General features: G+C 38.5%; 43 protein-coding genes (1 of these 43 running past the window's edge). 27 read left to right on the top strand and 16 right to left on the bottom strand.

All coding sequences use genetic code 11. The features are described 5' to 3' along the window. From RM549_RS11375 to RM549_RS11350, 6 genes are all read right to left on the bottom strand, one after another. Positions 1-852 carry the 5' portion of an endo-1,4-beta-xylanase gene (locus tag RM549_RS11375; RefSeq protein WP_311684871.1) on the bottom strand. It extends 288 nt beyond the left edge of the window, so only the first 852 of its 1,140 coding nucleotides appear in the window; the start codon lies at positions 850-852; its stop codon lies off the left edge, out of view. Positions 853-873: 21 nt separating this feature from the next. Further along, complete coding sequence (gene uxuA / locus RM549_RS11370; RefSeq protein ID WP_311684869.1) at positions 874-2,040, bottom strand: mannonate dehydratase; 1,167 nt, start codon at positions 2,038-2,040, stop codon at positions 874-876. 10 nt (positions 2,041-2,050) lie between these two features. Then, positions 2,051-2,794, bottom strand: a complete 744-nt coding sequence (locus tag RM549_RS11365) for an SDR family NAD(P)-dependent oxidoreductase (protein ID WP_311684867.1) — start codon at positions 2,792-2,794, stop codon at positions 2,051-2,053. A gap of 89 nt (positions 2,795-2,883) precedes the next feature. After that, positions 2,884-5,049: an alpha-glucuronidase family glycosyl hydrolase gene (locus RM549_RS11360; protein WP_311684864.1), complete on the bottom strand. Its 2,166-nt coding sequence runs from the start codon at positions 5,047-5,049 to the stop codon at positions 2,884-2,886. 437 nt (positions 5,050-5,486) lie between these two features. Next, a complete protein-coding gene (locus RM549_RS11355; RefSeq protein WP_311684862.1) occupies positions 5,487-6,542 on the bottom strand; it encodes a LacI family DNA-binding transcriptional regulator in 1,056 nt (351 codons plus the stop codon). A 247-nt stretch (positions 6,543-6,789) separates the two neighbouring features. Then, on the bottom strand, positions 6,790-7,509 hold the full coding sequence (locus tag RM549_RS11350) for an NUDIX hydrolase (protein ID WP_311684861.1): 720 nt from the start codon (positions 7,507-7,509) through the stop codon (positions 6,790-6,792). Positions 7,510-7,696: 187 nt separating this feature from the next. Between RM549_RS11350 and xylE the strand changes: the two genes are divergently transcribed. The 7 genes from xylE (at position 7,697) to RM549_RS11315 (ending at position 21,402) form a co-directional block, all read left to right on the top strand. Continuing rightward, a complete protein-coding gene (gene xylE / locus RM549_RS11345; protein WP_311684860.1) occupies positions 7,697-9,304 on the top strand; it encodes a D-xylose transporter XylE in 1,608 nt (535 codons plus the stop codon). A gap of 13 nt (positions 9,305-9,317) precedes the next feature. Continuing rightward, positions 9,318-10,814: a xylulokinase gene (locus RM549_RS11340; protein WP_311684858.1), complete on the top strand. Its 1,497-nt coding sequence runs from the start codon at positions 9,318-9,320 to the stop codon at positions 10,812-10,814. A gap of 2 nt (positions 10,815-10,816) precedes the next feature. Next, positions 10,817-12,136, top strand: a complete 1,320-nt coding sequence (xylA, locus tag RM549_RS11335) for a xylose isomerase (RefSeq protein ID WP_311684856.1) — start codon at positions 10,817-10,819, stop codon at positions 12,134-12,136. An 852-nt stretch (positions 12,137-12,988) separates the two neighbouring features. Next, positions 12,989-16,153, top strand: a complete 3,165-nt coding sequence (locus RM549_RS11330) for a SusC/RagA family TonB-linked outer membrane protein (protein WP_311684853.1) — start codon at positions 12,989-12,991, stop codon at positions 16,151-16,153. A 12-nt stretch (positions 16,154-16,165) separates the two neighbouring features. Beyond that, positions 16,166-17,800 (top strand): RagB/SusD family nutrient uptake outer membrane protein, encoded by a 1,635-nt coding sequence (locus RM549_RS11325; protein ID WP_311684851.1) that lies wholly within the window; start codon positions 16,166-16,168, stop codon positions 17,798-17,800. Positions 17,801-17,833: 33 nt separating this feature from the next. Further along, positions 17,834-19,201 (top strand): glycan-binding surface protein, encoded by a 1,368-nt coding sequence (locus tag RM549_RS11320; protein WP_311684849.1) that lies wholly within the window; start codon positions 17,834-17,836, stop codon positions 19,199-19,201. A gap of 17 nt (positions 19,202-19,218) precedes the next feature. Further along, complete coding sequence (locus RM549_RS11315) at positions 19,219-21,402, top strand: endo-1,4-beta-xylanase (protein ID WP_311684847.1); 2,184 nt, start codon at positions 19,219-19,221, stop codon at positions 21,400-21,402. Between the two features lie 340 nt (positions 21,403-21,742). Here the strand turns inward: RM549_RS11315 and RM549_RS11310 are convergent, their stop codons facing one another. Together RM549_RS11310 and RM549_RS11305 are read right to left on the bottom strand one after the other, a co-directional pair. Further along, complete coding sequence (locus RM549_RS11310; protein WP_311684845.1) at positions 21,743-25,867, bottom strand: hybrid sensor histidine kinase/response regulator transcription factor; 4,125 nt, start codon at positions 25,865-25,867, stop codon at positions 21,743-21,745. Positions 25,868-26,211: 344 nt separating this feature from the next. Further along, entirely contained in the window at positions 26,212-29,490 is a 3,279-nt protein-coding gene (locus tag RM549_RS11305; protein WP_311684843.1) for a VCBS repeat-containing protein, read from the bottom strand. A gap of 471 nt (positions 29,491-29,961) precedes the next feature. On the opposite strand from RM549_RS11305, the gene RM549_RS11300 reads away from it, so the two are divergent. Continuing rightward, a complete protein-coding gene (locus RM549_RS11300) occupies positions 29,962-31,101 on the top strand; it encodes a glycoside hydrolase family 43 protein (RefSeq protein ID WP_311684841.1) in 1,140 nt (379 codons plus the stop codon). A gap of 9 nt (positions 31,102-31,110) precedes the next feature. After that, positions 31,111-33,039, top strand: coding sequence for a sialate O-acetylesterase (locus RM549_RS11295; RefSeq protein ID WP_311684839.1), 1,929 nt, complete (start codon positions 31,111-31,113; stop codon positions 33,037-33,039). A gap of 143 nt (positions 33,040-33,182) precedes the next feature. On the opposite strand, the gene RM549_RS11290 is transcribed toward RM549_RS11295, so the two are convergent. Beyond that, positions 33,183-34,859 carry a glycoside hydrolase family 43 protein gene (locus RM549_RS11290; protein WP_311684837.1) on the bottom strand — a complete coding sequence of 559 codons (1,677 nt, stop codon included), beginning with the start codon at positions 34,857-34,859 and terminating at the stop codon, positions 33,183-33,185. Positions 34,860-35,227: 368 nt separating this feature from the next. On the opposite strand from RM549_RS11290, the gene RM549_RS11285 reads away from it, so the two are divergent. Continuing rightward, positions 35,228-35,461, top strand: a complete 234-nt coding sequence (locus RM549_RS11285) for a hypothetical protein (RefSeq protein WP_311684835.1) — start codon at positions 35,228-35,230, stop codon at positions 35,459-35,461. On the opposite strand, the gene RM549_RS11280 is transcribed toward RM549_RS11285, so the two are convergent. Continuing rightward, positions 35,458-36,045, bottom strand: coding sequence for a riboflavin synthase (locus RM549_RS11280; RefSeq protein ID WP_311684833.1), 588 nt, complete (start codon positions 36,043-36,045; stop codon positions 35,458-35,460). The two genes, RM549_RS11285 and RM549_RS11280, sit on opposite strands and share 4 nt — an antisense overlap. A gap of 61 nt (positions 36,046-36,106) precedes the next feature. On the opposite strand from RM549_RS11280, the gene pdxA reads away from it, so the two are divergent. The 8 genes from pdxA (at position 36,107) to RM549_RS11240 (ending at position 43,045) form a co-directional block, all read left to right on the top strand. Next, positions 36,107-37,183 carry a 4-hydroxythreonine-4-phosphate dehydrogenase PdxA gene (pdxA, locus tag RM549_RS11275; RefSeq protein ID WP_311684831.1) on the top strand — a complete coding sequence of 359 codons (1,077 nt, stop codon included), beginning with the start codon at positions 36,107-36,109 and terminating at the stop codon, positions 37,181-37,183. Positions 37,184-37,250: 67 nt separating this feature from the next. Further along, positions 37,251-37,784: a YceD family protein gene (locus tag RM549_RS11270; RefSeq protein ID WP_311684829.1), complete on the top strand. Its 534-nt coding sequence runs from the start codon at positions 37,251-37,253 to the stop codon at positions 37,782-37,784. 13 nt (positions 37,785-37,797) lie between these two features. Beyond that, a complete protein-coding gene (rpmF, locus tag RM549_RS11265; protein ID WP_081208252.1) occupies positions 37,798-37,995 on the top strand; it encodes a 50S ribosomal protein L32 in 198 nt (65 codons plus the stop codon). A 178-nt stretch (positions 37,996-38,173) separates the two neighbouring features. Further along, a complete protein-coding gene (locus tag RM549_RS11260) occupies positions 38,174-39,169 on the top strand; it encodes a beta-ketoacyl-ACP synthase III (RefSeq protein WP_311684827.1) in 996 nt (331 codons plus the stop codon). Positions 39,170-39,190: 21 nt separating this feature from the next. Beyond that, the gene (gene accB, locus RM549_RS11255) at positions 39,191-39,703 is read left to right on the top strand and encodes an acetyl-CoA carboxylase biotin carboxyl carrier protein (RefSeq protein WP_311684825.1); all 513 of its coding nucleotides are present in this window, start codon (positions 39,191-39,193) and stop codon (positions 39,701-39,703) included. Between the two features lie 55 nt (positions 39,704-39,758). Then, positions 39,759-41,111 carry an acetyl-CoA carboxylase biotin carboxylase subunit gene (gene accC, locus RM549_RS11250; protein ID WP_311684823.1) on the top strand — a complete coding sequence of 451 codons (1,353 nt, stop codon included), beginning with the start codon at positions 39,759-39,761 and terminating at the stop codon, positions 41,109-41,111. A gap of 722 nt (positions 41,112-41,833) precedes the next feature. After that, the gene (gene mtgA / locus RM549_RS11245; RefSeq protein WP_311684821.1) at positions 41,834-42,505 is read left to right on the top strand and encodes a monofunctional biosynthetic peptidoglycan transglycosylase; all 672 of its coding nucleotides are present in this window, start codon (positions 41,834-41,836) and stop codon (positions 42,503-42,505) included. A gap of 87 nt (positions 42,506-42,592) precedes the next feature. Continuing rightward, positions 42,593-43,045: a transcription elongation factor gene (locus RM549_RS11240; protein ID WP_311684819.1), complete on the top strand. Its 453-nt coding sequence runs from the start codon at positions 42,593-42,595 to the stop codon at positions 43,043-43,045. Positions 43,046-43,085: 40 nt separating this feature from the next. Here RM549_RS11240 and RM549_RS11235 read toward each other — a convergent pair whose 3' ends face one another. Next, complete coding sequence (locus RM549_RS11235) at positions 43,086-44,051, bottom strand: ABC transporter ATP-binding protein (RefSeq protein ID WP_311684817.1); 966 nt, start codon at positions 44,049-44,051, stop codon at positions 43,086-43,088. A 100-nt stretch (positions 44,052-44,151) separates the two neighbouring features. Here RM549_RS11235 and RM549_RS11230 point away from each other — a divergent pair, with 100 nt between their 5' ends. Further along, a complete protein-coding gene (locus tag RM549_RS11230) occupies positions 44,152-44,763 on the top strand; it encodes an HAD family hydrolase (protein ID WP_311684815.1) in 612 nt (203 codons plus the stop codon). Positions 44,764-44,871: 108 nt separating this feature from the next. Here the strand turns inward: RM549_RS11230 and RM549_RS11225 are convergent, their stop codons facing one another. The 5 genes from RM549_RS11225 to RM549_RS11205 form a co-directional block, all read right to left on the bottom strand. After that, positions 44,872-47,028: a prolyl oligopeptidase family serine peptidase gene (locus RM549_RS11225; RefSeq protein WP_311684813.1), complete on the bottom strand. Its 2,157-nt coding sequence runs from the start codon at positions 47,026-47,028 to the stop codon at positions 44,872-44,874. A gap of 100 nt (positions 47,029-47,128) precedes the next feature. After that, positions 47,129-48,118, bottom strand: a complete 990-nt coding sequence (locus RM549_RS11220; protein WP_311684811.1) for an aspartate-semialdehyde dehydrogenase — start codon at positions 48,116-48,118, stop codon at positions 47,129-47,131. 239 nt (positions 48,119-48,357) lie between these two features. Beyond that, on the bottom strand, positions 48,358-48,792 hold the full coding sequence (mscL, locus tag RM549_RS11215; RefSeq protein ID WP_311684809.1) for a large conductance mechanosensitive channel protein MscL: 435 nt from the start codon (positions 48,790-48,792) through the stop codon (positions 48,358-48,360). A 66-nt stretch (positions 48,793-48,858) separates the two neighbouring features. Then, positions 48,859-49,968: an alanine racemase gene (gene alr / locus RM549_RS11210; RefSeq protein WP_311684807.1), complete on the bottom strand. Its 1,110-nt coding sequence runs from the start codon at positions 49,966-49,968 to the stop codon at positions 48,859-48,861. Beyond that, positions 49,961-50,608 carry a thymidine kinase gene (locus RM549_RS11205; protein WP_311684805.1) on the bottom strand — a complete coding sequence of 216 codons (648 nt, stop codon included), beginning with the start codon at positions 50,606-50,608 and terminating at the stop codon, positions 49,961-49,963. Before RM549_RS11205 ends, alr begins: the two co-directional genes overlap by 8 nt. 187 nt (positions 50,609-50,795) lie before the next feature. Here RM549_RS11205 and RM549_RS11200 point away from each other — a divergent pair, with 187 nt between their 5' ends. The 8 genes from RM549_RS11200 (at position 50,796) to RM549_RS11165 (ending at position 57,337) form a co-directional block, all read left to right on the top strand. Next, positions 50,796-51,719: a DUF8457 domain-containing protein gene (locus RM549_RS11200; protein ID WP_311684803.1), complete on the top strand. Its 924-nt coding sequence runs from the start codon at positions 50,796-50,798 to the stop codon at positions 51,717-51,719. Positions 51,720-51,733: 14 nt separating this feature from the next. Next, positions 51,734-52,405 carry a 16S rRNA (cytidine(1402)-2'-O)-methyltransferase gene (rsmI, locus tag RM549_RS11195; protein WP_311684801.1) on the top strand — a complete coding sequence of 224 codons (672 nt, stop codon included), beginning with the start codon at positions 51,734-51,736 and terminating at the stop codon, positions 52,403-52,405. A 133-nt stretch (positions 52,406-52,538) separates the two neighbouring features. Next, the gene (locus RM549_RS11190) at positions 52,539-53,105 is read left to right on the top strand and encodes a uracil-DNA glycosylase family protein (protein ID WP_311684798.1); all 567 of its coding nucleotides are present in this window, start codon (positions 52,539-52,541) and stop codon (positions 53,103-53,105) included. Positions 53,106-53,155: 50 nt separating this feature from the next. Further along, positions 53,156-53,500: a HopJ type III effector protein gene (locus RM549_RS11185; RefSeq protein WP_311684793.1), complete on the top strand. Its 345-nt coding sequence runs from the start codon at positions 53,156-53,158 to the stop codon at positions 53,498-53,500. 40 nt (positions 53,501-53,540) lie between these two features. Beyond that, on the top strand, positions 53,541-55,235 hold the full coding sequence (gene recJ, locus RM549_RS11180) for a single-stranded-DNA-specific exonuclease RecJ (RefSeq protein ID WP_311684787.1): 1,695 nt from the start codon (positions 53,541-53,543) through the stop codon (positions 55,233-55,235). Between the two features lie 59 nt (positions 55,236-55,294). Further along, a complete protein-coding gene (locus RM549_RS11175; protein ID WP_311684785.1) occupies positions 55,295-55,645 on the top strand; it encodes a hypothetical protein in 351 nt (116 codons plus the stop codon). Between the two features lie 100 nt (positions 55,646-55,745). Then, positions 55,746-56,570 (top strand): LytR/AlgR family response regulator transcription factor, encoded by an 825-nt coding sequence (locus RM549_RS11170; protein WP_311684783.1) that lies wholly within the window; start codon positions 55,746-55,748, stop codon positions 56,568-56,570. A 116-nt stretch (positions 56,571-56,686) separates the two neighbouring features. After that, on the top strand, positions 56,687-57,337 hold the full coding sequence (locus RM549_RS11165) for a CPBP family intramembrane glutamic endopeptidase (RefSeq protein ID WP_311684781.1): 651 nt from the start codon (positions 56,687-56,689) through the stop codon (positions 57,335-57,337). Positions 57,338-57,671: the final 334 nt, after the last annotated feature.

Raw genomic sequence — 57,671 nt, 5'->3', positions numbered from 1 at the left:
AATAGAAACATCCAGCTCGGTAATTTGTACATCAAGGCCTAACGAAGAATACATATCCATGGCTTTTCTAAGGTCTTCTTCTGAAGGATCAAAAATTGACCAGTGACCCTGGATTCCAACACCGTCTATCGGTACATCCCGGTCTACAAGCATTTTTAGTAGTTTGTAGATCCTATCTCTTTTTTCGGGAATAATTGCATTATAGTCGTTGTAGAAAAGTTTGGCTTCAGGATCTGCTTCGTGAGCATATTCAAAAGCTTTAATAATAAATTCTTCTCCCAAAATCTCAAACCACTCAGATTTCCTAAGGAACTCTTCGGGATCATCAGAAATTGCTTCATTTACAACATCCCATGCATAAATTGTGCCTTTGTAGCGGGAAACGACTGTATCTATATGATTTTTCATGCGCTTCAAAAGTTCTTCTTTGCTCACCTGCCCGCCGTCTTCAGCTTCAAAAATCCAATCTCCCGTTTGTTGATGCCAAACTAAAGCATGTCCCCGCATCTTCATATCATTTTCCCTGGCAAAATCGGCCATTTTATCTGCAGCTTCCCAGTTATAGCGATCTTGTTCAGGATGAATTTCTCCCATTTTCATCACGTTCTCCGGCGTAATACTGTTGTAGTGTTGAAGGATTAATTCTTTGGATTTTCCTTCAAAAGAATTTGGTGCAACCGCAACGCCAACCGGGAAATAATCTGAATAATAATCTTTAAGGCCTAATTCCTGTTCCTGCTCTTCAGCAGATGTTGCTGCAACTTCCTTTTTTTCTTCAGAATTGGATTTACAACCTGCAAAAACGATAGCGCAAATAAGTAAAAGGTTGAATTTTTTATAGATATTCTTCATCTGGTGATGTCTTGTTTTAAATTAGGCTGAGGTTATGCTTTTTTCGAGTCCTTTTTCAAGTCCTCTTAATTCGGCAAGACCTTTTAATCTTCCAATTAGTGAATAACCGGGATAATAATTTCTGTGATCTTCGGCAGAATGCAGGTAACCGTGGTCTGGCCGCATTGGCAAACTGATCTTTTTCTCATTCATATAAGCAAGGATGCGACCCACAATTTCGGCCATAGGAACGGCACCATCCAGGTGATCTGATTCCCTGAAAATCCCATTGTTTTCGTGCTTCACATTTCTTAAATGTAAAAAATGAATCCGGTCTTTAGACTTTTCGAAAATTTCGACAAGATCATTCTCTGGTCTGCCACCAAGCGATCCTGTGCAATAGCAGAGTCCGTTGGCGGGTATATCAACTTCATTTAAAATATGCTCAATATCGGCCTGTGTGCTGACTACTCTTGGAAGGCCCAAAACCGAAAACGGTGGATCGTCTGGATGTATCGCAAGTTTCACTCCTGATTCCTCGGCAACCGGAGAAACTTCAGATAAAAAATGGACAAGATTCTGTCTTAGTTTGTTATCGTTTATATGATCGTATGCTTTCAGTTGCTCTTTAATAGCTTCCGGAGTAAAACTTTCGGAACTTCCCGGAAGTCCCAGTAGTACATTTTTAAAAAGACGCTCTTTTTCTTCTGAAGAAAGTTTTTCACCGGTTTTTCTGGCTTCTTCTATTTCTTCTTCAGAATAATCTTTTTCAGCATTTTCCCTTTTTAAAAGAAAGAGGTCGAAAAAGGCAAATTTCGCCGGATGGTATCTTAAAACCTTGGAGCCATCTTCATTTTCAAAATCATGGTCTGTCCTAAGCCAGTCCAGAATAGGCATAAAATTATAAGTAATAACTTTTAGACCACATTCTGCTACATTTTTAATGCTTTGCTTGTAGTTTTCTATAAGCTGCTTATAATTTCCTGTTTGTCTTTTAATGTCCTCATGAACAGGAAGGCTTTCGATAACTTTCCACTCCAGGCCGGCATCTTCTATGGTTTTGATCCTTTCCTTAATATCTTGCACTTGCCATACTTCACCCACGGGTACCTGGTGTAGGGCGGTTACAATTCCTGTAACACCTGCCTGCTTTAATTCCTTTAAGGAAATTATATCCTGCGGCCCGTACCACCGCATGGTCTGCATCATGTTGTACATATTAAAATCCTATTGAGTTACCACCGTCTATAGGTAGTACGGTTCCTGTTGTAAATTTAGATTCGGTCGTGGCATAATAGAAAACGGCATCTCCAATATCTGAAGGTTCTCCCAGCCTGCCCATCGGGGTCCTGGAAAGTACTTTGTTTTTTCTTTCGGGATCGTTGTCCAGGGCTTTTCCAGACATTTTGGTTTTAATAAAGCCTGGTGCTACACAGTTTACCCTTATTCCATATTGGGCGAGATCTACGGCCATGGCGCGCGTCATTCCTTCTATAGCAGTTTTACTTGCAGAATAAGCAATAACTTTTGGAATACCGTATTGTGCAGCCATAGAACTGATATTTATAATGCTCCCGGAGTTCTTCTCCTTCATAAATTTAGAAACTTCGCGGCTTATTACAAAGACACTGGTAACATTAGTGTGAATGATGGACTGAAATTCCTCATCGGTCACTTCCATAAATTCCTTTTTCATATTGATCCCGGCGTTATTTACCAGGATATCGATAGCCCCTGCTTCCTGGGCGATTTTCGCCACAGCAGCAGGGATCTCTTTAAGATTATTCAGGTCGAGAATAAAAGGTTTTGCATTAGGACCGAGTTCTTCACAGGCCTTCATGGTTTTTTCCTCGTTTCTTCCGTTTACATAAGTAGTTATGCCATTATCACAAAACTTTTTTGCGGTAGCATATCCAAGTCCGGCATTGGCGCCGGTTACAATTGCGGTTAGATTGTTTTTCATTAAATAGAAATGTTGAATTCCGGCAATTCCTCTTTATTTATTTGCCGTAGTTATTTTAGTTAAATACCCACTTTGGGTTTAGAAATTAATTATTCCCATGAAGGCCTAATGCCTGGCGCAAAAGGAAATTCCAGGGATTTGTAATATTCAAGATCATGTTCTGGTTGAGGCACAGATTCTGGTAATTCCATATCAGAAAATTGCTGAAAATAGGAAAGACATGCATTCCTCCACCATTTCGCTTCTTTAAGCTGAATTTGCAAAAGCATAGAAACTTTTTTAAATCGCTCTTCATCCACGTATTCTTCCATATTGTTCCAGGTTTCCACCATTTCTTCTACATCTTCCACACCTTCCTGATAGGTGGTGGCCAGGTTATGCCATAGCGTTTCTCCATTGTCCATCTGGTAATCCCAGGGCAGGTGATGGAACCAAAGCAGATATTTCTCAGGAGTAGTTTCCGGGGAGCTGTATTGTTGTGCAATAGGATCTGCATACTGTGCAAGAGCGTCACTTCCGGAAATCGTACGATCAAAACCAATACCTTCTTCATCTGCTTTATGGTAATACACCGGATTCCATTCTGGTCTGGAAAGATTGCTCACCCAGGGTCCTGGTCCATAATGGTGGTTGGTATTCATAATATGATGTAAGCCTAGCGGAGTCATGTATTTTACTACTGCCTCACGGGATTTAATAAGTAAATCTGTCATTGGATCAACAAACTCTTCTTCGTTGGTGAAGGTCATTTTCAGCCATTCTTCGGCAATTCTTTCGGAGTCGAGGTAAGGATCCCAGGCAAGTCTTCCAAAGCCATACCAGCTGCTTTGTCCAAAAGGGTGGCCCGTCCAGTTTTTTGCAGTACCAATATTTGCAACTCCGGCTATTCCGGTAAGTTTCTTATTGGAAAGGCTACCATCAATAACTTTAGCTACTGTTGAATTTTCACCATTCACATAAGTATCTTCATCCAGCGTTTCTTCAAATAACTTCGGAAGGAATACCAGGTGCGAAGCAAATCCCAGGTATTCCTGGGTAATTTGAAACTCCATCATTAAAGGAGTATTTGGCATGGCGCCAAAGATTGGATGAAAAGGTTCCCTTGGCTGGAAGTCTATTGCGCCGTTTTTAACCTGAACCAGAACATTTTTCTTAAATTGACCGTCGAAAGGAACAAATTCTGAATAAGCTTGTTTCGCCCGGTCTTCAGGATCATGTTCAGAATATACAAAGGCACGCCACATCACAATTCCATCGTGCGGTGCAACTGCTTCTGCCAGCATATTTGCACCATCCACATGGGTGCGGTCATAATTGTTTGGTCCCGGTTGCCCTTCAGAATTTGCTTTTACAAGAAACCCTCCAAAATCTGGAATTTCTGCATAAATTTCATCAGCTTTATCTTTCCACCATTGTTTCACTTGAGCATTTAAGGGGTCTGCAGTGTCTACATCTCCGCTTTCCATTGGAGCAGAAAACCGTGCAGTTAAATACACCTGAATCCCGTAAGGACGAAAAACTTCGGCAAGTGCTTTTACTTTTTCTATATATTGTTCTGTAAGAATTAATGAATTTGCATTTACATTGGTTAGCACGGTGCCGTTTATCCCAATGGAAGCATTGGCACGTGCGTAATCTGTATATTCCGGCTTGATCAAATCTGGCAATAAGTGCCAGTCCCAAATGGAGAAGCCGGCATATCCCCGTTCTACAGTACGATCCAGGTTGTCCCAATGGTTCAAAACACGCTTTTGGATTTTTGGGGAGTCGATAATTGCCAAATTTGAGATGTCATTATGTAGTTGCATCTCTTTTATAAGTCGGAAGGTACCGTAGAGCACTCCTATATCGGTTTTGGCCGTAATAAGAATGGTTTTATTGCCGTCTTGGGTTGCACTTTTTATTATATAGCCTTCAGAATTGATGTTTTCGAGATCAGGTTTAACTGAATTGCTAAGATTAGCGGGTAGTTGGTCGATATTTGCCAAAATCAGGAGGCCATCACCGGAGTCCGCAGTTTCAAGTTCCTGATTAAAAAAAGAATTATACGCTTTAGAAAGTTCTTCGCGGGATGCTTCCAACGTCTTAGAATTCCCCAAAACTTTTATTCCTTTAACCGATTTTAAGTAAGATTGCTTAAGATCTGAATCCTCGATTTTATCGTATTGGAGCCATAAATTATAATCGGTTTGAGCGCTTGAAACCAGAGGGAAATAGCAGGCAAGCACGAGAAGGATAAATTTTATTTGGTTCATGGGATCTGTTGAAAAGTTAGGTAATCTTAAAATAATCGATTGCGATGGAAAAATAGGTAAAAAATGGATGTAAACAAAATTTTCGACGCAATCGGTTGCGTTTAGTATATATTTATTTCATATTTATTAGAATTATCTTTATATCTCCCTTTTATTCATTAAAACAATTATTATCCTTATATCTGAAAGTACATGGAAAATTAATGTTCTGAATGCAGCAGTCCTTCTTCTTGTTCTGATAAATTTCTGTCCTGTATAAGCCTAAAAAACTGGAAATCCCAAATTCTGCCTTTAAAAATGACAGCATTGGACGTAAATGATGGGGTAGATGATTTAATCGATTAATTGAAATGGATTAGACCTCAATAAACGCAGGAAATCATTTAGAATGGGTAAAATTAAGGAAGCGGATTCCGGAATAATAGTTTTTACGTAGTCTAACTGGTTTCCAGGAGACGGGTAGTATTTATTCTATTACTTGAGCTCCTTATAATAATTTCAGTATCCAACATCGTAATCTCAGAAATGTTTGAATCCAGCTTTTTCGAAGAGTGTTCCAGAATTCTTTGAGCAGAAATCTCACCCATTTTTACTGCAGGATGGGAAACTGTAGATAAAGCAGGCTCTACTACAGATGCCATGGGATCATCATTAAAACCGATTATTGCCAGCTCTTCAGGGATTTTGATGCCTCTGGCTTTGGCGGTTAAAATGGCGCTCACTGCAGCGGTATCATTAGAAGAAAAAAGTCCGTCGGGTGGTTGAGGTAAATTGAGAAGCGCTTTTGTCCCGTCACAACCTTCTTCGAAACTCATAGTATCCAAATCTATTATTAATTCTTCAGCCACTTCAAGATTATTTTCTCTAAGTGCATCGAGATAACCTTTTTTTCGAAGATTATATACATTTAGATGCTGGGCGCCTGCAAAATGAGCAATCCTTTTACATCCCTGATCAATAAGATGTTGTGTTGCTTTGTATCCTGCCGTATAATTGTCAATTATTACCCTGTAGGAATTAAATTCGACAGGTACACGATCCACAAAAACTAAAGGGATGTTTTGATCTATAAATTGTTTAAAATGCTGGGAGTCTCTTGTCTCCATACCAAGAGATACAATAAGTCCCGTAACCCTGCTATCGTACATAGCCTTTGCATTAGCGATTTCGTTCTCATACTTATCGTTAGACTGACTTATAATGACATTATATCCCGCTTTCCTTGCTGTTTCTTCCACTCCGCTTATTATGGAAGCAATAAAAGGTCTGTTAATCCTGGCAATTAAAATGCCGATGGTTTTACTTTTATTGTTTCGTAAGCTTGCTGCTAAAGTATTTGGTCTATAGCCCAACTGTTTGGCTATTTTCTGGATTTCCTTAGTTGTTTTTTGACTGATACTCTTGTGGTTATTAAGAGCCCTGGAAATAGTTGAGGGCGAAAACTTCAATTCTTTCGCTAAATCGTAAATGGTAACTTCTTTCTTTTTTTTCATTATGGGCTCTTAAAAGCTAAACAACAAAGGATTTTTTTGTTGCGCAGAACTTCAAATATAACAAATCTATGGAATACTAAGTGCCTACTGCCTTAAGCGAATACGAAAAAATTTAATTTTTTTCGTAAATGAAAGTGAATAGTGGTTGTGTTGCGTGAAATTTGTGAAAGTCTGTATGTTTCCTCCGGATCATTTCAGGTGATCCCGCAAACCAGGAGCAGATAGGGGGTGATACATGTGTAACAGGCTAAAACTCAAAGCTGAAGCCTTTTTCTGTCAATTTTCGATAAATCGTGTTGTCAAACTGATATAGTTTTGCTGCCCTGTGTGAGACATCTTTTTGTTTTTCATTAAGGTCTACAAGGAGTTTCATTCTAAGGATTTTTCTTCGGAAATTCGGTTTGTCCATTTCTATGTCCAGAATTTCTTCATATAACTGCATGAGTTGGAGCAGTGTGAATTTTTCCGGTAACAAATTAAAACCAATAGGGGCCTGGCGTACACGTCGGCGTAATCTTTTAAGGCTATAATCCAGGATTTCATTATGATCATAAATTAAATCTGGAATCTCTTTAATTTTGAACCACCTGGCTTCAGAAGCTGTAAAACCTGCTATTACGTTGTAATCTTCACGTTTTATAAGCGCATTGTATCCTATTGTTATCACCCGTCCTACGGGAAAGCGTTCAGGATCGCCAAAGGCTTTTAGCTGTTCCAGGTATATGTTATCAAGACCTGTTAGTTCGCGCAGGAGCCGTTGCGCTGCGGCATCTATTGCTTCATCTTCTTTAATCCAACCGCCGGGAAGCCCCCATTCACCTTTACGAATACCCCTTCCATGTTTCACTAACAATATTTCCAGACTGCCATTCTCAAAACCAAACACAACACAATCTATTGTAATTGAGCTCATTACAGGTGTTTCAACCAAATCACCCGATTCTTCTTTAATCAATGCTTTTTTCATCTTACAAATTGTGCTAAAACTTATATATTATTTTTCTTAACTGTTTTTTCCGAATAACGCGAAATAGACGATTGCATTTTAAGAAAAATTAATAAATACACCTAATTAATTGCTAAAGTAAAATTTAATATTTAAACTTGTGGTCATATAAACTATAAGTTTCTTTAAAGAAATCAGATAATATAACATGGCGACAGCAAAAATAAGTCAAAAAAGCGTTTATCTTATAACTATAGTAGCCAGCCTTGGCGGTTTACTTTTTGGTTATGACACGGCAGTTATTTCCGGTGCCGTAGGTGCATTGGAAGCTTCTTTTATTACTTCTTTGGAAAACGATACAGTCTTAGCAGAGAATAGTATTTTTCAGTTTAAAGTTATTCTAAGTATATGTATCCTGGCCATAGGTTTATTATTTGCGTCCTTTGTTTTGAAATTTTTTAAACGTAGTACTGCTTATATCATTATAGCGGGAATTCTTATTTTAGGAGGTGCTATATATTATTTCCAATTTTTGACCTTACCGGGGGTATTAACAGAGAATTTGAGAAATTCTATCCTTGGATTTATGGTTAGTAGCGCTCTTGTAGGTTGTATAATTGGTGCATCTATGGGGGATAATGCGGCAAACTCAATAGGTCGACGAAATGGTCTTATTTTATCTGCCCTACTTTTCCTTCTCTCTGCCTGTGGATCTTCTTATCCTGAATTCATGAACATTTTTCCGGGCAACGATTTAACTTCATTTATAATTTACCGAATAGTTGGAGGTATAGGAGTTGGGCTTGCCAGTATGTTAGCGCCGGTTTATATTGCTGAAATGGCACCTGCAGGAATTAGGGGAAAACTCGTTTCTTTTAACCAATTCGCAATTGTCACAGGTATGCTGGTCGTTTACTTCGTTAACTATTTTATTGTGAGTGGGCAAACTGAAGACTGGATTAACCAGACAGGATGGCGATATATGTTTTTATCTGAAAGCATTCCAGCCCTTTTGTTTTTGCTTTTCTTGTTCTTCGTTCCTAAAACACCACGTTTCCAAACGATGAAGGGGAACGAAAAAGATGCTATGAAGGTTTTGAGCAAACTGAATGGACCAGAAAGAGCATCAGAAATCCTGGCCGAGATCAAAGCTTCATTTAGCCGAACCAAATCTCACTGGCTTTCCTTTGGATGGACAGTAGTAATTGTGGGAATTGTGCTTTCTGTGTTTCAGCAATTCGTAGGAATTAACGTTGTACTTTATTATGCTCCGCAGATTTTTGAAGGAATGGGAATGGAGACCGATGCCTCTATGTTGCAGACTATTATAGTAGGGGCGATAAATATGCTCTTTACGATTCTGGCAATTATGACGGTTGATAATTTTGGTAGGAAAAAACTTATGATGATAGGAAGTGCAGTGATGGCTATTAGTATGATAGGTCTTGGTTTTGCGCTGTATTTACAGGTGGAAGGTTTGCCTGCGTTACTTCTTATGCTTCTTTATATCGCCGCTTTTGCAATGTCCTGGGGCCCTGTTACATGGGTGCTATTGTCTGAAATATTTCCAAATAAAATCAGAGGGGTTATGGCAGTGGCTGTAGCTGTACAATGGTTAGCAAACCTTATTGTATCCTGGACTTTCCCAATGATGGATAAGAACGAAGCATTGGTAGAAACTTTCAACCATGGCTTTTCTTACTGGATCTACGGAGTAATGGCCATTCTTTCTGGATTGTTTATCTGGAAATTTGTCCCGGAAACGAAAGGAAGAACATTAGAAGACATGGAAAGTCTTTGGATTAGAAAAAAATAATAAAAGTATAAGTATGTATTTCTTAGGAATAGATTTAGGAAGTTCCTCTATAAAAGTATCGGTTTTAGATGCTGATAAAGGTAAAATAATTTGTGCGGTCACAGTGCCGGAGTTTGAAATGGAAATTTCAGCTCCTAAATTTGACTGGGCAGAACAGAATCCAGATACCTGGTGGGGATATGTAAAAGAGGGTCTAAATGAGGTGTCGAAAAAGCACAATATCGACCTAAAGAAGGTAAACGGAATTGGAATCGCCTACCAGATGCATGGTCTGGTTCTAACAGACGAGAACCTGGAACCTGTGAGACCATCTATTATTTGGTGTGATAGCAGAGCTGTTGAAATAGGTAATGATGCGCTGGAAGCCATTGGGAAAGAGAACTGTCATAGGCAAATCTTAGGTAGTCCAGGAAATTTTACTGCTTCAAAACTGAAGTGGGTGAAACAAAACGAACCCGAAGTATATGCTAAAGCAAAATACATGATGTTGCCTGGAGATTACATAGCGGCAAAACTCTCCGGTGTTCCCCAAACTACTACTTCCGGTTTATCTGAAGCCGCTCTTTGGGATTTTCCAAAAGGAAAGTTAGCTTTAGAAGTATTGGAAAAAATGGGATTGTCTGAAGATTATATTCCGGAAATTGTTCCAAGCTTTGGACACCAGGCCAAAGTTAGCAAAGAAATAGCCAGCGAATTGGGTCTTAATCCAGATGCTGTTATTACCTACCGGGCAGGAGATCAACCGAACAATGCTTTGTCTTTAAATGTGTTAAATCCTGGTGAAATTGCAACTACTGCAGGTACTTCAGCAGTGATTTATGCGGTAACCGATAAGGATAACTACGACGAGCAAAACAGGGTGAATACTTTCTTACACGTGAACAACAATGAAGACCAGAAAAGAAACGGTATTCTGGGAATAATTAATGGTTCCGGGATTTTATACCAGTGGTTGCGTAAAACAATTTCTTTAGGTAATGATGAGCTTATTTCTTATGAGCTGTTAAACCGTGAGGCTGCGAAAGTACCTGCAGGAAGTGATGGTTTACGTTTTTACCCTTTCGGAAATGGGGCGGAACGAATATTTAACAACAAAAAAGTGAATTCGGGTATTGAAAACCTTAATTTTAATATCCATCAACCCCCTCATCTTATACGATCTGCCTGCGAAGGCATTGTGTTTGCTATGAACTACGGCTTTGATGTGATGAAGTCTTTAGGTACATCTGGTGAAGTTGTTCGTGCAGGAAAAGGAAATTTGTTTTTAAGTCCTGTTTTCAGAGAAATTTTTTGCAATACCACACAAGCTAATCTGGAACTTTATAATACTTCGGGCGCAGAAGGAGCAGCGCGTGGTGCAGCCTATGGTTATGGCTACTTCAGCAATCTTGATGAAGCTTTTGGAGAGCTGGAGATTGTAGAACGTATAGAGCCTGATAAAAATCTGTCATCTCAGTATCAGGAAATCTATTCAGAATGGAAAGAGAATATTAAAATAGAAAAAGAATAATTATGAAATCAAAAAGTCAATTTTTTAAGAACGTCGATCAAATTAAATTTGAAGGCAGGGAAAGTGATAATCCTTTAGCTTTTAAATGGTATGATGAAAATAAAGTTGTTGCAGGAAAAACGCTGAAGGAACATATGAGGTTTGCCACAGCATACTGGCATACCTTTAATAATACCGGAAGTGACCCATTTGGTCCTGGTACAGAAACCTTTGAATGGGATAAGAGTGATGATCCTATTACCCGTGCAAAGGATAAAATGGACGCAGCTTTTGAATTTATGACCAAACTGGGAACACCGTACTACTGCTTTCACGATGTAGATGTTGTAGATGAAGCACCAACTCTTGCAGAATTTGAAAAAAGACTGCAAACTATGGTGGAATATGCAAAGCAAAAGCAGGAAGAATCTGGTATAAAATTGCTATGGGGAACTTCTAATTTATTTAGTAATCCTCGTTATATGAATGGTGCAGCCACCAATCCAAATTTTGATGTTCTTGCTTATGCCGGTGCACAGGCTAAAATTGCTATAGATGCTACTATTGCGCTAGGAGGAGAGAATTACGTGTTCTGGGGTGGTCGTGAAGGTTATATGAGCCTTTTAAACACAGATATGAAGAGGGAGCAGGAACATTTAGGGCGTTTCCTAAATGCCTGTAAGGATTATGCCAGGAGCCAGGGATTTAAAGGAACATTCTTTATTGAACCAAAGCCAATGGAACCTACTAAACATCAGTATGATTATGATGCTGCTACTTCTCTTCATTTCATAAACAAATACGGTCTTGAGAATGATTTTAAATTAAATCTTGAAGTAAATCACGGGACTTTAGCCGGACATACATTTGAACATGAATTACAGGTTGCTGTAGATGCTGGAATGCTTGGAAGTATTGATGCTAACAGAGGAGATTATCAAAACGGTTGGGATACAGATCAGTTCCCAATAGATCTTTACGAAATTACGCAGGCTATGCTTATCATTCTGGAAGGTGGAGGAATCCAGGGAGGTGGAATTAACTTTGATGCTAAAGTCAGACGTAATTCAACTGACCTTGAAGATAAATTTATTGCTCATGTTTCCGGGATGGACATCTTTGCCAGAGGTCTTATTTGTGCTGATAACATTTTGAAGAATACGCAATATAAAAAGCTTCGAAAGGACCGTTATGCTTCTTTTGACAGTGGCAACGGAGCAAAATTTGAGAAAGGAGAATTATCTCTTCAAGATCTGAGCAAGATTGCAAGAGAGGCAGGAGAACCTCAGCAAATAAGTGGAAAGCAGGAATTATTTGAGCAGCTTATTGCTAATTCTATCTAGTAGTAAAAAATTTCTGATAATTTAAGTAAATAAGAGAGGCTGGCTAAACTCCAGCCTCCCTTATATATAATAAATTCTGATTCTTTTCTTTCCTTTACTAACTCATAATTGATTTCTAAAATTCAATTGTTGATCAGCTACCACACAATCGAATGCGGTAATTATAGTGTAAAGGCCTTTTTCCCTATATCAGTTGCGTAACCTTATTTAATGATCCCACTAATATTTCCATGAAGTACCTTCAAACCTAATTCTATTTATAAGGAAAGTCAGTTTAAAAATTGGAATGAGGTTCATAAAAGAAATAGAGAAGAAATTTTGCATAGGAAACCGTTACTCAACCTTTAGCATGGTAAAAACAGTGAATTCATTTATGTTGATTTGAAGGTAAATTTTTGGTAAGGAGTAGAATGAACCCAGGCTTTTAATATACTTTCTACTGGAAAAAAATGTGTGTAAAAGAAGATTGTAAATGAATTGAAGGCTTTTAAGTAGGAAAAGATGGGCTATAAAAAGTTACCAGATCAAATCTTTACTAATATCAGAATATTTAAGAAGAGAACAAGCCTCTCGTAGAGCAGGACGAATTATCAAACTAATTTTTCTGAATTTTAAAAGGTCAAATTTTCAGCTAAGAACCTCTTGAAACCTTAGTGTTTATGCACAATGCTTCAAAATTTATGGAGAGTTGCAACAAATGTGTTACTGCATTTAAATAAGGCCGGATATATTTGTTATTAAATCATTAAGAAATTCTAACTATAAATTTTTAATCAATCGATTTCGTAGTTCTTATACCATATCGAATTTTTTTCACAAAACCTAAACTCGTTAAAATAAACAATTTCCACAATGACAAATTATTTAATTAGTGAATTAAGCTCAAAAATCCGGGGTGTTCATCTCTTTGTTCTAATGAGCCTGATTAGTTTTTCAGCGTTTGCGCAAAGCACAATAACAGGAACCGTTACTGATGAAAATGGACCTGTACCAGGAGTAACTGTAATTTTAAAAGGAACCAGCAATGGAGTTGTTACAGATTTTGATGGTAATTATTCCATAAATAATGTTCCCTCTGATGGTGTTCTTGTTTTCAGCTTTGTGGGATACGAGACACAGGAGGTGCCTGTAAACAATCAAACACAAATCGACACTAGTTTAGAAACAGATGTATCTTCTCTGGATGAGGTTGTTGTAGTTGGTTATGGTACAATGAAGAGGAGTGATGTTACTGGATCTGTGGTCTCTGTTTCCAGTGACGCGATCGAGGAATCTATTCCTACAACAGTAGATCAGGTATTGCAGGGTCGTGCTGCCGGGGTTCAAATACAGCAAAACAGTGGTGCACCTGGAGCCAGTTCTTCCATTCGAATTCGTGGTATTAGTTCTATTACAGGTTCTAATGAACCAATTTTCGTAATTGATGGTGTTATTGTTGATAGTAATACAGGGCAGACCGGCCAAAATGCCTTTGCATCAATTAACCCATCTGATATCGTTTCCATAGATATTTTAAAAGATGCTTCTGCAACTGCTATTTATGGTTCCAGAGCGGCAAACGGTGTTATTCTTATTACCACTAAAAGAGGTAAGGATGGTGAAGCAACTGTTAATCTTAACAGTTATGTAGGTTTTCAGGAACTACCAAGACAGTTAGATCTACTAAATCTTCAGGAATATGCTATACATAGAAACACAAGGGCAGATTTAGGTATTGTTCAGCAGGACGATACTTTTATACGTCCAGATTTATTAGGTGAAGGAACAGACTGGCAGGACGAAATGTTTACCAGAGCAATGATGCAGAGCCATAACCTCTCTGTAACTGGTGGTAACGAAAAAAGCACCTATGCGATGACTATAGGATATTTGGACCAGGAGGGAATAGCCCTGGGTTCTTCCTTTAATCGTCTTAACTTAAGAGGTGTATTTGATTCGCAGGTAAAGGATTATTTGAAGGTGGGTATTAATTTTGCATTTAATACAATAAATCAAAATACAACATTTTCTGATCAATCCTTAATTCTTACAGCACTTAGACAAACTCCAAACGTTGCCGTGCGGAATGCTGAAGGTACTTTTGATGGTCCCGTTACAGACGAGTTTGTCCAGAACAACCCGGTAGGTTTGGCAAGTATTAGGGAAAACCGTAGCGAAAGCGCAGGAATTAGAGCGAATACTTTTGCTGAACTTGATATAGTAGAAGGTTTAAAACTCAGATCTGAATATTCTATAGATTATGGAGTTTCTAATGGCTACACTTTTAATCCATCTTATACTTTTGGAGCAATTGTAAATGATGTGAGAGAGGGTACGAGAACAAAGGGCTACAATAAATATTTTAACTTCCGAAATGTCTTGACCTATGATCGTGCATTTGGAGACCATAGTGTAAATGCCATCCTGGGACAGGAATATCAGGAAACTTTTTGGGAAAACCTCTACGGATATCGTGCCGGTTATTTAACAAATGGAGCTACAGATTTAAATGCAGGTGATGCCACAACCGCCAGAAACTCCAATGCCAGTTATACGAGTGCTATAAGTTCCTATTTTGGAAGGGCATTCTATTCATTTGATGAGCGCTATTTATTGACCGCAACCTTACGTTATGATGGCTCTTCTCAATTCGCCAAAGAAAATAGATGGGGATGGTTTCCTTCTGCTGCATTGGCGTGGAGAATTTCTAATGAAGAGTTTCTTAAGGATAATCAAACCATTAATAACCTGAAATTGCGTCTTGGTTATGGAGCTGTGGGTAACCAGAGTGTTCCAAATTATGCTTTTACATCAATTTATGGAGCATCAGCAACTCCTTTTGGAGCAGGCTTGTTAGCTGCAAATACTGCTAATCCAGATTTGCAATGGGAAACTACATATTCAGGCAACATAGGTCTGGATCTTAATATGTTCAATAACCGTATTGAATTTATTGCAGATATTTATCAAAAGAAAACAGATGACTTATTACTTCTGGCTCCTTATCCAGATTACTCTGGAACTTCAGGTGTAGGTGCTACCTCTGCTCCATATGTAAACATAGGATCCCTGGAGAATAAGGGAGTAGAATTAACTTTGAATACAGTTAACGTCGATGCGGGTGATTTCTCCTGGAGAACCAATCTTGTATTTACCCTAAACAGGAATGAAGTTCTGGCTTTGGCAACCGAAACTGGGATATTAAACAGAACCCTGCAACAAGGATCAGATATAACCATTGTGACAAGAACGGCAGTTGGCCAACCTATAGGTCAGTTTTATGGTTATAAAGTAATTGGTAGATTTGAAGATGCCACAGATTTCTATTACCGGAATGATGATGGGGAAGTAGTACCTACAGCTTTACCTGAAGACATGGAAATTGGTGAAAATGGCGTTTGGATTGGGGATTATATCTTTAAAGATATAAATGAAGACGGAGTTATTAATGAACAGGATCGTGATTATATTGGTAATCCACATCCCGACTTTACTTATGGTATTGGGAACACTTTCACCTATAAAGGTTTTGACCTAAATGTACAATTATCAGGTATTTATGGAAATGAAGTAGTAAATTATCAAAGACGGTTTTTAGAAAATCCTCGTGAGAATACTAATTTGTTGCAGACGGCTCTTGGTTACGCAGAGTTAGGTCTTATCGATCCTGATGGACCTAATGATTACCGTAATGTTCAAATAGTAGACGGAGACCAGTACATGCCAAGGATTGCAGCTTCTTCGGCAGCTTCCACCTCCAATTTCAGGTATAGTGATAAGTTCCTTGAGGATGGTTCTTATTTGCGCATTCAGAATATTTCCTTTGGATATAATCTGCCACGTGATTTTGTTGAGCGATTTGGTCTTAGCAACTTTAAGATTTACACGAACCTTCAGAATGTGTATACTTTTACGAATTATTCCGGGTTTGACCCAGAAGTAGGATCAATTAATCAGGATGCCCTTTTAACGGGTATAGATAATGGACGTTATCCTTCCCCACGTGTTTACACAGTAGGGCTTAATGTGAATTTCTAAAAAAAATAAACTATGAGTACAAATAAAATTTTTTACAAGCTTCTTATAGCAACGTTGTTCTTCGGTTCTTACAGCTGTAGCGACGACTTAGATATAGAACCAAACGATCAGATTGCGAGGGAAAACTTTTTTCAATCTGAAGCAGACTTTCAAGCCGCCACTGCACCGCTTTATAACAGGGTATGGTTTTCTTTTAATGATAAGTTCTATTTCGGATTAGGGGATGGACGTTCCTACAACCTGTACGCTCCATTTTCCGACTATGTGTATCCTTTTAGTGATTTAACTGAAACGGGATTAACTGGTCCTCTTGTTGAGGCATGGAGGTCATTTTACATTGTTATCCAGCAATCCAACAACACGATTGCTGCAATTAATGAAAGCAGCGTTAATGAAGAAACCAAAATGCAATATATAGCTGAAGCCAGGTTTATGAGAGGTGTGGCGTATTGGTACATAGCTTCTCTTTGGGGAGATGCAATTATCACGACAAGTCAGGCAGAAATAATTAACAATCCAATCGTGAATAAAAGCCCCAGAACCGATGTATTTGAGTTTGCTATACGGGATGTGGAATATGCAGCAATGCACTTGCCAGAACAAGCAGGACAATCAGGTCGTATAACTAAGTATACCGCCTATGGAATGTTATCCCGTCTTTATTTATCATATTCAGGACTAAGCGAGAATCCAAATAGTGGTACAAGAAATCAGGAACTTCTTGATTTAGCTCAAATGGCAGCAGCGACGGCTATAAATGAAGGTCCTTATTCTCTGTTGAGCGATTATTCTGAATTATTTATGATCGAAAATAATAACAATGAAGAATCTATGTTCGCTTTACAATGGGTGCCTAATGGAGAATATGGTGTTACCAACCCACATCAGGCATATTTTGCTTTAGGCTCAGAAATTACCGGAGATGATGCTGCATGGGGCTATTATACCAGGGCTTCTTATGATATCCTGGAGGAATATGAAAGGAATGATGTGCGCCGCCAGGCAACCTGGATGGCAGATGGGGATTTTTATCCGGAAATAAGTCAGGCAAACGGTGGTTATCTGGTCGAGCACGAAAACACTTATGTGAATGTTAAAAAAGGTGTAGTTGGTTCAACAAGAGATAACCCGAATATTACAAGAATGAACTCTGGATTAAATACATATATGTTAAGACTGGGTGAAGTGTACCTTAATTATGCAGAGGCAGCGCTTGGGAATAATGCTTCCACCAGCGATCCTACGGCTCTAATGTATGTTAACGAACTTCGTGACAGAGCTGGTTTAGCGCCTAAGACAAGCCTTACATTTGAAGATCTTTTACATGAGAGAAGGGTTGAACTGGCTATGGAAGGACAATTTTGGTATGATTTAGTAAGATGGTCATATTATGAGCAACAAGAAGTCATCAATTATATTGATAATCAGGAGCGGGCTGAAATACTTCCATTTACTTATGATGCTGAGACAAATACTGTAAGTTTGGATGAAACCCGTGACGTGGAAACCCGTGCCGTCGGAGATGCAGATGCAAGTATATTCTTTTTGCCTTATCCTGAATCTGAAGTAGTTCAAAACCCATTACTTCGTGAGGAACCTGTACCCTATGAGTTCACTGAAGAAAGACTAACAGATGAATTATTCTAGTGATAAATTGATAATGAATAAAAATAATATAAGATGAAGGAAAATAGATTAAATAAAAAAACCTGGGGTTATTTCTCTTTAGTGGGGATGATCATTTTTGGAATGCTGTTTACGGCTTGTTCCGATGATGATGATGCCGCTGGAGGAGGTCCAATAACTGTCGATGCAGTATATCTGCAAGATGTGGATTCTGATGTTCCGGACAGGGAAGTGACATTTGCACGTTTGGGACAGTTGTTGCGTCTGGAAGGTTCTGGATTTACAGGAGTAAGAAGAGTTTATATCAATGGTTTTCAGTCTTCATTCAATCCTGTTTTTGTTTCTGATAATTCCATGCTGGTTCGTGTGTCAGCAGATACACCTACCATAGAGGCCGAAGAAGATGTTCGTAACACTATACGTCTAGAAAAAGATAATTCTGAAACGGTGATTGAATTCGAAATTCGATCTTCAGCGCCATCTATTGATAGGGTTTCTCATACTTTACCTAAACCTGGAGAAGAAATAACCGTTTATGGCTCAGGCTTAATCGAAGTTAGTAGCGTTGTATTTCCGGGGGATGTTGTTGTAACAGAAGGAATTACTTATGATGAAGAAGATGGTGAATTCTTTACGGTTACTGTTCCCGAAGGTGTTTCAGAAGAAGGCGGATCGCTTTATATCCAATCTGCAAACGGAGCGGCTTACTCTCCGGCTTTTTTCCATGTGGAAAGAGGAGTTATTCTGAATTTTGACGGAATGGGGGAGATTGGGGAATTTGGTAATACAATTCGCCAGGGACAATTACAATCCGAACCCATTGGTGAGGGAAATGTTTCACAGGGAAATTACCTACCTATTCGCAATGATTCCATTGAAGCCTTTGGTGCAGGTAAAAATCGTGTAGCAGAAGTTTTTACTTCAGGTAACGAGAGCTGGCGTTCACAGTTGACCCCCTTTATTCCCGCTACCACACCGCTGGAAGAAGTAGCTTTTCAATTCGATATTTATGTTCCAGAACCTTGGGTTGGTAGTGGATATTTGAAAATCCTGCTAATAAACAACTTCAATGGAGGAGAATGGAGCGGTGGAGTATATAATTATGTCCCATGGATAGTAGATGGAGAAGTGGAGCCTTTTGAAACAGAAGGATGGACAACGGTCACCATCCCTTTCACAGAATTCTATTTATTTAGTGATGATGAGGATTATACTTTTGAAGACCTTCTGCAGTATCGGGAATCAGCTACTTACAAAAACTTTGGAATGTTCTTTGAAAATTCAGATTTCACCCTGGGTCAGGTTACCGGATCTAATAGTGAGGAAGAATTTCTTTCTTCTGATACCTCAGTACAGGTTTACACAGATAATTGGAGGATTGTTCCCTTAGAAACTCCTACTGTAACAGATTTTCCAGAATAATTAAAAAAATAATAAAGATGAAACATATAAAAATTTTATCCGTCTTATTTATTTCTTCTATTCTTTTCGCATCTTGTGAAGAAGAAATAATGGAATGGGAAGAGAGACCTGAAAATGAGAGGGTAACTACGGCGGATCTTCCTTTAGAACTGGAAGAAAAAATAAGCAGGTATGAGCCTCTTAAAACATATTCAGATTATGTTCTTGGAGCCGGTATTATTCTGGATCTATATATGAACAATGAAACTTACAGATCTATTGTAGACGAGAATTTTGATGAAGTTACAGTAGGTTATGCGATGAAACATGGCGCCATGGTAAATTCAGAAGGGGAAATTAATTTCGGTCCTATCGATGATTTTATTGCACTAACAAATCAGGCAGAAGTGGATGTTTATGGTCATACCCTAGTATGGCACGCAAATCAAAATGCAAGCTATCTAAATGGTTTAATAGCTCCCACGGTAATTCCCGGGTCTAGTGGAGCCAGTGCTTTGGATATTTCCGGATTACAGGATGGGTCATTTGACGGATGGGCACGTAATAATCCCGGAGCTGGTATTACTATTGCTGAAGACGAAGGTCTGACAGATGATTCTCAGGCGATACAGCTTACAGCCGGTTCTGGTTCAGCAGAACCTTATGATTTGCAATTGGCAACATCAGAAATTCCAGTCGTAGAATGGCACGAATATGAAGTTTCCTTTTATATCAGATCAGATCAACCGGGACAGGGTCGTATTTCTTTTAGTGGTTTAGAGAACAACTATCCTTATCAGGATTGGTATGGTACTGGAGGAGAATATACTGAAGCTTTTGAAACAACTTCACAATGGCAGCAGGTAAAATTTACGGTTAATGACTTTGCAGATACCAGCTTTAATTTATCTTTCGACCTGGGATATGTACCAGATGTTACTTACTACATTGATGTAAATAATATTAGTGTAGTAGATCTTGATGCTGATGCCGAAACTGTTAATTTGATCACTAACAGCGACTTTGAGGGCGGTAATCTTGACGGCTGGACTGGTCACGGAAATGAATCTACCAGATCCGTTTCTGCAGAGGGAGCTGGCTATGGTGATACTGGTTACGCCATGATTTTAACCAATCCTACTGAAGCTCAGTTGTACGAGGCACAACAGGTTTTTACTTTAGATGAGCCGCTAGAGGAAGGAACTGAATATACCATTTCCTTCTATGTAAAAGCAGATGTTCCGGCTACTATGCAGGTTCAGCTACAAAATGTAGATTATGCAGCTGATTATTCCGGTGGTATTGAGGTAGGTACAAATTGGCAACAGGTGGTAAGGACTATGACGCCTACTACAGCAGATCGTACAAAATTTGTATTTGATTTTGGACAAACTGCGACTACTTTTTATATCGATGACGTAGTGTTAACGTCTGGAGAAGTGGCTACAGGAACTGGGCCGGTGATCATTGAAATGTCAGATGAAGAAAAAGCTGAAATTATTGGTGCTGCTATGGAAGATTGGGTTGTGAGTATGGTTACTCGCTACACAAGTGAAGTAACAGCATGGGACGTGGTTAATGAACCAATGAGGGAAGGAGGTTCCCTTCGCGATGGGAATGTAACAGATCTTGCCAGCGATGATTTCTACTGGCAAAAATATCTTGGTAAGGATTATGCTGTGACCGCCTTTAATCTGGCTCGTGAGCATGCAGAACCATCAGATGTCCTTTTCATCAATGACTACAACCTTGAGGCCAGTATGGCAAAATTAGATGGACTAATTGAATATGTGCAGTATATTGAAAGCCAGGGAGCAACTGTTGATGGTATTGGTACACAAATGCATGTCACCTTAAATACAAGCAGGGATAACATTGTTGAAATGTTTCAGAAGATGGCCGCTACTGGGAAGATAATAAAAGTTTCAGAACTTGATGTTAGATTAGGGACTGCTTCACCAACAACTGCTCAATTAGCAGAACAGGCAGATATGTACCAATTTATTGTAGATTCTTATAACGAGTACATTCCTTCTTCTCAGCAGTATGGAATTACCATTTGGAATATTTCAGATAATCCTAATGAACATGAGTTCTGGTTACCTGATGAATCACCTAACTTATGGGATGCAGATTACGAGAGAAAACATGCTTACAAAGGAGTGGCTGACGGTTTGGCCGGTCGCGATGTAAGTGAAGATTTCACAGGAGAATTAGAATAAACTTTTAGCTTTAAATTAATTAACATTTTTTGAAGTAGTAAGAATACCGGGTGGAAACATCCGGTATTTTTGTTTATAGCAGCATGAAAATTGCCATTTTCGGGAGGCGATAATATTTCTAAAAATCAGGATTAGAATCAGTAAGGATTATAATTTTTTTGCTGAAGTATTCGTTTTTAGGAGACCATTCAAAAATGACAATTATTGATCGGCATTTTGTTCAGTTAAAACTAGTGTTCGGGGCATCAGAGGGTAATAAAGCAGCATGAAAATTATCATTTTCGGCATTCTGTCCGTAAGTTGCCATGCATCAGTTACAAATCATTTCTTAAAATTCACCTTATTCATCTTTAACTTCCTTAGGGGCTACACCAAAATGCGCTTTAAAGCACTTGGAAAAATAGGAAGGTGACGAAAAGCCTACATTATAACTTATTTCGCTAATAGAAGGAACATCACTCTCTTCAAGAAGCTCCTTGGCCCTTTCAAGACGAATTTTCCGAATGAGCTCATTTGCAGTAAGTCCTGTTAAAGCTTTTATTTTTCTATAAAGTTGACTTCGACTTAAATTAAACTGATCTGCCAGTTTTTCTACATTTAAATTCGGCTCCTTTATATTTTCCTTGGCGTATTGGATAATATTTAAAATAAATTGCTGATCCAGAGAAGTGGAATTTGGTTCTATTTCAGTTTTATTATAACCTACCATATATTTTGAAAACAAAAGTTCCCTGTTGGAAATGAGCTGCTTTAATTGGGATCTCATAATTTTCATCTCAAAAGGCTTATTTAAATAAGCATCTGCTCCTGCTTCCAAACCTTCTATCCAATCATCTGTCATTGCCTTTGCAGTCAGCATTAAAACAGGGATGTGACTCGTCTTGAAGTCTTTTTTTAATAAGGAACAAAACTCAATTCCGCTCATTAGAGGCATAATTACATCTGTTATTACCACATCAGGAATATATTTTTTGGCCTGTTCCAGACCTTCCTTACCATTTTCTGCAATAATTACTTTATACTCAGAATTTAGTTCCTGCTTTATGTAGGATCTCAATTCCAGGTTATCTTCTACGATCAAAACTGTTTTCTTATGCTGTTCCGGATCTTCCTTGCTGGCAGGTTCTAAAATGTTCTTCGGCTGATCCTTATTAAGTGATTCTGAATTAAAAGTATACGTATTTTCATACTGATTCTCGTCCATCGGGAGAAGGATGCGGAATTTAGTTCCAACTCCTATTTCGCTCTCAACCTCTATATCCCCTCTATGTAACGCTACAAAACTTCTAACTACCTCCAGCCCAATACCAGTTCCGCTATAGTATTGTTCATTCCTTTCTTTTATTTGATAAAACCGATTAAAAATTTTATCAAGCTCATCAGGATGAATTCCTTTGCCGGTATCTTCAATGCTTATTTCAAGTGCTTTCAGGGGAGTTTGGTCTTCTATTAATTTAAAAGAATGTTTTTCCTTTCTTGCTACTACCACAGTAATTATTCCGTTGTTCGTAGTGCTTTTAAATGCATTTGACAGAATATTAAAAAGTATTTTCTCAAGCTTTCCTCTATCTGCCCATACTGTAGTAATCCGTTCATCTAATTCCAGGGACAGCACAATGTTTCGTTGTTGGGCCTCTTCCCTAAAATAACTAATACTTTCTGACAAGAGTTCACCAATGTTAAAAGAAGAAATATTCAGTGGAATTTTATCAAACTGAAGTTTTCTGAAATCCATTAATTCATCTATCAGGCGTTTTAACCTTACAGCATTCTTATTAATGATTTTCAGCTTTTCTTTTGCTTTCTCTGTTAGAGATGCTTCTTTAAGAACATCCTCAAGTGGACTAAGAATTAATGTTAAAGGAGTCCGGAATTCGTGCGAAATATTCGTAAAAAACTGGATCTTTTTATCATTAAGAGCTTCTTCGTGAAGATGCCTTGCCCGTTCCTGTTCTATAGCACGTTTAGATTGAACTCGAGAATTAATAAACCGAAAGGTGATATAACATAGAACCAGAAAAATAATTACATAAAAGAAAATAGCTATATGAGTAAGCCACCAGGGTCTCAATACCTCAATTTGTAAAGACTTAGGCTCATCTTCCCACACCCCGTCGCTGTTTGCTGCTTTTACCTTAAATGTATATTTCCCTGCCGGTAAATTTGTGTAGGTAGCACTGCGCGTATTTTGCACATAGTTCCAATCGTCTTCAAAACCTTCCAAATAATAGGCAAACTGAATTTTTTCGGGTCTTGTAAAATCTATAGAAGCGTAATCTATAGTGAATACTGATTGCGAGTGATTTAGAGTGATTTTTTCCGTTTGAGAAATAACTTTTTCCAACGGAGAATTTTCATCTTCCGGTGAAACAGCCTTATTAAAGAGTTTAAGATCTGTGAGGTATACAGAAGAGGTGTTTTTATTGATTGTCAGCTTCTCTGGGTCAAAATAATTAACTCCTTCGTAAGAACCAAAGTAGAGCGTTCCGCTACTGTCTTTAAAGGCAGTGTTATTGTTAAAATCATCACTAAGTAAACCATCACTAATAGAGTAATTTTTGACAGAATTTTTGTCTCTGTCTATTTTTGTTAAACCATTATTGCCGGCTGCCCAAATAACACCATTGTCATCCTGAATAATAGACGATACAGTAACTTTATTAAACCCTGTCTCTGGTTTTATCCATGAAAAGGAATCTTTTTTCATGTCATACTCACAGAGACCAGAACCATCGGTCCCTATCCAGATCTTTTTGGAAGAATCCTCATAAATATCCAATATCTGATTATTGTGGTACTGGCTGCCGGTGTGTTTGTAAAATCTCGGAGACATAACTTCGAGATCAAAAGCACCATTTCTTATTTTTAATCTGAATAAGCCTGAATTTCCGCCTATCCAGATGTGGTCCTCGCTATCTACATAAATCCTCCTTACGTCACTGTAACTAATTCTGTTTTGAATAAAAGGTTCCTGATTATAAACCGTAAATGATTTAGAGTCAGTATTAAAGGAATGAATGCCCCTGGAAAAAGTTCCAATCCAGATAATTCCTTTAGAATCTTCAGAAAAGCTGAGAATCCGGTTAGTGGCTATTTCACCATTTGTATTTTGAACAGAATAATTTATAAAGATGTCTGAATCTTTTTCGAGAAAATAGATTCCGTAATCCCAGGTTCCTACCCATATATTCCCTTTGCTATCCATAAAAAGGGTTTGAACATCTGGAGAATCAAGACCGTTGGCGATATTGTTTTTATTGTTCAGTAAGTGGGTAAAAGAATTAGAGGCAGGATCGTAAACATCTATGCCACCACCATCCATACCAATCCACAATCTGCCTTTCTCATCTTTTATAATTCCGGTAACAGAACTTGATTGTAAAGAGTTAGGATTGTTTGGCTTACTCTCAATATCAGCAAACTTGTCATATAATTCATCGTAAACACCTACACCATTGTTGTAATACCCAATCCAGATTCGTTCCTGGTTGTCCAGGAACAAAGACCAAATTGAGTTCGATTTTATACCATTATCATCAAATTTATTGTTGAGATAATGATTAATAACCCTTCCTTTTCTGTCAATCTCAAACATTCCGTCGTTTTCAGTTCCACATAACAGGGTTTTACGGGGCGTTTCTAATAAAGAAAGGATTCTTTTAGAGGTAATAGGAAAGTGCTGAATCACGTAACGGCCGTTTTCGTTACCATCAATTTTATACAGTCCCTGCGTTGTGGTACCTAACCAAAGGGTCCCTTTGCTGTCAACTTCAGTAGTTTTAATATGGGCAGCAATTTTTTCCTTACCCTTAGAAGTTGTAAAACTAAGAGGAGCTATGAGATCATCCTCTTCATTATATTCAAATAATCCTTTATCTGTTCCTAAAAGGATTCTGTCATCAAAATGGGTGATCTTATGAATAAGAAAATTTCTAACTTCTCTTATGCCCTTTATTTTTACTTCTGAAGCCGTGAGGGTGGAATCATTAATTTTAAACAAACCGTATTGGTGGGTTCCCACTAGAATATCCCCATTTTTGTTTTCCAGTATGGTATGAACCGCGACGCTGGTGGATCCACTTTTTCCCGGAAGATCAATATGAGTAAAACTGTCCTGATCCCTGTTGTAAAGATCAAGTCCTGTTTCTGTACCCACCCATAACCTGTTCTGCTTATCTATGTAGGTAATGTGGATAAGAGAATTGCTTAAACTGCTACTATCTCCTTCCTTAAACTGGTAAGATGTATAATCTAATCCATTGTACTTACTAAGTCCTAAGCCGTGGGTGCCCATCCAGATAAATCCCTGGCGATCCTGAGAAATACTGGCTACAGCACGTTGAGTGGGAATGCTTTTAAGCGGCTCAAAACGATATTCAGATAAAGTTCTTTCTTGTCCAAATATTGAAATTGTAGATAGAAAAAGTAAAACAGGAAAAAGCCGAAAAATTATTTGATTATTCAAATTCTCTGTGGTTTTAGTATTCCATCCGAAAAGGTTCTATAGCAAAATTTTAAGTTCAAAGAAATTCTAAGAATAAGAAAGTACTGTTGAATTAATTTCAGCTAAATAGATTTGTTGTGAAAGTCGAATTAATAGTTTTACTAATATAATGAAAAATCGAAATTATCTTTGGTCTGCTGCACGTGCAACGCCATAATTAAAATTATTTTCTTAAAATACACTACAAAGTACTGATTTTTAAGTCGATCTAATCCAAATAAAATTACAGGACATATTTTTTAAAGTTTTAAGCCTCTTTTCGTTTTAACTATATTTTTATTAGATAAACCCGGTGTTAACCAGGATTATTTCATTTTAAAGATAGTAACTGGACCATTGTTGTTGGCCATTATATAATGCGTCTCTCCTCTTATTTCGATACTTGCCATTCCTTTTACATTGTAGCCGTTGTAAAAACTTATATCGCGGTGGGGCTTTAAATTTCCTTCTGAATCTCCAAGTAAGATATAGCCGGTATTAGAATCGTATCTGATTGTCTCAACTTCAGCTTCAAAAATGCTTCCGACACCAATAACATCAGGAAAACCATCGTCATTAATATCTACTATCTGAAAGTCCATTGTGGGGCCAACTTGCGCAGTGGTCGGCAATTTTGTCTGTGTGAAACTACCATCTCCATTATTTATGGCAATAATAGAACTGAAAGAATAAACTTCTTTATGATAAGAGTTGGAAATTTCTTCTTCCCCATAAATTTCTTGCAGCGAGGAAGAGGCAAATTCTTCATAAGTAGAGATCTTTTCGCTCACAAAAGGATTTTGTACTGTAGAACATTCTTTCCCTCTTACAGGTACTAATTTACCTTTATATTCTTTGCTGAGTACCATGTCGTAGGTGCCATTATCGTCAAAATTATTTCCGTAGATATGGAGCGGTTTTTCTTCAGAAGGATGAAATTTATTGTTTTCCCCCAGGTTGCCTAGTAAATAATCCATGTTTCCATCATTATTTATATCCACTTCTTTTATAGAATTCCACCAGCCCTCTGTTTTTGTAAATTCCGGTATGGATTTAAGGGAAAAACGTCCATTTCTGTTCTCCAGTACAGTTATTGGGAACCATTCTCCTACAACAATGAGATCATCGTCCTTGTCATTATCATAATCTGTAAAAATAAGGTCGTTTACTATTCCAATTTCAAATAATTTCGGTGCAAGGGTTTTGGTAACATCTTTAAAATGGCCATTTTCGTTCTCCAGAAGATAAGAACGTGGTGCTAGAGGATATTTTCCTGGTATATGGTGGCCTCCAATTACTAAATCCTGGTCTCCGTCGTTGTCAAAGTCTGTTGCTCTTACCGCTTTTGAGCTGGTGCTCATTTTTGGCAATTTTCGACTTTTAATAAAATTTCCCTTGCCTTCATTTAAGTACAACCTGTCCTGTAGAAGTGCATCATCTTCATTTAAATGATAGCCGGCACTGGTCACATACAAATCCAGGTCTCCATCACCATCTGCATCAAAGAAAAGAGCAGCATTATCTTCAAAATTCTTCTCTTTACCCCAAAATTCCTGATTTACACTCTCAAATCTTCCTATTGTATGCTGAATATAAATTTGTGCAGGCTGCCCCGCTGCACCGCCAATGAAGAAATCCTGTAGACCGTCGTTATTAATATCTGCAACTTCAAGAGCGGGGCCTTGTTCTGAAAGCTTTTGAGGTAATAAAGCCTGTATGGAAAAATCATTGAAGGTATTTTCTTTATGTTTAAAATTAATTCCAAGCTTTTCCGGATCCACGGGAGTAAAATTTTGAGCAATTTTAAGCGGCTTTTCTGTATCACCTTTAGATTCTTTTTTATTGAAGGTGAGTGTTTGATTTGCCTGAATATTTTCTGCTGCCAGCACGGTGTCATCCCCCCAAATCACTTCTATCCTGTCAATTTCTGTTTCCTCACCCAGTCCAAAATTCAGGATATTACTAATCGATGACTGATACCCCCTGGAAGTGTAAAGAACCTGATATTGTTGATTTTTAGGAGTATATACCTTTACTTTAGTACCAATTCCATTGATATTTTTTTTATCACCCACAAGCTTTATACTAATAAAATTCCCTACAGAATTATTTTTGTAGATAGATGCATTGCCAGAAGAGTTGTTCAAAACCAGGTCGAGGTCCCCATCATTGTCAAAATCGGCATAGGCTACTCCGTTGGTATTAATTTTATCATCTAAGCCCCATTCACTGGTGGTATTTTTAAAAGTTAAATCTCCATTGTTCTTAAAGACATAATTAGCCAATTCATCAGAAGGCATTATCTCCATCATTTCAGAAAAACTAACACTTTCTTTCTCTTGCTGAAGTTCTCTAACCCTTGTTCTGTAATCCTGGTTACCCAGTTCTCTTTCTATTCCGTTGGAAATGAAGATGTCCTTAAAACCATCATTATCGAAATCTGCAATTAAAGGCGCCCAGCTCCAGTCAGTTTTCGAAATTCCTGCTAATTGACCAATGTCACTGAAGGATCCGTTACCATTATTGAGTTGAAGTACATTGGACATGTAGGCGTAATGATAACCAGCATTTACCATCATCTGAAAACCTTCGGTGTTCATGCTCGCCATATTCTGTTTTCCGCGTTGATGATCCTCTGCAAGCATATCCAGCACCAGGAGATCGGGTAGGAAGTCATTATTAATATCGGCATAATCAGAACCCATGCTGTTATAGGAAATGTGTTTAAAACGGGTATTGATCTGGTTCGAAAATGTTCCGTTTTTGTTGTTGATATACAGAAAATCAGGACCTATGTAGTCATTGGCAACATAGATATCCGGCCAATCATCGTTGTTAAAATCACCAATGGAGGCGCTAAGTCCCCATTCTTTATTTATAATACCTGACTGAAGCGTAATATTGCTAAAGCTGCCGACATCATTTCGAAACAGGTGGTCTGAAGTTTCGGGGAAATACTCTTTTTCATTAATGTGTATAATTTTATTGGTATTCTGAAAATCTGGTCGATGGTTCACCAGGTACATATCCAGATCTCCATCTTTATCAAAATCGAAGAAATATGCCTGGATCGAAAAGCCGTTATGATCCAGTCCCCATTTTTCAGCTTGATCTATAAAAGTTCCGTCCTTTTGGTTTATATATAATTTGTTCTTCCTAAGCTCGCTGTTATCAAGAGAAGCAGATTTACATACGTAGATGTCCATCCAGCCATCATTATTAATGTCAATCATTGTCACTCCGCTGGTCCAGCCTTCGCTGTCTTCAACCCCTGCTTCTTCAGTTACATCTTCAAATTGAAAATTTCCGGTATTTAAGTAAAGCTTATTGGAATTTTGATTGGAAGTGAAATAAATATCCTGAAGACCATCATTATTTACATCGCCAACAGCAACGCCTCCTCCTGTAAAGGCATAAGGATAGTTTATGTAATTAAATACAGAATCCTGCTTTACATTATTCGTGAAATCTATATTCGTTTTCGGTTTATCAAGCCTGGTAAAAAGAGTTTTTTCTTTAGAAGTTTTCTTCAATACTTCATCCCGGCCACACCCTGCAAGGCTTATAATGCAGATCAAAAGTAGTGTTCTGTAAATTAGGGACATATCATTGTAGATTTTCGCAAATATAGAATTTCTTCAATGCTTAGGCAGGAATTAAAAAAGAAAACCGGCTTCACAATTAAGGAAGACGGTTTCTAACTCTCATCACACGATAAATATAACTAACTCAAAAACTAACTAACTACTCTTACTTAAACCTTCATGTTCAGGAGGTATCTCAAATTTCAAATATAACTATTGTATTACTTATTAAATACGCAGAGAAAACCCATAGAAATTTTAATAATATAAATATAAGTAAAATATGACTGGAACGCAATCGGTTGCGTTTAAAAATAGTGTAAATTCCAGAATTTAACATATAAGAAAAAAATTATCATTTTTAATATATTGAATATAAGATACTTGCTAAATTCTATATGTTTGCGAATACGATTGAGTAAAGTTTTTCATAATTTAGCTTCTATTACTTTAATAAAAACCAAAATAATAAGGATTTAAAACTTGAAAATTATGAATAAGAACTTTTTACGTTCCACTCTTCCAATCCTCGGTTCCGTTTTAATTATGAGCTGTGGTGATGGAAAAAAAGATAGCAATGCTGAAGAAAACACCCTAAAACAGGATTCTGTTGCAGCACAGGACGATGTTAGAAGGTCTACCTCAGAGCCTTTGGTAACAGATAACTATACTGCAGATCCTTCAGCTCATGTATTTGAAGGGAAAATCTACATTTATCCTTCCCACGACTGGGATTCAGGAATTCCTGAGGATGATACAGGGGCTCATTTTAATATGAAGGATTACCACGTGTATTCTATGGATAGTATTGGTGGAGAAGTAACAGATCACGGAGTTGTTCTGGATGTAGATGATGTGGCCTGGGCTTCCAGACAAATGTGGGCTCCAGATGCTGCAGAAAAAGATGGTAAATATTATTTCTATTTCCCGGCCAAAGACGAAAATGATATCTTTAGAATAGGTGTAGCCGTAGGTGATTCTCCGGCAGGTCCTTTTGAGCCTCAGGAAGAGCCTATTGAGGGAAGTTATAGTATAGACCCTGCGGTATATGAAGATACAGACGGGGAATACTATATGTATTTTGGAGGTATATGGGGTGGTCAGCTTCAGGATTACCGTAACAATGAATACCAGGGTGAAGAAGACATTTATCCGGCTGATGACGAACCTGCACTTTCTCCTATGATTGCTAAAATGAGTGATGACATGCTTAGCTTTGCAGAAGAGCCAAGGGAAATACAACTTCTTGATGAGGATGGGGAACCAATCCTTACCGGAGACAATGATAGAAGATTTTTTGAAGCCGCCTGGGTAAATAAAATTGATGACACCTATTATTTCTCGTATTCTACCGGGGACACACACAATATTGCTTATGCAACCGGAGACAATCCTTATGGTCCTTTTACTTACCAGGGCGTAATCCTTGAGCCGGTATTAGGTTGGACAAATCACCATTCTATAGTAGAATATGAAGGGAAATGGTACTTATTTTACCATGACAGTTCCCTATCTGAAGGCAAGACATATTTAAGAAGTATTAAAATGACCGAACTTCAGTTTAATGAGGACGGAAGCATCCAGACTATCAATGCCATGGTAGAGGCTAGAGAGGAATCTGCTCAGGAATAATTGAATTTTATGAGAAACTTTTTTATTGCAGTTCTGTTTATCACAGGATGTTATAATTCCGTTATAAGTCAGGTACGTTTACCTGCATTAATTGATGATGGAATGGTACTTCAGCGTGATGCAGATGTAAAAATATGGGGATGGGCTTCTAATAAGGAGCCCATTCTTATTTCTTTTCAGGGAAAAGAATATAAAACGACGGCAAATTCCGAAGGGAAATGGTCCATTACTGTTTCTAATCTGGAAGCGGGAGGTCCTTATAGAATGAGCTTAAGCGCCAGTAATAATATTGAGCTTAAGGATATTTACGTTGGGGATGTATGGCTGGCTTCAGGACAATCTAATATGGAACTTCCTATGGGCCGTGTGGAACCTTTGTATGTTGAAGAAATAGCAAATGCTTCTAATGAATCTTTGCGCTTTTTTCAGGTTCCGAAGACTTTTGATTTTAATGAGGCGCGTGAAGATTTAGATGAAGGGGCATGGAAAGCAGTAAATTCAGAAAATATCCGAAGTTTCTCTGCAGTAGCTTATTTCTTTGCAAAGGACCTTTACGAGCGCTACGATGTTCCTGTAGGTATTATTAATGCCAGTTTGGGAGGCTCACCCGTAGAAGCCTGGATTAGCGAGGAATCTCTTAAACAATTCCCTGTACATTATCAAGAAGCGGTGAAGTTCAGGAATAGCAGCCTTAGGGACAGTATCGAAAAAGATGATCAAACCCGCATGCAGGAATGGTATAAAGAACTGAATACAAAAGATTCAGGTCTTTCTCAAAACTGGAAGGCTGAGGCCGGGCAGGAAGTTGCGTGGAAGCAAATGGAGATTCCCGGCTATTGGGCAGATAATGAACTAGGGCAGAAGAATGGAGCTGTTTGGTTTCAGAAGAAAATAGAAATACCAGAAGATTGGGCGGGAGAAGAAGTAAAACTTCTAATGGGTAGAATCGTAGATGCAGATTCTGTTTTTGTGAACGGAACCTTTGTCGGAAATACAACTTATCAATATCCACCAAGACGTTATGAAATTCCTGCAGGAGTTTTAGAAGCAGAGGAGAATTTAATAACTGTCCGTATCATTAACGAATCAGGAAGAGGCGGTTTTGTTTCCGATAAGCCATACAAAATGGAACTTGGAGAAGAAGAAATTGACCTCACCGGAACATGGAAGTACAAGTTGGGAGCTGAAATGCCGCCATTACGTGGACAAACCTTTATACGCTGGAAACCACTTGGCCTGTACAATGCAATGATAAATCCGTTAAAGAATTACAGGATAAAAGGTGCTATTTGGTATCAGGGAGAATCCAATACAGATTCTTACGATGAATATCAGGAATTATTTAGTACGCTTATAGAAGACTGGAGAAAAAAATGGGGTCAGGGTAATTTTCCTTTTCTTTATGTGCAACTCACCAACTTTATGGAAAGCAAAGAAGAACCAGGAGACAGTAACTGGGCACGGCTTCGGGAAGCACAAACAAAAACCCTCTCGGTTCCGGAAACTGGTATGGCAGTGGCGATAGATGTAGGGGAGTGGAATGATATTCACCCGCTTAATAAAAAGTCAGTAGGGGAAAGACTGGCCCAGGCAGCCAGAAATGTGGCATATAATGAAGATGTAGTTCCCGGTGGTCCAGTTTATAGCTCATTTGCCAAAAAAGGGGATTCTATTATTATCTCTTTTGAAAATGTTGGCCAGGGTTTAACTATAGGTGGGGATAAAAGCCTTAATCAGTTTGCAATAGCTGGTGAGGACAAGAAATTCTATTGGGCTAATGCAGAAATTAAAGATAATAAAGTTATTGTTTCGAGTCCTAAGGTGAAAAACCCGGTTGCAGTACGCTATGCGTGGGCAGATAACCCTGAAGGAGCAAATCTTTATAACGAAGAAGGTTTACCGGCTTCTCCTTTTAGAACAGACGATTGGGAGAAATAAATGTCTTCTGAATTAAAAAGAGAGGTGATCTAAAAATGGCAATTTTCGTGCTGCAGAAAGCGCTTAAGCTGAAAAAAATCAGTTAAACTCTGAATAGCAGAAAATTTGGTCAGGCTTAGATCACCTTTTTCTTTTACCGGAGTCTATTTTTTATAAACTTCATCTTCTCCGGAATACTTAAACCAGTCGAAAGCAGCTTTATTCTGGGAATTTTCACCGCTAGAAGTGGAGTACATCCCAAAATTGGCACCTACAAATCCACCGGCTACCCTGGTACTTAAGTATTTTACATCAAGATCGCCACCTAGGTTCTTCCAGTCAGATGTGGTCTTATGATAAAACCTATACTTGTTCTCATCAAATTCCACCTTAAATTCAATTCCTTTTCCGGTAGAGGAAAGTTTCTCACTTGCCAGTAGCTCATCTCCGTTTCGATTTCCTTTGAAAAGTTGCACTACAGGAGAATTACCTTCATACGACTTTGCTATAAAATAAAAATGGGTTTCATTCTGAAATGCAATTAATCCTGCTTTTTCATTAGAACGTTTGGTTTCAAATTCCATGGAAACTGAAGCATCTCCTTTTAAATGCTGCTGACGGTGTGCAATAAAACTTGGATTTGAAGTACCCGAAACGGTTTCGGATCTGGTCTTCATTACAAGGTAACCATCCCGCTCATTTAGATCATACCATTTCTCTTTAGGATTCCGAAGAAACAGCCAGTGAAGGTCCAGTTCTTTTTCATTAAAGTCTTTTTGAAACTCAAAATTACCGTTCAGCGGAAAAAGATCTTCATTAATGATTACCCCTTCCGGAAGCGGATATTCATACTTGATCTCCTCTCCGCCCAAATCAAAAATTGGCCAGTCATTTTCCCATTTTACAGGGGTCATAAAAGTTTCTCTTCCGGTATTGTAGAAATCTCCCTCATAAGGACGAACGGCTAGAAAAATACCATACCAGTCTCCGTTTGGATGCTGCACAATATCTGCATGTCCCGCTGAAGTTATTGGATTATCACGGTTTGGGTCGAGATGTCTTTGGGTAAGAATTGGATTTTCTTCATAAGGAACGAACTCGTCATCAATATCCCGGTTTCTGTAGATCATTTCAGAATGGTTCACTGCTGTTCCACCTTCTGCAGTCATCAGGTAATAATAGCCATTCAACTTATAGATCCTGGGACCTTCAGCCCAAACCGGTTTGGTCGAAATATCCACTCCGCCATTAACAAGAATACGATTCTCACCTACCGTCTTCAGGTTTTCTTTATCAAATTCCATCATCCTTATGGTGCGGTGACCATCGTATAAGGATTCGTTATTTGGAGGGTCGCTATTGTAGACTATATAAGATTTTTCTTCGTCAAAGAACAATCCGGGATCTATTCCCAACACTTCAGGCAACCAAACTGGATCGCTCCAGGGACCCGCAGGATCTTCGGCAGTCATTACAAAATTCCCTTTCCCGTCCACAACTGTACAGGTGAGATAAAAGGTTCCGTTGTCGTAACTAATATCAGGTGCGAAAATAGCCCGGGAAGTCCCAAAACCTTCAAGATCTACTTGATCTGGCCTGTCAATGACATTTCCTACCTGCTTCCAGTTCACAAGATCGGTGCTGTGGAAGACCGGGATTCCCGGATAAAAAGCGAAGGTGGAATGAACCATGTAGAAATTTCCGTTACCATCATCTGTTATTGCAGGATCGGGATACCATCCAGCCAAAATTGGATTCTGAAAATAATCTTGTTGCTGGGATTGTGCCGGTAAAAACCCAAGGCATAAAGCAAAAACAAAGAGAAAACCTTTTGAAGTCATTGATTGTATATTTTGTATTGAGGGTGTTAAGATAAAGGAAAATATAATAATAGCAATCGGTTGCGTGCTAATGCTCTTCGCAAGTTTACTGGCGAGTTTAAGGCTTTGGCCTAAACCTTGCAAGTAACCACTAACTTGTCGAAAGTTGAGATTTATTTAATTTTGAATTAAAAAATGATCTTATTTCGCGAATCTTATTAGGATAAAAAAATGTGCGAAACTTCTTTATATTTATGAGAAAGAGAAGATTAGTTGCGCATTTTAACTCCCGTTTACCGTAATAAGACTGATTAAAATTGTTTTATTGCGTAATATTGCAATTAGGTTTTTGAAGATTTATGATAAAGAGAAATAAACAGTTTAAAAAGATGCGGACTTTCCTTCTATGTACCGTATTGTTTTTTTTCGGAATTCAGGGATTTTCTCAATGTAATACGGGATACAGACCTTGTGGCGAAGGAGGCGAATGCATTCCGTCAAGGGAATGTACGCCAGGGGTGCCACCACCACCGGGTCTACCTATAGATTTCGGGATTTCAGCATTAATTGCTTCAGGACTTCTACTGGGTGGTTATCATCTTCGGAAGAAAAAAGAAGATTAGCGTAATTCGTTTATCCGTTTTACATACTTTCCTATTACATCAAATTCCAGATTAACCTTATCACCTTTTTTTAAATCTTTAAATGTGGTATGGTTGTAAGTATAAGGTATAATTGAAACACTAAAGCTGTCCTTTTCTGAATTTACTACCGTAAGACTTACCCCGTTTATTGTAATAGATCCTTTCTCGATGGTTATATTTTGCAGTCCTGAATCATATTGAAAAGTAAAATTCCAGCTACCTCCCGCTTCTTCAGTTTTTGTACAAATTGCAGTTTGATCTACATGTCCCTGCACGATATGGCCGTCCAGCCTGTCGCCAAGTTTCATTCCACGTTCCAGGTTAACGAGATTTCCTTTTTTAAGATTTCCGAAATTAGTCTTTTTAAGAGTTTCCTTTATTGCAGTTACACTGTAAGTATCCTCTTCAATAGAAACTACCGTAAGACACACTCCATTGTGGGCTACACTTTGATCAATCTTAAGCTCGGGAGTGAATTTAGCCTTTACTTTAATGTGTAAATTCTCTTCTTCTTTCTTTAGTGAAGTGATTTCCCCCACTTCTTCAATGATCCCCGTGAACATGGATTGTATTATATTAGTTACATTTGTGTTGTAAAAATAGAAATAAAATATCGGGAATTTTATGAAACAGGTTCAAAAGATAAAATTAGGAATTAGTATAGGAGATTTGAATGGAATCGGTAGTGAGATTGTACTTAAAACTTTTGACGATTCCCGTATGCTGGATTTCTGTACCCCTATTATTTTCGCTTCAGCAAAAGTCATTTCTTTTTTGAAGAAGCAGTACAAACTATCCTTTAATTTCCAGGGAATAGATGATCCTTCCAAAGCAATAGACGGGAAAATTAATGTAATGAACGTTTGGAAGGAGAATGTGAATATCAATTTTGGCGAAGAAGACACGGAAGTTGGAAAGTTTGCATTTCTTTCTCTGGAGGTTGCTACAGCTGCTTTAAAGAATGATGATATAGATGTTTTGGTTACTGCTCCCATAAATAAAAGCAGTATTCAGAGCGAAAACTTTAACTTTCCAGGGCATACAGATTATTTAGCAAGGGAACTTGAAGGGGAAAGTCTAATGTTTATGATAACCGATTCCCTTAAAATTGGGTTACTTACAGATCACGTCGCGTTAAAAGATATCGCCAGTGTAATTACCCCGGAATTAATTCAGAAGAAAATTGATATTATCCACGAAACCCTTAAACAGGATTTCAGGATTCAGAAGCCGAAAATTGCCGTTTTAGGCATCAATCCTCATAGTGGTGATAACGGAGTGATAGGTAAGGAAGATGAAGAAATTCTAAAACCTACTTTGCACAAGATTAGGGAGAAAGGAAAACTTGTTTACGGGCCATATTCTGCAGATAGCTTTTTTGGTTCCAAGAATTATAAAAATTTTGATGCGGTAATTGCTTCTTACCACGACCAAGGTCTTATTCCTTTTAAAACCCTGTCTTTTGGAAACGGAGTGAATTTTACGGCTGGCCTGAGTAAAGTAAGAACATCACCAGATCATGGAACAGCTTTTGAAATTGCCGGTACCAATTCTGCCAACATAAGTTCCTTTAAAGAAGCTGTATTTAAAGCGATTGAAATTTATAAATGTAGAAAGGAATACAGGAAACTAACAAAAAATGCTTTAAAGAAGCAGGGTAGAAAAGATACTAACAAAAAATTGTTCACAAAAGATAATTAATTAATTATATTTTCTATCTTTGCAGCCGCCTAAGCCTAAGGGCCTGGGGCTCGAAACTGAGTATGAGATGAGGAGATTAGCAGCATATACAATCCCTTTTGTGGGATTAAAGCTAGGGAAGCACCAGTTTGAGTACGATATTGATAACGAGTTCTTTGATCATTTTGAGTACGACGAGTTTAATAGTGTCGATGTAAAAATCGACCTGCTGTTTGAAAAAAAGACAACCATGATGGAGCTTACTTTTAGAGCTTCAGGAACGGTAAATGTAGATTGCGACATTACAAACGAGCCTTACGATCAGCCAATAGACAGCAGTCTGTTTCTGGTTGTTAAATTCGGGGATGAGTATAGTGATGAAGATGAGGATCTACTTATTATTCCGCATGGTGAGTATGAGGTAAACGTACAACAATATATCTATGAGCTTATAGTGCTGTCTCTGCCATTTAAAAGGATACATCCCGGGGTAGAAGACGGAACTTTAAAATCTGACGTGCTGGATAAACTGGAAGAACTTAGCATCGATAAGAAAGAAAAAAATAATGAGGAGGATATAGATCCTCGATGGGATAAACTTAAGAATTTACTAAACGATTAAATAATAGCAAGCCATGGCACATCCAAAGAGAAAAATCTCTAAAACCAGAAGAGATAAAAGAAGGACACATTATAAGGCCTCGGTACCAAAAATAGCTACCGATCCTACAACAGGCGAAGCACATTTGTACCATAGAGCACACTGGCACGAGGGTAAATTATATTACCGTGGTCAGGTATTAATAGACAATACAGAAGAAGTAGAGGCTTAATGTCTCAGAGCTTCAATAAATTAAGAAAACTCTCACGCCGTGGGAGTTTTTTGTTTTTAGTTGAATAAGTCCTAAAAAGACCTTAATTTGCACCACTTTTAGAAGAAAAATTAGTACATTCCTTTTGATGTGCTTTTTTGTGCAGTTGCATGCACATTGGTGTTTTAAAATCGATTCTATGAATAAAATCACAGCAGCGATTACAGCTGTGGGTGCATATGTTCCCGACGATATTTTAACCAACAAGATGTTGGAGGAAATGGTGGATACCAACGATGAGTGGATATTCTCAAGAACAGGAATTAAGGAACGTAGAATTTTAAAAGATCCTAATAAAGGAACCTCGTTTTTAGCTATAGAAGCTTCAAAAAACCTGCTGAGAAAAACAAATCTTGATCCGCAGGAAATAGATCTTGTACTGGTAGCTACCGCAACACCAGATTTACCCGTTGCGGCAACCAGCGTACACGTTGCAACGCAAATTGGAGCTACTAATGCTTTTGCCTATGATATACAGGCAGCCTGCTCAGGATTTCTTTATGCAATGTCTACGGGTGCAGCTTATATCGAGTCTGGCAGGTATAAAAAAGTACTGGTTATAGGTGCAGATAAAATGTCTTCCATTATTGATTATACAGATAGAACGACCTGTATTATCTTTGGAGATGGAGCCGGCGCAGTATTAATGGAACCCAATGATGAAGGTCTTGGTCTGCAGGACGAAATCTTGCGTAGTGATTCTATAGGAAGGGATTCGCTTAGAATAGAAGCGGGTGGATCTTTAATGCCTCCTACCCAGGAAACAGTTGCGAAAAAACTGCATTACGTACGCCAGGATGGTAAAACAGTGTTTAAATTTGCAGTATCCAACATGGCGGCAGTAAGTGAACAGATTATGAAAAAGAACAATCTTACTAATGAAGATGTGAACTGGCTCATAGCCCACCAGGCAAACAAACGTATAGTTGGAGCTACCGCCGGCAGAATGAATCTGGAAGACGAGAAAGTTCTTATGAACATTCAGCGGTATGGAAATACCACTTCAGCCACGTTGCCGTTATTATTGAGCGATTACGAGAAAAATTTTAAAAAGGGGGATAACCTCATTTTTGCCTCATTTGGAGGTGGCTTCACCTGGGGTGCAGCTTATCTTAAATGGGCTTATAATTCTTAAAAAAACCAACACTTTAATATTATGGATTTAAAAGAAATTCAGAATCTGATAAAGTTCGTAGCCAAGTCTGGTGCCAGTGAGGTAAAACTGGAAACGGGAGATGTGAAAATCACTATTAAAACCGGTGGCTCAGACGATAAGGAAACTATAGTGCAACAGGTGCCTATGGCAGGACAAATGCCGCAGCAAATGCCGGTACAACAACATGCTCCTTCGCCTGCGCCCGAAGCCGTACCGCAGTCCGGTTCATCTTCTTCAGATAAAAAAGAATCAGCGTCAGAAGACAATTCGAATTATATTACAGTAAAGTCACCTATAATAGGAACTTTCTATAGAAAACCTTCACCAGACAAATCAGTTTTTGTTGAGGTAGGCGATAGTATTAAAGAAGGGGACGTACTTTGTGTAATTGAAGCGATGAAACTTTTCAACGAAATCGAAAGCGAAGTATCCGGGAAAATTGTAAAAGTATTAGTAGACGATTCCTCTCCTGTAGAGTTTGATCAACCACTATTCTTAGTAGACCCATCATAATTACTGCCCATTTATCTGAAGAAAAATATTCCTTCAGAAGAAAAAAACAATAGGTATGTTCAAAAAAATATTGATTGCCAATAGAGGAGAAATTGCTCTGAGGATTCTCCGTACGTGTAAAGAAATGGGAATTAAAACAGTGGCAGTATACTCTACTGCAGATGCTGAGAGTCTCCATGTAAGATTTGCCGATGAAGCCGTTTGTATTGGCCCTCCCCCAAGTAATTTATCTTATTTAAAAATTTCAAATATTATCGCCGCTGCAGAAATTACCAATGCAGATGCGATCCATCCGGGTTACGGATTTTTATCAGAAAACGCCAAGTTTTCCAAGATTTGTGAAGAGCACGAGATAAAATTCATTGGTGCTTCTGCAGATATGATTGCCAAAATGGGAGATAAGGCTACCGCAAAGGCGACTATGAAAGCTGCTGGTGTACCTTGCATCCCGGGTTCTGAAGGGATCATTAAGGATTTCAAAGAGTGCAGGAAACTTGCAGAAGAAATCGGATATCCGGTAATGCTCAAGGCAACTGCCGGAGGTGGCGGTAAAGGAATGCGTGCCGTCTGGAAACCAGAAGATCTCGAACCTGCATGGGAATCTGCACGTAAAGAAGCCGAGGCCTCTTTTGGAAATGACGGGATGTATATGGAAAAACTCATTGAAGAGCCACGACACATCGAGATTCAGGTTGTTGGAGACAGCAGCGGTAAAGCCTGTCACCTTTCCGAAAGGGACTGTTCTATCCAGAGACGTCATCAGAAATTAACTGAGGAAACTCCGTCTCCGTTTATGACAGATAAGCTCAGAAAGAAAATGGGCGAGGCAGCTGTAAAAGCAGCCGAATATATAAAGTACGAAGGCGCGGGAACAGTAGAATTTCTTGTAGATAAGCACCGCAATTTCTACTTTATGGAAATGAACACCCGTATCCAGGTGGAGCACCCAATTACTGAACAGGTGATAGATTACGACCTAATTCGAGAGCAGATTTTAGTAGCTTCCGGAGTGCCAATTTCAGGAAAAAATTACTTCCCGCAGTTGCATTCTATAGAATGTAGGATTAATGCAGAAGATCCATATCATAATTTCCGTCCGTCACCTGGTAAAATCACTAATATGCATGCCCCGGGAGGACACGGTGTGAGGATAGATACCCACGTTTACAGTGGCTATACCATCCCGCCAAACTACGATTCCATGATTGCTAAGCTTATTACCACTGCCCAAACCAGGGAAGAGGCGATAAATAAGATGAAACGAGCATTGGATGAGTTTGTAATAGAGGGCATTAAAACCACAATTCCTTTCCACAGGCAGCTTATGGATGAGCCAGATTATATAGAAGGAAATTACACCACCAAGTTTATGGAATCATTTAAAATGAAGACTCCAGAAGCAGAGTAGAAAAACACAAATATCATCAAAACCCGGAATTCTTTTCCGGGTTTTTTTTTGGGCGTTACCCCGTGAAAAACGGGGTCGGGCTATCCGTTTTTAGTCCCGCTCCACAAAAAGAATGGAGCGGGAGCTAACCACTCCTATCCCTAACGCAACCACCCCGCCCTCCCGGGCACCCTACTTTTTAAGGAGGGGACCTTTCAGGAAATAAACAATGGTGACAGCAAAAAAGCAGCTCTTCCTTTCTCTTTAGGCAGATAATTGCCATTTTGAGCCAATAACATTTTTCCGAAAGTGGAAAAGAATATGTTAGTGAATTCGTGGTAAAAACATGAGGCCGACATTCGTCCTTTTCAGCCTTCTTAAGAAAAAAATGTCGTCCCTCTTACTTCCTACTTCAGAATAAGTCGATAATTGCCATTTTAACCCTGCTTTTTATGATTAAATAAGGTAGAAATGCTGATTCCTGCACTCTAATTCTTTTTTTTGGATTAAAATCAAATTGAAGGTATCTGTGACTAAAACTACAGTCCAATAATTGCCATTTTTCAGCATTATCTTAAGAAGAACATAGGATCTTTGTCCCTCGTACGTTTCAACTCAGACATGAGCATAGGTCGATATTTGCTATTTTTCAGGCTAATCTTATCATGGTATGAGCCAACTTAGAAAGTTTTCGTAATTTCATTCCAAAGCAAAAATCCAAGCTGCTTTCTAAAAAATTCCGAATGATTAAAAAGATTTTCAAATTTATTCTGAAAGTTATCGCTTTACTATTTCTGTTTTCCATTTTTATAGTAATAGTGTATAAGTGGGTGCCAGTACCATTTACTCCGCTAATGGCAATCAGGTATTTTGAAAATCCGGAGGAGGATATTAGGCATGATTGGGTGAAAATGGAAAAGATATCTCCTAATCTGCAACTGGCGGTAATTGCCAGTGAAGATCAGAATTTTCCAACCCATAACGGATTCGATATTGAAGCGATTGAAAAGGCTATAGAAAATAATAAAAAAGGAAAGCGGGTCCGGGGGGCGAGTACGATTTCCCAACAAACTGCAAAAAATGTCTTTTTATGGCCGCAGCGCAGTTGGCTGCGGAAAGGTTTTGAAGTGTACTTTACTTTTTTAATTGAACTCTTCTGGAGTAAAGAACGTATCCTGGAAGTTTATTTAAACAGTATCGAAATGGGGAAAGGAATTTATGGAGCCGAAGTTGCTTCCGGAGCCTGGTTTAATAAATCTGCCGCAAACCTTTCAGCTTACGAAGCGGCTGCAATTGCTGCAATTCTGCCTAATCCAAGGCAGTATTCAGCAAATCCTGCAAGTAATTTTATTCAGCAACGTAAAAATTGGATTGTAAGGCAAATGAACAATCTGGGGAAATTAAATCTTGAATAATATTTTTTAAAGCTTTAGACCTAACAGGTTTTAAAAACCTGTGAGGTCTGGATTTACACCACCTCCTTAAATTATAAGTAACCCACAATGAATACTATAAAACAAAAGTTATTTGAAGCTTGCGAGCAATACGTTCAGGAACGAATTGAACGGATTTCTTCTGCGATAAAAGACCTGGAAAACGATCTTGAAAATGAATCGAAGAGCAGCGCAGGGGATAAGTATGAAACCGGAAGGGAAATGATAAATATCGAATGGAACAAACTTTCTAACCAGCTTCAGCAATTTAAAATGCTCAGGGAAACTCTGGATAAGGCAAAAAACAGGAAATCAACCGGAAAAATTCAGTTGGGAAGCCTCATAAGGACCAATATGGCCAGTTATATTGTGGCGATTCCCGCCGGGCAAATAGATGTTGGCGGAGAAAAATATTTTGCTATTGGAGCGAATTCTCCAATCGCTCAAATTCTTCATGATAAAAAGGCCGGGGAAGATTTTAGCTTTAACGGAAAAACAAATCGTATTGTTTCTGTGGAATAATATTTTGGGCAGACCTGTCAGGTTTTCAAAATCTGACAGGTCAGCAGCGGGATTCTATAAGTTTTTCTGAAATTTGAAGCCCCACGATCCTGCCAGGGTTTAATGCTGAAGAATGAACAAAGAAAATATGTTGCCCGTTTAGGTCGGCTTCAATCAGCCAGTTATTACCATGAAAATGGGCATTTTTAACCCTTGCCTTTATTTCAGATTTTGAACTGAATTTGATTTCTTCAGGATATAATATGATCTTCTTTTTGCTCTTTTCCGAAGGTTTTATGTTCTTCAGTAACACTTCATTCACATCGCCAAAGAGCGAGGCTACGTATATGTTCGGTGGGTTCTTATACAACTCCTGCGGACTCGCTTCCGCAAAAATTTTCTGATTCTTTAAAACTATGGTTTTATCGGCAAAAGAAAGTGCATCGGTACTGTCGTGAGTGGCTACAATACAGCTGATGTTCTCTTTTTTTAGGTAATCGAAAAGCCGGCGCCGCAGATTATTTTTCCTGAATTGATCGATGTGGCTAAATGGTTCGTCGAGTAAAATAAGTTCCGGTTTCTTTGCTAAAGCACGTGCCAGCGCCACTCTTTGCTGTTGTCCGCCGCTAAGATTTTTTGCCTTTGCGTCTCTTAGTTCGGTCATTTCCACGACTTCCAAAAGCTCTGCAATTCTGCGCTTCTTTATTACCGGGTACATATTGCTGAGGTATTTTCCCACGTTTTCTGCAACGGTTAACGGCGGCATCAGGTCGAAATCCTGGGCTAGATATTTCATAAAAGAATGTCCCGGCACAAGATTAAATGCAGGTCCATAAATTTGCTCTTCGTTCCATAGGATTTTTCCCTGCACATCGTGAAGACCATAAATAACCTGTAATAGTGTACTTTTTCCGCATCCGCTTTCGCCAATTACTGAAACATGTTCTCCCTGCTCAATCTCAAAAGTTATATTTTTTAAAATTGGTTTTTCGGCATAAGCAAAGGAGACATTTTTAAGTTTCAGCATAACAGGTTAAACTCTTGTTTAGAAAATGATAAAGTTAAGGTCAGGAAGACAAATCTTAGTATCTTTCTTTGGATAAATCTAATCAACTTTTATTAGAAAGATGCAGGAAATTGTAGTTTACGACCTTAATCAGACCTTATATAAGAAGTCGTCAAAAGATGAGTTCTTTAAATTCATTTGCTATAAAAAAGGTTATAAGCTGGTGCACCTATTTCAAATTGGCCTGCTCACAGTTGCAGGTAAATTGCGTCTTATGAGTAAAACTTATTTTAAAGAAAATTTTTATGATTATCTAAATAAAATTCCGCCGGAAAAGGTGCAGAAATATGCAAAGCAGTTCTGGAATGTAGAATTTCCTGAACATTTCAGGGAGGAAATGGTAGCCGATATTATAGAAAAAGATAAGGCTGGAATAAAGGTTTATCTCGTTACCGGCGGTTTTGAAATCTATACTAAATACCTCGAAGAACTTTTACCTTTAAAAGTTATTGGTACCCTAACAAAATATGTAAATGAAGATTATAAAATTATAGGAAAGACCTGTAATGATGCTGAAAAAATCAGGCGCCTTGATGCCGAAATAGATGGAGATTACAAAATATTGACATCTTATTCAGACGATGATGAGGAGATTCTTTATGAAGCTGAAAAAGGCTATTTCCTTGAAGATGGAGAATTAAAATTAGTTCAAAAAGAAAATAAACCCGATTAGTTATGCGGCATGGGATGCAAGCTTTAGCGAAGGCTTCAAATAAAAAACCTCACAAAAACACGGAAATAATTGTGGGTTCTGTGAGGTTTCAAATATTGTGTTAAAAAATTATCCTTTTACCTTCTCTTCGATTTTGTTTGGTAAAACTTCATAGCCCATATTATATAGTGTAAAACCAAAAATATCGGCATATTCTTCAATAATCATTTTAGTAGGTTTTCCTGCGCCATGCCCAGCTTTTGTTTCAATCCTGATCAAGGCCGGATTATCACCAGCTTGTTTATCCTGCAATTCTGCAGCAAATTTAAACGAATGCGCAGGTACCACGCGATCGTCATGATCTCCGGTAGTAATTAAGGTTGCGGGATATTCTGTACCTTCTTCCAGGTTATGGACCGGTGAATAATTGTACAGATACTCAAACATTTCTTTGCTGTCTTCTGCAGTACCATAATCGTAAGCCCAACCCGCGCCGGCGGTAAAGGTGTGGTAACGCAACATATCCATAACGCCCACTGCGGGTAAAGCCACCTGCATTAAATCTGATCGCTGCGTCATTGTGGCGCCAACCAGTAAACCGCCGTTAGAACCACCTCTAATTGCTAAATAATCGCTGGAGGTGTAGTTCTCTTCAATAAGATATTCTGCAGCTGCAATAAAATCATCAAAAACGTTCTGTTTCTTCAGCTTTATACCCGCATCATGCCATTCTTTTCCGTATTCGCCGCCTCCGCGAAGATTGGGAACGGCGTAAACTCCTCCCTGTTCCATCCAAACCGCATTTGCAGTACTAAAAGATGGCGTAAGGCTAATATTAAATCCGCCGTAGCCGTAAAGGATTGTTGGGTTTTTGCCGTTAAGCTTCAGACCTTTTTTATGTGTGATGATCATAGGAACTTTTGTTCCGTCTTTTGAAGTAAAAAATACCTGCTTACTTTCGTAATCTTCGGTATTAAAGTCGATTTTCGGTTTGTTATAAACTTCAGAAGTTCCTTCTTCAATCTGATACTTATAGATCGTCCCCGGTGTTACATAATTTGTAAAGCTGTAATACAGTACATCATCTTCTTTTTTGGCACCAAATCCACCTGCAGAACCAATTCCGGGTAATTCCACATCCCGTACAAGGTTTCCTTCATAATCATATTGCTTTACTTTGGAAATCGCGTCTTCCATATATTCAGCAAAAAAATAGCCTCCTGCTGTGGACGGACTCAATACGTTTTCTGTCTCCGGAATAAATTCTTCCCAGTTTTCGGGCTGCGGATTGGCAGCGTCTACTGTTACAATTTTTTTATTTGGAGCATCGAGGTTTGTGACCAGGAAGATTTTGCTGCCTTCATTTTCTATTACATACGTATCGGTTTTCTCATTGCCGATAATTGTCATTATTTGAGGGTCATCCTGGGAAAGATCCATCATAAAAAGTTTTCCTCCGGAAGTCGCATTTCTTGCCGAAATAAATAAGTACCGGTTGTCTTCGCTCACGCTTCCACCCACATAACGATGCTTCTGATCTTCCGTTCCGCCGAAAATGAGCTTATCTTCACTTTGTTTTGTACCCAGTTTGTGATAAAACAGCCTGTGCTGATCTGTTTTTGCTGAAAGTTCACTTCCTTCGGGCTTTTCGTAGCTGGAATAATAGAAACCTTCGTCCCCTTTCCATGAAACTCCGCTAAATTTTACATCCTGGATGGTATCTTCCACAACTTCTTTGCTTTCGGCATCCGTAATAATTATTTTACGCCAGTCGCTTCCACCTTCAGAAATACTGTAGGCAGCCATTTTACCATTTTCAGAAAAATTTAAGCCGCTAAGGGAAGTTGTACCGTCTTCGCTAAAGTTGTTAGGATTCAGAAAGACCTCCGGTTCTGCATCTTCAGATTTCTTGCGGTAAACCACGTACTGGTCCTGCAAACCATCATTTTTGAAGAAGTAGATGTAATCCCCTTCCTTAAAAGGCGCGCCTATTTTTTCATAATTCCATAGTTCAGAAAGTCTTTCTTCAAGTTCCTTTCTAAAGGGAATTTTCTTTAAATAATCAAAAGTCACTTCATTTTGAGCTTCTACCCAATTTTCGGTTTCTTCGCTGCGGTCATCTTCAAGCCAACGGTAAGGATCTTTCACTTCTGTACCAAAATAATTGGTAACGGTATCGACTTTCTTGGTTTCGGGGTAATTCAAAGCAGTTTGTTCATTTCTGGAATTTTCGTTGCAACCTGCCAAGAGGCTAAGGCCAACAATTCCGGTTATTATTCTTCTCATAAATAGGATTAAGGTTAAATCTTGCTATGCAGATTAGTACGAAAAATGCCTGCAGGTTACATTCCTACAGGCATTTTTAAAGGTAAGCTTAAAAAAATATTTATATAAGCTTATTTTCTAAAAGATATTCTGCAATTTGTACCGCGTTTGTGGCAGCTCCTTTTCTCAAATTATCGGCCACAACCCACATGTTAAGCGTGTTTGGCTGCGAGTAATCCCTTCTTATCCTGCCTACAAAAACATCGTCTTTTCCTTCAGCATAGATAGGCATGGGATAGGTATTGGTATCCGGATTGTCCTGGACGGTGATGCCGGGGAATTCACTAAGAATTTTCCTTACCTCGTTTTCCTCAAAATCAGACTCGAATTGTACGTTTACAGCCTCGCTGTGTCCTCCAACAACAGGAATCCTGATTGCAGTGGCGCTCACGTTTACAGAATCGTCACCAAGGATTTTCTTGGTTTCCTTAGTTAGTTTCATTTCTTCTTTGGTATACCCGTTTTCCTCAAAAACATCGCAATGCGGAAGTGCATTTCTATGGATTGGGTAAGGATATGCCATTTCGCCTTTCTCTCCTGCATACTCATTTTCCAACTGCTGAACGGCTTTTACACCAGTTCCTGTAATAGATTGATAAGTGGAAACAACTACTCTTTTAATTTTATACCTGTCGTGAAGCGGCTTTAAAGCCATCAATAACTGAATTGTAGAACAGTTTGGATTGGCTATAATTTTATCTTCAGCGGTAAGTTCTTTAGCATTAATTTCCGGAATTATCAGTTTCTTGGTGGCATCCATTCTCCAAGCTGAAGAGTTGTCTACAACCGTAGTTCCCGCTTCCGCAAATTTTGGTGCCCACTCCAAAGAAGTTCCTCCTCCGGCAGAAAATATTGCCAGATCGGGTTTTTTTGCCACGGCAGTTTCAAGGCCAATAACTTCATAATCCTTACCATTGAAGTTCACCTTTTTTCCAACCGATCTTTCTGAAGCAACCGGATACAATTCATCAATAGGGAAATTTCTTTCCGCCAAAACTTTTAACATTACCTCGCCTACCATTCCTGTGGCGCCTACAACTGCTACTCTCATTTTATATATTTATTTGAGGACTTCACTTTCTAAACATGTGAGGTCTGTAATTTTCTCATGCAAATGTATTATACTAAAATTTATTGCGGTACGCTAACCGCTTAAATTTGATTAGGATATAGATTTTTTATACTAATTAGTACAAATTGTTAAAAAAAGAACCCCTTGCTTTTACAAGGGGTTTAATTAATTGCTACTTGTTAAAATATGCAGTATAGCGGTGCACGTTATTGTTTCTCCTACGGAGTGTTATTTTGTCTTTTCAGCTCGTCCCTTATTTCGATAAGCAATTCTTCCTGAGAAGGGCCTTTTGGAGCAGCCACTTTTGGAGCTTCCTTTTTTGTTTTGGTCCTTTCGTAAGCCTGCAACAGTAAAAATATAAAAAATGCTACTATTATAAAATAGATAAGTGCCTGTAACAGGTTCCCGTATGTTATTACAGCAGCTTCAGCTTCTTTCGCGGCATCAAGGGTTTCGTAATATTCACCGTCGAGCGCAAAAAATTTCTGGGAGAAATCTGTACCACCCGTAAAAATGCCAATTATCGGCATAAGTACATCTGCAACTACAGAGGCGATAATTTTGTTAAATGCTGCTCCCATTACCACTGCTGTAGCCAGAGCAATAATGTCACCTTTCATAAGAAAGGCTCTGAAATCTTTAAAAAAAGCCATGTATTGGGGATGTTATTATTAGCTGACTAAAATAGTCGAAAATTTTATATCGGCAAAAAAGGCAACTTATTCTGAAATTATCCTGCGGGTAACACGTTGGGAGATCCCTGTAATTAGCTCGTATGAAATTGTGTTTCCGGCTGCGGCAAAGTCGGTCGCATGTGGTCGTTCGCCAAAAATCACTACCTGGTCTCCTTCTTCGCAATCTATATCTGTTACATCGATCATGAGAATATCCATACAAATATTGCCCACAATAGGAGCAAATTTTCCATGCACAAGAACCCCGGTTTTTTCATTTCCGTATTTTCTGTGGATACCATCGGCATAGCCAAGTGGTAGCGTAGCAATCCTCGATGGTCTGGTAGCTTTAAACGTCCTGTTATAACCCACGGTTTCCCCTTCTTCTAAATCCTGAATTTGGGAAATTAGCGTCTTCAGCGTACCTACAGGCTTCAGTTTTTTATCTATTTCTTTGTCATTTCCGAAGCCATAGAGACCAATTCCGCAGCGAACCATGCTCATGGCAGCTTCAGGATAATTAAATATTGCTGAAGTATTGCAGACGTGCAAAATCGGCTCATAGCTGAATTCCTCTACAAAGCGAGCAGCAATTTTTCTGAAGGTATTAATTTGGTTAAGGGTGAATTCCCGCTCCCGCCAGTCTTCACTTGCTGCCAAATGGGAAAAAACTGAATGTACTTTTACTGCAGAAGTTGTTGCAAGTCTGTCAAAGACAACCTCCACCTTTTTTGGTGAAAAACCAAGCCGGTTCATACCTGTATTAAACTTAATATGGACAGGATAATCTTTTTGACCGAGTTTTTCTGCAGTAGCTATAAAATCGGTAAGGAGATGATCGCTGTAAAGACTTGGTTCCAGGCAATTTTCCACAAGCTGATCGAAATTTTCCTGCTGGGGATGAAAGATCATAATAGGAGTGGTGATTCCTGCCTGCCTGAGCCGGACACCTTCCTGTATGTAGGCAACCGCAAAATAGTCGGCACCCAAATCTTCAAGTTTTCGTGCTATATTAATTGAATCGTTCCCATAGGCGTAGGCCTTGATAACGGCCATGAATTTCACATCTTCCGGGACCCGGGAACGGATGGTTTTATAATTATGAGCCAGGGCTCCAAGGTCTATTTCCAGTACTGTTTCCTGTGCTTTAGGCATTTTTTTGCTTTAGTTTGGGATCTATTTCCTCTGCATCGTTCACGTTTAATTTTTTAACCCTTTCCCTTAGCATGGCCTTATAATATGCAGCACGGCTCAGCGGTTCATATTCTTCGTTTTCACCAAGAAAAACCAGGTCGTCATTTATTGCTTTTCTATAGCTAAACTGTGCCAGGTTTCCGGTTCTCGTACAAACGGCGTGTACTTTGGTCACATATTCGGCTGTAGCCATAAGGTTGGGCATAGGGCCAAAAGGATTTCCTTTAAAATCCATATCCAGACCCGCGACGATTACCCTTACCCCGCGATTTGCGAGATCGTTGCATACCGTCACAATTTCATCATCAAAAAACTGGGCTTCATCAATCCCTACCACATCGCAGCCATCGGCCAGGATCCTGATGTTGGAAGCAGATGGAACCGGGGTGGAACGAATTTCGTTGGAATCGTGAGACACCACCATTTCTTCATTATATCGAATATCTATGGCCGGTTTAAAAATCTCAACCTTCTGTTTTGCAAAGGTGGCACGTTTGAGCCTGCGGATTAATTCTTCAGTTTTACCCGAAAACATACTTCCGCAAATTACCTCAATCCATCCAAATTGCTCTTCGTGATTTACTGTATTTTCGAGAAACATTTTGTAATTTTCAAATCGAAAAGGGATTCACCCCCGTTTCGTATAAAGGTGGAACAAATTTATTAAAAATACAAGCTTTGCAGAAGGGGCAGGTGCTAAAGTTATAAAGGCAGGGCAGGTAATTTTAAGAAGTTGGAAGCCTGTAACATTATTAAAATTTGCCGGTTTGCCGGTAAAATCCAGAATTATGAAAAAGAAGATCGAAGATGAACTTTTTAAGCTTGCAGAGAAAATTGTAAACAGTAAAGACAATCTTGATGTTGCGCAATTAAAGTCTGAAGCCAGAAATCTGTATGAAAAACTATGTGTTCTGCATTTTACGGAAAAGCATTTAGCAGAAACAGATTTTGAAGAACCTGAGGCTGAAACTAAAGTTTTTTCTGAAGAGCTGGCTAAACAAGTTCCGGAAGAGCAAAAAGAAGTTAAAGATGACCGTTCTACATATTTTGCGCCCGATGGAACAGAGTATAACGATTCTGAAGCAATCACAGAGCCAAACACGGAAAAGATTAAAAATCTTGTGGCAGAAATGCCGCAGGAGACGGGCCAGATTGATGACCTGTTCGCCAGAATTAATTCCGAAGAAAAGCCGAAACAGCAATCTGAAGCGACTCGGGAAAGAGCAGAAGAAAAACCTGAACCAAAGCAGGAACCTATATTTCAACCAGAACCTAAACCACAATCAGAACCCACACCGCAGCCGGAATCTAAGTCGGAGCCAGAATCTCAACCACGGCCAGAATCCCAACCCAAACCACAGCCCGAAAATAGAACAGATTTTCACGATTTTGGGATAGGATATGACAGTCTGCCACAATTTGAACCGGTAAATCAAAACGGAAAAGCACCGCGTCCAAGATCGTTAAATGACCGGCTAAAGAAGGGAATAACCATTGGATTAAATGAACGTCTTGCATTTATAAAACATCTTTTTGAAGGAAATGCTACAGATTATAATCGTGTGCTTTCTCAGTTAAACACTTTTCATACGCTGGAAGAAGCGCAAAAATTTATTCAGTTGGTGGTGAAACCAGATTACAACAACTGGGAAGGAAAAGAGCAGTATGAGCAGCAATTCCTGGAGAAGATCGAAAATAAATTCGAAAACTAACGCGTACACTTTCTATGGCTAAGCTTTACCTGGTTCCTACACCAATAGGCAATCTTGAAGATATTACGTTGCGGGCGATCAGAGTACTAAAGGAAGCCGATCTTATTCTTGCAGAAGACACCAGGAATAGCGGAAAACTTCTTAAACATTTTGATATTTCCACTCAAATGCACAGCCACCATATGCATAATGAGCATAAGACGGTGGATACTGTTGTACAGCGGATCAAGAACGGAGAAACTATAGCGCTGATAAGTGATGCCGGAACTCCTGCAATTTCAGATCCCGGATTTTTACTCGTGCGAGCCTGTGTAGAGGCTGGAGTAGAGGTTGATTGCCTTCCCGGAGCTACAGCTTTTGTGCCTGCACTTGTAAACAGCGGACTGCCAAATGACAAGTTTATTTTTGAAGGTTTTCTTCCGGTAAAAAAAGGTCGGCAAACGCGGCTTAAACTTTTAGCTGAAGAAATCCGGACTATGATTTTCTACGAATCTCCTCATAAACTTCTGAAAACCCTTACCCATTTCACTGAATATTTTGGTGCTGAACGTCAGGCCTCTGTTTCTCGTGAAATAACTAAACTCCACGAAGAAACAATCAGAGGAACTATTGCTGAAGTGTTGCAGCATTATAACAATAAGCCGCCTAAAGGAGAGATTGTGGTTATCGTTGAAGGGAAAAGATAATATTTCCGTGGGATCGTTCATGTCTTTCTTAGCATAGGATCTTCTCGCGCCGGTATTCCAAGCATCTAAAATTTTTATCATAAATACCTTGAAAGGAAGGATAATTGTAGAGGTAAAAACTAAAATGATTTAAATGCAAAACCTGCTTGAAGAAATTCGTGGTTGCGATCTTTGTCGTGAGAACTTACCATTTGAGCCAAGACCAATCCTGGAAGCATCTTCAGAATCTAAAATATTACTTATAAGTCAGGCGCCGGGGCAGGTGGTACATAACACGAGGATCGCATGGAATGACCAGAGTGGTAAAAGACTCCGTGAATGGCTTGGTGTGGACAAAGATACTTTTTATAACACCGGTAATTTTGCAATTTTACCAATGAGCTTTTGCTATCCAGGAAAGGCTAAAACCGGGGATGCTCCGCCACGAAAAGAGTGTGCTCCATTATGGCATGAGAAGGTGCTTTCCAAATTTGGTAATCTGCAGATGACCATTCTTATCGGGTCTTATGCTTCAAATTATTACCTGAGGGATAAAAACAACCTCACCCAAAAAGTAACTGATTTCAGGGAATATCTTCCGGAATTTTTTCCAATTCCGCATCCATCTCCCGTAAATGTATTCTGGAGGAAAAAGAATCCGTGGTTTGAAGATGAGGTGGTGCCTGAGCTTCAGAAAAGAGTAAAAGAAAAAATTGGGTAAAATTCCGAACTGCTTATTATTTTTCACACCTTCGCAGGAAATCAGAAAGTATGAAAATTGCCAAATTTATTACTACACTTAAAGAAAATCCTGAGCAAAATACTTTTGCGCAAACAATGAAGGTAATTGATGCTCATTATAAATTTACACCGACAGCCTTTAAAAATGGAAAACTGAAAAATGAACCCGGCGAGAACAACGGGAGCTGTAAAATATTTTACTTCGGAAAGTTACATGATCTTTCCGAGAAAGCTGTTCTGGCTTGTTTTGGAGAAGTTTACTTTGAAGATGTACTAAAAAATCCTGAAGGAACAGGGCACCAGAATATAAGAAACTTTATGAATAGCGGTTGGAGCAAAATTGAATTTAAAGGTGAAGCTTTACAGCCTGAATAATTCAAATTCTTTATTATCTTCAGCTAAAAAATTGAAGTAAATGCGCTGGACCTTAAAGCCCAAACCAGATCAGGAAACTGTAATAAAACTTTCAGAAGAATTGGGGGTGGGGAAACCTATTGCCTCTCTTTTGGTGCAGCGGGGAATTACGACTTTTGAAGATGCAAAGAAATTCTTCCGTCCTTCCTTAAAAGACCTTCACGATCCTTATTTAATGAAGGATATGGATCTTGCCGTAGCACGAATTGAAAAAGCCATTGCTTCCGAAGAAAACATCCTCGTTTATGGAGATTATGATGTGGACGGCACTACCAGCGTCGCCTTAATGTCTTCTTTTTTAAGATCATATTCTTCTTTTGTCGCAACTTATATTCCCGATCGTTATGATGAAGGCTACGGAGTGTCCTACAAGGGAATTGATTTTGCGGCAGATAACGACATCAGTCTGATTATTGCGCTGGACTGCGGAATAAAAGCCGTTGAAAAAGTCGCTTATGCTAAAGAAAAAGGTGTTGATTTTATTATCTGTGATCATCACCGGCCCGGGAGTGAAATTCCGAATGCTGTGGCGGTGCTCGACCCAAAACGGGAAGACTGTGAATACCCTTACAAGGAACTCTGTGGCTGCGGAGTAGGCTTTAAATTGATCCAGGCGCTTGCCGCAAACCGGGATTTAAAACTTGAAAACCTTCTTCCGTACCTGGATTTGGTGGCTACTGCCATTGGGGCAGACATTGTTCCCATTACGGGAGAGAACAGGATTTTGGCTTATCATGGGCTGCATGTAATTAATGTAGCGCCACGAATGGGTTTTAAAGCAATTCTGAAGCAGCTCAAAAAGGATAAAATCACTATTACAGACGTGGTTTTTATCCTGGCGCCCCGCATTAACGCTGCCGGAAGGATGAAGCACGGGCTGCATGCGGTGAACTTGCTTACGGAAGAAGATGAGGAAACAGCGATAAAGTTTGCTTCAGAAATTGAAGAATATAACACCGATAGGCGGGATACCGACAAAATCATAACCGAAGAGGCTCTTGCACAAATTGAAGCGTCGCAGGAGCAGGATCGTAAAACCACTGTGGTGTATCATGAAAACTGGCATAAAGGAGTTATTGGTATTGTCGCTTCCAGGCTCACCGAAACCTATTACCGCCCAACGCTGGTTTTTACTAAGAGTGGAGAGAAACTGGCTGCTTCAGCACGGTCTGTAAAAGGTTTTGATGTTTATGATGCGCTGGAATCCTGTAAAGAACATATTGAGCAGTTTGGCGGACACAAATACGCCGCCGGACTCACTTTACTGGCTTCGGAATATGAGAATTTTAAGCTGAAGTTCGAAGAAGTGGTTTCTGAAACTATCGACAAGAACCTGCTCACTCCTGAAATTGCTATAGACGCCGAACTGGATTTGAAGGATATTATCCCGAAGTTTTATCGTATTCTTAAACAATTTGCGCCCTGTGGTCCGGGAAATATGTCACCGGTCTTTATGACTCAAAACCTTCGGGATACAGGATATGGAAAATGTGTGGGTGCAGATCAGAGTCATTTAAAATGCCAGGTAAAACAGGAAGGAAAGAGCCCGGTTTTTGATATGATTGGCTTTGGCCTTGGTAAAAAGCTGGAGATTATTGCTAAAAATAAAGTCTTTAAAGCCGTGTATGCGATAGACGAAAACGAATACAACGGAAATGTTTCATTGCAGCTAAGACTTAAAGATATTTCCGAATAAGCTCGCGCTATTTAGATTCAGTTTAAATAATTTTTTATCTTTGGAGAAAGCATTCAAAGATGGAGGACGTAGATTTAATTTATCACAATAAATTCGGAATAGCTTTTAGGTGGAAGAATTCGGAGCTCAAAGCCGATCCTAAGAGGATTCAGCTGGTTTTTAAGGATATGGGCTTCTATCTTTTGCGTGAAGAAATCCTTCAGCTCTCCAACAATATCCAAACCGCTGCCCAGCATAATTGTTGTAAATGTGATATGAAAAACTGCCGAAGTATCCTAATAAAGTCACCTTTACTGAAGATGGATTTTGCAGTAACCCGGGAAGAAATGGAACAAATTTCAGATCTTATAGAAGGAACATTGTTCCGGCTAAATTTACTTCATTATTTGGACGATATTTGTAAAAATTAAGGATTGGTTTTTCTTCTTAATTGCAGTTAAAGTTTGGTTTCTTTAATTTGAAGTACTTTTATACAAGCTTAAAAAAATCTAGAAGAGATATTCAGGTTAGATGAATGCAATAAACAGCTTTTTCAAAAGAAATATTACTTTTTCAAATTTTTGGATTAAAAATGGTTTCATAATTGTTACAATATCTATTTTAGCTAATCATCTTATAGCACCTGAACATTTTCCATTAAATAAATCCTACGAATTCCCTTGGTTTTTTATTGCTATTTCAATCTTTATCGGAAGTGTAATAACACTTATTGCAAGTTTTAATTTTCGACATTTTAAAAATAAGTACTTTTCTAAAAAAATTAATTCACAGGTACTTTTATATTTCCTTTTTTCAACTTTAGGCTATATATCGATAATATATATTCCATTATACTATGTTATTAATGGAATTAATGCATTTGAATCCTATGACGTTTATTATCTATTAATAGGACTTTCAATCACCTTACTACTAAGCACTGTTGGAATAGTTCTTATGTTCTCTGCCGATATTTATCAACTTCACAGACTTGCGTCTATTAATGAAAAACTAAAAGTTAAACAAGGTGGCAAAATCACCTTGGTCAATTTTGCTGACATTGCTTTTATTTATAGCGAAAACAAAATAGTAAACCTTGTAAAAATTGATGGAGCTTCAATAGTTACAGATTTCACTTTAAATGAAATTGAAGATAAATTCAGTAAGCAAAATTTTTTTAGAGCAAATAGGCAGACAGTTTTACACCCTCGTTCTATTGAGCAGATAAAAACAATAGAAAACGGAAAGTTGTCAATACTACTTAAGCCCACCCTTGCTGGCAAAAAAATATCTCAAATAAATATCAGCAGGTATAAACGGCAAGCCTTTATGGATTGGTTTGAGAACAAACTGTAAGTTGGCTTGATTATTCAGCTATTATTTTGATACCATTCAGTAAAAATTCCTGATTTTCTACTATTTTCCTTGCTTCACCATTGTTTCTTCGTTTAAAATTTAAAAACGATAAAAAAATGAACAAAGCCTTTTTAACAACAAAAGTCACTCCTGTAATAGTTCTTATTCTTTGCTCCCTCTTATATTTATCAGGTTATTTTCAAATCATAATAGCGGCATTTTTAGTATTAATTGCTAGTGCAATAGAATATAGAAAAGACCTTTTTAAATCTTTAGGTTTTCAGAAAAAAAGAATGAATCTCAAAGACCTTCTAATAACAGCTCCATTATTCTCGGGAGGTTTATTTCTAATATACTCTTTCGTTCTTGTTCCAGGTGTAACTTATCTCACTGGACAGGAAATGGATTTCTCGGCATTCGATTCTTATAATGGTAGCCTATCAGCTACTTTAGGTTTACTTATTTTAATGTGGGCATCAGCTGCGTTTGGAGAAGAAATTATATTTAGAGGATATCTTATGAGACAGTTTGAAAAATTCTTTGGAAACAGTAAAATTAGTCTTGTACTAAATATAGCTCTACTTGGTGTTCTTTTTGGCTTCCTACACGCATATCAAGGTATAACAGGTCAGATTGTAACCGGTATTGTTGGTGTGTTACTTGCCATTATTTTTTATCTACGTAAATACGACTTATGGTTTAACATTGCTGTTCACGGATTTTTTGATACAATTGCATTGGTATTTATATACAAAGGCTGGTATTGACCAAGAAAAAGTGATGACATAAATGATTTCCCAGGAGAAGTAACAACAATAACAACATTGGCAATAGGCCAAACTTTTTTAATTCATTTTAAATGAAACGTCGAATAGTACCTAATTAAATGTATAATTACAACACGTAAAATCACGCTCGACAGCTTGCGGTACTCTTGTGCCTGGCATAATAAAAACAATAACTTTTCAAAAACCTACAAAATAATAATAGTTCTCCTTTTAACTCTTTCCTTTATGAGTTGTGGAGGTGCAAAATATAATTACAATTTCGACAGAGGGAAAGAATTAAATTTCAAAAGTGGAAAATGGATTTTAAACGAAC

Origin of the sequence: Autumnicola patrickiae (genome assembly GCF_031846525.1) — a bacterium.
Taxonomy (GTDB): domain Bacteria; phylum Bacteroidota; class Bacteroidia; order Flavobacteriales; family Flavobacteriaceae; genus Autumnicola; species Autumnicola patrickiae.
Note: the sequence above shows the minus strand (reverse complement) of the source record. Positions and strands in the feature narration are given on the sequence as shown.

What these genes read in the sequence shown, in the direction of transcription:
- xylA (WP_311684856.1), top strand. Translation starts at nt 10,817, where the DNA reads ATGAAATCAAAAAGTCAATTTTTTAAGAACGTCGATCAAATTAAATTT.
- RM549_RS11350 (WP_311684861.1), bottom strand. Translation starts at nt 7,509, where the DNA reads ATGAAAAAAGCATTGATTAAAGAAGAATCGGGTGATTTGGTTGAAACA.
- RM549_RS11280 (WP_311684833.1), bottom strand. Translation starts at nt 36,045, where the DNA reads ATGTTCACGGGGATCATTGAAGAAGTGGGGGAAATCACTTCACTAAAG.
- RM549_RS11360 (WP_311684864.1), bottom strand. Translation starts at nt 5,049, where the DNA reads ATGAACCAAATAAAATTTATCCTTCTCGTGCTTGCCTGCTATTTCCCT.
- mscL (WP_311684809.1), bottom strand. Translation starts at nt 48,792, where the DNA reads ATGGCTTTTTTTAAAGATTTCAGAGCCTTTCTTATGAAAGGTGACATT.
- RM549_RS11260 (WP_311684827.1), top strand. Translation starts at nt 38,174, where the DNA reads ATGAATAAAATCACAGCAGCGATTACAGCTGTGGGTGCATATGTTCCC.
- rsmI (WP_311684801.1), top strand. Translation starts at nt 51,734, where the DNA reads ATGGCTAAGCTTTACCTGGTTCCTACACCAATAGGCAATCTTGAAGAT.
- RM549_RS11285 (WP_311684835.1), top strand. Translation starts at nt 35,228, where the DNA reads ATGCGGACTTTCCTTCTATGTACCGTATTGTTTTTTTTCGGAATTCAG.
- RM549_RS11225 (WP_311684813.1), bottom strand. Translation starts at nt 47,028, where the DNA reads ATGAGAAGAATAATAACCGGAATTGTTGGCCTTAGCCTCTTGGCAGGT.
- RM549_RS11270 (WP_311684829.1), top strand. Translation starts at nt 37,251, where the DNA reads ATGAGGAGATTAGCAGCATATACAATCCCTTTTGTGGGATTAAAGCTA.
- RM549_RS11330 (WP_311684853.1), top strand. Translation starts at nt 12,989, where the DNA reads ATGACAAATTATTTAATTAGTGAATTAAGCTCAAAAATCCGGGGTGTT.
- RM549_RS11240 (WP_311684819.1), top strand. Translation starts at nt 42,593, where the DNA reads ATGAATACTATAAAACAAAAGTTATTTGAAGCTTGCGAGCAATACGTT.
- xylE (WP_311684860.1), top strand. Translation starts at nt 7,697, where the DNA reads ATGGCGACAGCAAAAATAAGTCAAAAAAGCGTTTATCTTATAACTATA.
- RM549_RS11170 (WP_311684783.1), top strand. Translation starts at nt 55,746, where the DNA reads ATGAATGCAATAAACAGCTTTTTCAAAAGAAATATTACTTTTTCAAAT.
- RM549_RS11340 (WP_311684858.1), top strand. Translation starts at nt 9,318, where the DNA reads ATGTATTTCTTAGGAATAGATTTAGGAAGTTCCTCTATAAAAGTATCG.
- RM549_RS11165 (WP_311684781.1), top strand. Translation starts at nt 56,687, where the DNA reads ATGAACAAAGCCTTTTTAACAACAAAAGTCACTCCTGTAATAGTTCTT.
- RM549_RS11290 (WP_311684837.1), bottom strand. Translation starts at nt 34,859, where the DNA reads ATGACTTCAAAAGGTTTTCTCTTTGTTTTTGCTTTATGCCTTGGGTTT.
- RM549_RS11230 (WP_311684815.1), top strand. Translation starts at nt 44,152, where the DNA reads ATGCAGGAAATTGTAGTTTACGACCTTAATCAGACCTTATATAAGAAG.
- accB (WP_311684825.1), top strand. Translation starts at nt 39,191, where the DNA reads ATGGATTTAAAAGAAATTCAGAATCTGATAAAGTTCGTAGCCAAGTCT.
- pdxA (WP_311684831.1), top strand. Translation starts at nt 36,107, where the DNA reads ATGAAACAGGTTCAAAAGATAAAATTAGGAATTAGTATAGGAGATTTG.
- uxuA (WP_311684869.1), bottom strand. Translation starts at nt 2,040, where the DNA reads ATGATGCAGACCATGCGGTGGTACGGGCCGCAGGATATAATTTCCTTA.
- recJ (WP_311684787.1), top strand. Translation starts at nt 53,541, where the DNA reads ATGCGCTGGACCTTAAAGCCCAAACCAGATCAGGAAACTGTAATAAAA.
- RM549_RS11200 (WP_311684803.1), top strand. Translation starts at nt 50,796, where the DNA reads ATGAAAAAGAAGATCGAAGATGAACTTTTTAAGCTTGCAGAGAAAATT.
- accC (WP_311684823.1), top strand. Translation starts at nt 39,759, where the DNA reads ATGTTCAAAAAAATATTGATTGCCAATAGAGGAGAAATTGCTCTGAGG.
- RM549_RS11185 (WP_311684793.1), top strand. Translation starts at nt 53,156, where the DNA reads ATGAAAATTGCCAAATTTATTACTACACTTAAAGAAAATCCTGAGCAA.
- rpmF (WP_081208252.1), top strand. Translation starts at nt 37,798, where the DNA reads ATGGCACATCCAAAGAGAAAAATCTCTAAAACCAGAAGAGATAAAAGA.
- RM549_RS11315 (WP_311684847.1), top strand. Translation starts at nt 19,219, where the DNA reads ATGAAACATATAAAAATTTTATCCGTCTTATTTATTTCTTCTATTCTT.
- RM549_RS11220 (WP_311684811.1), bottom strand. Translation starts at nt 48,118, where the DNA reads ATGAGAGTAGCAGTTGTAGGCGCCACAGGAATGGTAGGCGAGGTAATG.
- RM549_RS11190 (WP_311684798.1), top strand. Translation starts at nt 52,539, where the DNA reads ATGCAAAACCTGCTTGAAGAAATTCGTGGTTGCGATCTTTGTCGTGAG.
- alr (WP_311684807.1), bottom strand. Translation starts at nt 49,968, where the DNA reads ATGCCTAAAGCACAGGAAACAGTACTGGAAATAGACCTTGGAGCCCTG.
- RM549_RS11205 (WP_311684805.1), bottom strand. Translation starts at nt 50,608, where the DNA reads ATGTTTCTCGAAAATACAGTAAATCACGAAGAGCAATTTGGATGGATT.
- RM549_RS11300 (WP_311684841.1), top strand. Translation starts at nt 29,962, where the DNA reads ATGAATAAGAACTTTTTACGTTCCACTCTTCCAATCCTCGGTTCCGTT.
- RM549_RS11235 (WP_311684817.1), bottom strand. Translation starts at nt 44,051, where the DNA reads ATGCTGAAACTTAAAAATGTCTCCTTTGCTTATGCCGAAAAACCAATT.
- mtgA (WP_311684821.1), top strand. Translation starts at nt 41,834, where the DNA reads ATGATTAAAAAGATTTTCAAATTTATTCTGAAAGTTATCGCTTTACTA.
- RM549_RS11175 (WP_311684785.1), top strand. Translation starts at nt 55,295, where the DNA reads ATGGAGGACGTAGATTTAATTTATCACAATAAATTCGGAATAGCTTTT.
- RM549_RS11355 (WP_311684862.1), bottom strand. Translation starts at nt 6,542, where the DNA reads ATGAAAAAAAAGAAAGAAGTTACCATTTACGATTTAGCGAAAGAATTG.
- RM549_RS11365 (WP_311684867.1), bottom strand. Translation starts at nt 2,794, where the DNA reads ATGAAAAACAATCTAACCGCAATTGTAACCGGCGCCAATGCCGGACTT.
- RM549_RS11320 (WP_311684849.1), top strand. Translation starts at nt 17,834, where the DNA reads ATGAAGGAAAATAGATTAAATAAAAAAACCTGGGGTTATTTCTCTTTA.
- RM549_RS11325 (WP_311684851.1), top strand. Translation starts at nt 16,166, where the DNA reads ATGAGTACAAATAAAATTTTTTACAAGCTTCTTATAGCAACGTTGTTC.
- RM549_RS11295 (WP_311684839.1), top strand. Translation starts at nt 31,111, where the DNA reads ATGAGAAACTTTTTTATTGCAGTTCTGTTTATCACAGGATGTTATAAT.
- RM549_RS11305 (WP_311684843.1), bottom strand. Translation starts at nt 29,490, where the DNA reads ATGTCCCTAATTTACAGAACACTACTTTTGATCTGCATTATAAGCCTT.